44 protein-coding genes and 14 pseudogenes (1 of these 58 only partly in view) are annotated in these 57,123 nt (G+C 67.9%); 27 read left to right on the forward strand and 31 right to left on the reverse strand.

What is annotated here, in order from left to right:
• Positions 1–551: 551 nt before the first annotated feature.
• The 6 genes from OG798_RS54775 (at position 552) to OG798_RS54800 (ending at position 8,217) form a co-directional block, all read left to right on the forward strand.
• Entirely contained in the window at positions 552–959 is a 408-nt protein-coding gene (locus OG798_RS54775) for an ankyrin repeat domain-containing protein (protein WP_328760273.1), read from the forward strand.
• Positions 940–3,327, forward strand: a complete 2,388-nt coding sequence (locus OG798_RS54780) for a DEAD/DEAH box helicase (protein ID WP_328760274.1) — start codon at positions 940–942, stop codon at positions 3,325–3,327. The genes OG798_RS54775 and OG798_RS54780 overlap by 20 nt, the downstream gene beginning before the upstream one ends.
• 58 nt (positions 3,328–3,385) lie before the next feature.
• On the forward strand, positions 3,386–5,485 hold the full coding sequence (gene tap, locus OG798_RS54785; RefSeq protein ID WP_328760276.1) for a telomere-associated protein Tap: 2,100 nt from the start codon (positions 3,386–3,388) through the stop codon (positions 5,483–5,485).
• Between the two features lie 91 nt (positions 5,486–5,576).
• Positions 5,577–6,134: a telomere-protecting terminal protein Tpg gene (tpg, locus tag OG798_RS54790; RefSeq protein ID WP_328760277.1), complete on the forward strand. Its 558-nt coding sequence runs from the start codon at positions 5,577–5,579 to the stop codon at positions 6,132–6,134.
• Positions 6,135–6,385: 251 nt separating this feature from the next.
• Positions 6,386–7,771, forward strand: coding sequence for an IS4 family transposase (locus OG798_RS54795; RefSeq protein ID WP_328760278.1), 1,386 nt, complete (start codon positions 6,386–6,388; stop codon positions 7,769–7,771).
• Positions 7,772–7,965: 194 nt separating this feature from the next.
• The gene (locus OG798_RS54800; RefSeq protein ID WP_328760280.1) at positions 7,966–8,217 is read left to right on the forward strand and encodes an integrase core domain-containing protein; all 252 of its coding nucleotides are present in this window, start codon (positions 7,966–7,968) and stop codon (positions 8,215–8,217) included.
• 429 nt (positions 8,218–8,646) lie between these two features.
• Here OG798_RS54800 and OG798_RS54805 read toward each other — a convergent pair whose 3' ends face one another.
• Both OG798_RS54805 and OG798_RS54810 read right to left on the reverse strand, forming a co-directional pair.
• Positions 8,647–9,108, reverse strand: coding sequence for an alcohol dehydrogenase catalytic domain-containing protein (locus OG798_RS54805; RefSeq protein ID WP_328760282.1), 462 nt, complete (start codon positions 9,106–9,108; stop codon positions 8,647–8,649).
• A 137-nt stretch (positions 9,109–9,245) separates the two neighbouring features.
• Entirely contained in the window at positions 9,246–12,098 is a 2,853-nt protein-coding gene (locus OG798_RS54810) for a helix-turn-helix transcriptional regulator (RefSeq protein WP_328760284.1), read from the reverse strand.
• Between the two features lie 159 nt (positions 12,099–12,257).
• Here OG798_RS54810 and OG798_RS54815 point away from each other — a divergent pair, with 159 nt between their 5' ends.
• Positions 12,258–13,772, forward strand: coding sequence for a 4-hydroxyphenylacetate 3-hydroxylase family protein (locus tag OG798_RS54815; RefSeq protein WP_328760285.1), 1,515 nt, complete (start codon positions 12,258–12,260; stop codon positions 13,770–13,772).
• Positions 13,773–13,791: 19 nt separating this feature from the next.
• Here the strand turns inward: OG798_RS54815 and OG798_RS54820 are convergent, their stop codons facing one another.
• The 4 genes from OG798_RS54820 to OG798_RS54835 form a co-directional block, all read right to left on the reverse strand.
• The gene (locus OG798_RS54820; protein ID WP_328760287.1) at positions 13,792–16,011 is read right to left on the reverse strand and encodes a helix-turn-helix transcriptional regulator; all 2,220 of its coding nucleotides are present in this window, start codon (positions 16,009–16,011) and stop codon (positions 13,792–13,794) included.
• A 137-nt stretch (positions 16,012–16,148) separates the two neighbouring features.
• Positions 16,149–16,637, reverse strand: a complete 489-nt coding sequence (locus OG798_RS54825) for a flavin reductase family protein (RefSeq protein WP_328760288.1) — start codon at positions 16,635–16,637, stop codon at positions 16,149–16,151.
• A gap of 305 nt (positions 16,638–16,942) precedes the next feature.
• On the reverse strand, positions 16,943–17,812 hold the full coding sequence (locus OG798_RS54830) for a dioxygenase family protein (protein ID WP_328760290.1): 870 nt from the start codon (positions 17,810–17,812) through the stop codon (positions 16,943–16,945).
• A 67-nt stretch (positions 17,813–17,879) separates the two neighbouring features.
• On the reverse strand, positions 17,880–18,935 hold the full coding sequence (locus OG798_RS54835; RefSeq protein ID WP_328760291.1) for a maleylacetate reductase: 1,056 nt from the start codon (positions 18,933–18,935) through the stop codon (positions 17,880–17,882).
• A gap of 382 nt (positions 18,936–19,317) precedes the next feature.
• On the opposite strand from OG798_RS54835, the gene OG798_RS54840 reads away from it, so the two are divergent.
• From OG798_RS54840 to OG798_RS54850, 3 genes are read left to right on the forward strand one after another with little or no spacing between them, the layout of a single operon-like run.
• The gene (locus OG798_RS54840) at positions 19,318–20,100 is read left to right on the forward strand and encodes a CoA transferase subunit A (protein WP_328760292.1); all 783 of its coding nucleotides are present in this window, start codon (positions 19,318–19,320) and stop codon (positions 20,098–20,100) included.
• A complete protein-coding gene (locus OG798_RS54845) occupies positions 20,100–20,744 on the forward strand; it encodes a CoA transferase subunit B (protein ID WP_328760294.1) in 645 nt (214 codons plus the stop codon). Before OG798_RS54840 ends, OG798_RS54845 begins: the two co-directional genes overlap by 1 nt.
• A complete protein-coding gene (locus OG798_RS54850) occupies positions 20,741–21,982 on the forward strand; it encodes a thiolase family protein (protein WP_328760296.1) in 1,242 nt (413 codons plus the stop codon). Before OG798_RS54845 ends, OG798_RS54850 begins: the two co-directional genes overlap by 4 nt.
• Before the next feature lie 230 nt (positions 21,983–22,212).
• Here the strand turns inward: OG798_RS54850 and OG798_RS54855 are convergent.
• Positions 22,213–23,046 (reverse strand): annotated as a pseudogene (locus OG798_RS54855) (IS256 family transposase); the annotation flags it as partial.
• A 128-nt stretch (positions 23,047–23,174) separates the two neighbouring features.
• Positions 23,175–24,360: pseudogene (locus tag OG798_RS54860) on the reverse strand (IS110 family transposase).
• Between the two features lie 215 nt (positions 24,361–24,575).
• Here OG798_RS54860 and OG798_RS54865 point away from each other — a divergent pair.
• Positions 24,576–25,775: an IS110 family transposase gene (locus OG798_RS54865; protein ID WP_328760298.1), complete on the forward strand. Its 1,200-nt coding sequence runs from the start codon at positions 24,576–24,578 to the stop codon at positions 25,773–25,775.
• 714 nt (positions 25,776–26,489) lie between these two features.
• Here OG798_RS54865 and OG798_RS54870 read toward each other — a convergent pair.
• The 3 genes from OG798_RS54870 to OG798_RS54880 all read right to left on the reverse strand — a co-directional run bounded on the left by OG798_RS54870 (position 26,490) and on the right by OG798_RS54880 (position 29,744).
• The gene (locus OG798_RS54870; RefSeq protein ID WP_328760300.1) at positions 26,490–26,879 is read right to left on the reverse strand and encodes a hypothetical protein; all 390 of its coding nucleotides are present in this window, start codon (positions 26,877–26,879) and stop codon (positions 26,490–26,492) included.
• Positions 26,876–29,284: a nitric-oxide reductase large subunit gene (locus tag OG798_RS54875; protein ID WP_443054251.1), complete on the reverse strand. Its 2,409-nt coding sequence runs from the start codon at positions 29,282–29,284 to the stop codon at positions 26,876–26,878. Before OG798_RS54875 ends, OG798_RS54870 begins: the two co-directional genes overlap by 4 nt.
• A 313-nt stretch (positions 29,285–29,597) precedes the next feature.
• Positions 29,598–29,744, reverse strand: coding sequence for a hypothetical protein (locus tag OG798_RS54880; RefSeq protein ID WP_328760301.1), 147 nt, complete (start codon positions 29,742–29,744; stop codon positions 29,598–29,600).
• Between the two features lie 108 nt (positions 29,745–29,852).
• On the opposite strand from OG798_RS54880, the gene OG798_RS54885 reads away from it, so the two are divergent.
• The 3 genes from OG798_RS54885 to OG798_RS54895 all read left to right on the forward strand — a co-directional run bounded on the left by OG798_RS54885 (position 29,853) and on the right by OG798_RS54895 (position 32,790).
• Entirely contained in the window at positions 29,853–31,358 is a 1,506-nt protein-coding gene (locus OG798_RS54885; protein ID WP_328760303.1) for an ISL3 family transposase, read from the forward strand.
• Positions 31,359–31,838: 480 nt separating this feature from the next.
• On the forward strand, positions 31,839–32,321 hold the full coding sequence (locus tag OG798_RS54890; RefSeq protein WP_328760305.1) for a group III truncated hemoglobin: 483 nt from the start codon (positions 31,839–31,841) through the stop codon (positions 32,319–32,321).
• A gap of 193 nt (positions 32,322–32,514) precedes the next feature.
• Positions 32,515–32,790 (forward strand): hypothetical protein, encoded by a 276-nt coding sequence (locus OG798_RS54895; protein ID WP_328760306.1) that lies wholly within the window; start codon positions 32,515–32,517, stop codon positions 32,788–32,790.
• Here OG798_RS54895 and OG798_RS54900 read toward each other — a convergent pair.
• The 4 genes and pseudogenes from OG798_RS54900 to OG798_RS54915 all read right to left on the reverse strand — a co-directional run bounded on the left by OG798_RS54900 (position 32,772) and on the right by OG798_RS54915 (position 36,184).
• Positions 32,772–33,305 carry an RrF2 family transcriptional regulator gene (locus OG798_RS54900; RefSeq protein WP_328760307.1) on the reverse strand — a complete coding sequence of 178 codons (534 nt, stop codon included), beginning with the start codon at positions 33,303–33,305 and terminating at the stop codon, positions 32,772–32,774. The two genes, OG798_RS54895 and OG798_RS54900, sit on opposite strands and share 19 nt — an antisense overlap.
• Positions 33,306–33,572: 267 nt before the next feature.
• A pseudogene (locus OG798_RS54905) lies at positions 33,573–33,785 on the reverse strand (indolepyruvate ferredoxin oxidoreductase subunit alpha); the annotation flags it as partial.
• Between the two features lie 151 nt (positions 33,786–33,936).
• Positions 33,937–34,839: pseudogene (locus OG798_RS54910) on the reverse strand (IS701 family transposase); the annotation flags it as partial.
• On the reverse strand, positions 34,817–36,184 hold the full coding sequence (locus OG798_RS54915) for an IS4 family transposase (RefSeq protein ID WP_328760308.1): 1,368 nt from the start codon (positions 36,182–36,184) through the stop codon (positions 34,817–34,819). The gene OG798_RS54915 and the pseudogene OG798_RS54910, both read right to left, overlap by 23 nt.
• Before the next feature lie 139 nt (positions 36,185–36,323).
• Between OG798_RS54915 and OG798_RS54920 the strand changes: the two are divergent.
• Positions 36,324–36,814: pseudogene (locus OG798_RS54920) on the forward strand (hypothetical protein); the annotation flags it as partial.
• A gap of 303 nt (positions 36,815–37,117) precedes the next feature.
• On the opposite strand, the gene OG798_RS54930 reads toward OG798_RS54920, so the two are convergent.
• Positions 37,118–37,852 (reverse strand): DUF2249 domain-containing protein, encoded by a 735-nt coding sequence (locus OG798_RS54930; RefSeq protein WP_328760310.1) that lies wholly within the window; start codon positions 37,850–37,852, stop codon positions 37,118–37,120.
• Between the two features lie 85 nt (positions 37,853–37,937).
• On the opposite strand from OG798_RS54930, the gene fdxA reads away from it, so the two are divergent.
• The 3 genes from fdxA (at position 37,938) to OG798_RS54945 (ending at position 39,818) form a co-directional block, all read left to right on the forward strand.
• On the forward strand, positions 37,938–38,264 hold the full coding sequence (gene fdxA / locus OG798_RS54935; protein WP_328760311.1) for a ferredoxin: 327 nt from the start codon (positions 37,938–37,940) through the stop codon (positions 38,262–38,264).
• 850 nt (positions 38,265–39,114) lie between these two features.
• Entirely contained in the window at positions 39,115–39,393 is a 279-nt protein-coding gene (locus tag OG798_RS54940; RefSeq protein WP_328760571.1) for a hypothetical protein, read from the forward strand.
• Positions 39,390–39,818: a hypothetical protein gene (locus tag OG798_RS54945; protein ID WP_328760312.1), complete on the forward strand. Its 429-nt coding sequence runs from the start codon at positions 39,390–39,392 to the stop codon at positions 39,816–39,818. The genes OG798_RS54940 and OG798_RS54945 overlap by 4 nt, the downstream gene beginning before the upstream one ends.
• 195 nt (positions 39,819–40,013) lie before the next feature.
• Here OG798_RS54945 and OG798_RS54950 read toward each other — a convergent pair.
• The 5 genes and pseudogenes from OG798_RS54950 to OG798_RS54965 all read right to left on the reverse strand — a co-directional run.
• Positions 40,014–40,402: pseudogene (locus tag OG798_RS54950) on the reverse strand (aminotransferase class III-fold pyridoxal phosphate-dependent enzyme); the annotation flags it as partial.
• A gap of 38 nt (positions 40,403–40,440) precedes the next feature.
• Positions 40,441–40,692: pseudogene (locus tag OG798_RS57015) on the reverse strand (IS630 family transposase); the annotation flags it as partial.
• Positions 40,693–40,805: 113 nt separating this feature from the next.
• Positions 40,806–41,051 carry an HNH endonuclease gene (locus tag OG798_RS54955; RefSeq protein ID WP_328760313.1) on the reverse strand — a complete coding sequence of 82 codons (246 nt, stop codon included), beginning with the start codon at positions 41,049–41,051 and terminating at the stop codon, positions 40,806–40,808.
• A 9-nt stretch (positions 41,052–41,060) separates the two neighbouring features.
• The gene (locus tag OG798_RS54960; RefSeq protein ID WP_328760315.1) at positions 41,061–41,216 is read right to left on the reverse strand and encodes a hypothetical protein; all 156 of its coding nucleotides are present in this window, start codon (positions 41,214–41,216) and stop codon (positions 41,061–41,063) included.
• Positions 41,217–41,559: 343 nt separating this feature from the next.
• Positions 41,560–42,288, reverse strand: a pseudogene (locus OG798_RS54965) (IS701 family transposase); the annotation flags it as partial.
• A gap of 71 nt (positions 42,289–42,359) precedes the next feature.
• Here OG798_RS54965 and OG798_RS54970 point away from each other — a divergent pair.
• From OG798_RS54970 to OG798_RS54980, 3 genes and pseudogenes are all read left to right on the forward strand, one after another.
• Positions 42,360–42,805, forward strand: a pseudogene (locus tag OG798_RS54970) (transposase); the annotation flags it as partial.
• A 111-nt stretch (positions 42,806–42,916) separates the two neighbouring features.
• Entirely contained in the window at positions 42,917–43,252 is a 336-nt protein-coding gene (locus tag OG798_RS54975; RefSeq protein WP_328760596.1) for a hypothetical protein, read from the forward strand.
• Between the two features lie 4 nt (positions 43,253–43,256).
• The gene (locus OG798_RS54980) at positions 43,257–43,955 is read left to right on the forward strand and encodes a helix-turn-helix transcriptional regulator (protein ID WP_328760317.1); all 699 of its coding nucleotides are present in this window, start codon (positions 43,257–43,259) and stop codon (positions 43,953–43,955) included.
• A gap of 342 nt (positions 43,956–44,297) precedes the next feature.
• Here the strand turns inward: OG798_RS54980 and OG798_RS54985 are convergent, their stop codons facing one another.
• Positions 44,298–44,765, reverse strand: a complete 468-nt coding sequence (locus tag OG798_RS54985; protein ID WP_328760319.1) for a transposase — start codon at positions 44,763–44,765, stop codon at positions 44,298–44,300.
• Between the two features lie 87 nt (positions 44,766–44,852).
• Complete coding sequence (locus tag OG798_RS54990) at positions 44,853–45,152, reverse strand: hypothetical protein (protein WP_328760321.1); 300 nt, start codon at positions 45,150–45,152, stop codon at positions 44,853–44,855.
• A 757-nt stretch (positions 45,153–45,909) separates the two neighbouring features.
• On the opposite strand from OG798_RS54990, the gene ctaD reads away from it, so the two are divergent.
• The 3 genes from ctaD (at position 45,910) to OG798_RS55010 (ending at position 48,530) form a co-directional block, all read left to right on the forward strand.
• Positions 45,910–47,565, forward strand: a complete 1,656-nt coding sequence (ctaD, locus tag OG798_RS55000; protein WP_328760322.1) for an aa3-type cytochrome oxidase subunit I — start codon at positions 45,910–45,912, stop codon at positions 47,563–47,565.
• Entirely contained in the window at positions 47,562–47,912 is a 351-nt protein-coding gene (locus OG798_RS55005; RefSeq protein ID WP_328760324.1) for a hypothetical protein, read from the forward strand. The genes ctaD and OG798_RS55005 overlap by 4 nt, the downstream gene beginning before the upstream one ends.
• A 420-nt stretch (positions 47,913–48,332) precedes the next feature.
• Positions 48,333–48,530 (forward strand): helix-turn-helix domain-containing protein, encoded by a 198-nt coding sequence (locus OG798_RS55010; protein WP_328760325.1) that lies wholly within the window; start codon positions 48,333–48,335, stop codon positions 48,528–48,530.
• A gap of 170 nt (positions 48,531–48,700) precedes the next feature.
• On the opposite strand, the gene OG798_RS55015 is transcribed toward OG798_RS55010, so the two are convergent.
• Entirely contained in the window at positions 48,701–49,315 is a 615-nt protein-coding gene (locus OG798_RS55015; RefSeq protein WP_328760326.1) for a transposase, read from the reverse strand.
• A 17-nt stretch (positions 49,316–49,332) separates the two neighbouring features.
• Here OG798_RS55015 and OG798_RS55020 point away from each other — a divergent pair.
• A pseudogene (locus OG798_RS55020) lies at positions 49,333–49,669 on the forward strand (transposase); the annotation flags it as partial.
• 78 nt (positions 49,670–49,747) lie between these two features.
• Here OG798_RS55020 and OG798_RS55025 read toward each other — a convergent pair.
• Positions 49,748–49,879 (reverse strand): annotated as a pseudogene (locus OG798_RS55025) (helix-turn-helix domain-containing protein); the annotation flags it as partial.
• Positions 49,880–49,899: 20 nt separating this feature from the next.
• On the reverse strand, positions 49,900–52,071 hold the full coding sequence (locus OG798_RS55030) for an ATP-binding SpoIIE family protein phosphatase (RefSeq protein WP_328760327.1): 2,172 nt from the start codon (positions 52,069–52,071) through the stop codon (positions 49,900–49,902).
• Positions 52,072–53,166: 1,095 nt separating this feature from the next.
• On the opposite strand from OG798_RS55030, the gene OG798_RS55035 reads away from it, so the two are divergent.
• Entirely contained in the window at positions 53,167–53,427 is a 261-nt protein-coding gene (locus OG798_RS55035) for a hypothetical protein (RefSeq protein ID WP_443054253.1), read from the forward strand.
• Between the two features lie 135 nt (positions 53,428–53,562).
• On the opposite strand, the gene OG798_RS55040 is transcribed toward OG798_RS55035, so the two are convergent.
• The 4 genes and pseudogenes from OG798_RS55040 to OG798_RS57020 all read right to left on the reverse strand — a co-directional run.
• Positions 53,563–53,808, reverse strand: coding sequence for a type II toxin-antitoxin system RelE family toxin (locus OG798_RS55040; RefSeq protein ID WP_328760329.1), 246 nt, complete (start codon positions 53,806–53,808; stop codon positions 53,563–53,565).
• Entirely contained in the window at positions 53,805–54,065 is a 261-nt protein-coding gene (locus OG798_RS55045) for a type II toxin-antitoxin system Phd/YefM family antitoxin (RefSeq protein WP_328760331.1), read from the reverse strand. The genes OG798_RS55040 and OG798_RS55045 overlap by 4 nt, the downstream gene beginning before the upstream one ends.
• A 157-nt stretch (positions 54,066–54,222) precedes the next feature.
• Positions 54,223–54,457 (reverse strand): annotated as a pseudogene (locus OG798_RS55050) (hypothetical protein); the annotation flags it as partial.
• A pseudogene (locus tag OG798_RS57020) lies at positions 54,453–54,896 on the reverse strand (winged helix-turn-helix domain-containing protein); the annotation flags it as partial. The pseudogenes OG798_RS57020 and OG798_RS55050, both read right to left, overlap by 5 nt.
• Here OG798_RS57020 and OG798_RS55055 point away from each other — a divergent pair.
• A pseudogene (locus OG798_RS55055) lies at positions 54,880–55,101 on the forward strand (FCD domain-containing protein); the annotation flags it as partial. The pseudogenes OG798_RS57020 and OG798_RS55055 sit on opposite strands and share 17 nt — an antisense overlap.
• A gap of 351 nt (positions 55,102–55,452) precedes the next feature.
• On the opposite strand, the gene OG798_RS55060 reads toward OG798_RS55055, so the two are convergent.
• Positions 55,453–57,123 carry the 3' portion of a sigma-54-dependent Fis family transcriptional regulator gene (locus OG798_RS55060; RefSeq protein WP_328760332.1) on the reverse strand. It continues 3 nt past the right edge of the window, so the window shows 1,671 of its 1,674 coding nt (coding positions 4–1,674); its start codon lies beyond the right edge, outside the window; it ends in the stop codon at positions 55,453–55,455.

The raw sequence follows: 57,123 nt of genomic DNA on the forward strand, positions 1-57,123 counted from the left end.
ATATGCCCCGGCAAGCCGGGGCATAGAGCACGAATTGCGCAAGCGCAATTCGAATTCCCGCGTAAACGCGGAATGGAATTCCGCAAGCGGAATTCTGACGGATGTCAATTCGCGCAAGCGCGAATTGAGGGAGTCCCGCAAGCGGGCCTCCTGGGGCTGGCTGCGAGGGGCGGTGCATCATGTTGAGGCCTGTGTAGCGACTGGGAATCCCAGCTGTCACCCCACGCAGGATGTGACGGGACATTAGTCTGACGGAGCGCCGGCCAGGCGCAGTGACGGGCTCCGCTGCGCTCCACCCGAACCCCTCCCCCATCTTCAAGTGCTCGTCGAGCAACCCGATGACACCCCGTCAGCATACACGCAAAATGGACACGACGGAGCGAGATTCGGTCACGTATCACCCTGAGATCGGAACCTTGACATAAAGGTGATGCATCATAGTGATGCACTGTGTAGAATCTGGAAGTAGACCGCACCCCCGGAACTGAGATGACCAATCGTTCGGTGGAAACACTCCTCGCTCTTTGCGGATCTGAAGCTCGGAGATGGTGATGGATAGCGAAATGATGCAGATGGCTGATGGTGTGGAGAGATGGACCCCTGTGCACCAGGCCGTGGAAATGAGTGACCACGAAGGGCTCACCATTCTGCTGGACGGTGGGACGGATCCGAACGAGATGTGTTTTGGACACACTCTGCTCACCCATGCCATAGACGTCGAAGGAGACGGTCATCTTCAGTCAGGTCACCCGTTGAACACAGCTGCCACCGCGATCCTGTTGGCGTACGGCGCCGATCCGCGGCTGCCCGCTGCGGATGGCGAGACTCCTTTGCAGATCGCGCAGCACTACAACCACAAGCCTGCCGAACGTTTGCTCCAGCGCTACCTGACACCCAGCAACGAAGAACCGCAGGCTCCGGGGGAAGACGACGACAGGGGTGGCTGTGAAGCTGCGTGACCACCAGATCGAGGCCGTCAGCGCCATCGTGCGCGGCCTGGATGTTCCGCCGGGCGGCATTCCCTCCAATGGTCTGCGCGGGCAGGTGCACGCCGCGTGCGGCACGGGGAAGACCATCATTGCCGCGTCGTCGGCAAGGCGGCTTGTGCCCAAGGGGCGCGTTCTCGTTCTGGTGCCGACGCTGGACCTTCTGTCCCAGACGGTGCAGGCGTGGCACGCGGCCGGGCACGCGGGGCCGGCGGTTGCGGTGTGTTCGCTCCAGGACGATCCGGAGCTGTGGGGCCTTCGGGTGCGCTCCACCACAAACCCTGTGCAGTTGGCGCTGTGGCACGGCTCCGGACCGGTGACCATCTATGCGACGTACGCCAGCCTTGGTGTCCTTGCGGAGGCGTTCGAGGGCGTCTACGGGCAGCAGTTGGCCCCGGTGGACCTCGCGGTGGTGGATGAGGCGCACCGGACTTCCGGGTCGATGGGCAAGGCGTGGGCGGACATCCACGACCAGAGCGTCATCCCCGCACACCGGCGGCTGTACCTGACAGCGACGCCGCGGATCTGGCAGGAGCGGCTCGACCGGGAGGTTGCCGAGGGAGTGCGCGATCCGCTGCCGAGGGAGATGGCGGCTTCCATGGACGACGAGGCCGTGTTCGGGCCAGTGCTCTACAAGCTGTCCCTCGCCTCGGCGGTCTCCCGCGGGCTGTTGGCGCGGTACCAGATCATCGTGCTCGAACTCCAGGACCCAGTCGTCACCCCAGAGCGGCTGATGGGCGAGGACCGGCACACCGAGGAAGTACGCGGGCAGCGCCTCGGAGCGCTCCAGGCCGCGCTCCTGCACACCATGGCGCAGCACGGGCTCCAGACGTGCATCACCTTCCACCACCGGACCATAGAGGCCCAGGCCTACGCGGAAGGCCTGGAACGCGTCGCCGCCAAACTGCACGCCGACCAACCCGAGACATACCCGAAGCGGATCTGGGCGGACTGGCTCTGCGGCGAACACGTCCCCGAGAACCGACGCGACGTCCTCGGCTCGTTCGGGTCCACGGCGCAGCGGGCCGTGCTCTCGAACTGCCGCGTTTTGGGCGAGGGTGTCGATATTCGAAGCGTGGATTCGGTTGCCCTACTGGACCCCAAGGGGGCGCCGCACGACATCGTCCAGGCCATCGGACGCGCGCTGCGGCAAAAGCCCGGACAGGGGAAACTCGCCTCACTGATCGTTCCCGTTTTCCTCCAGCCCGGAGAACAGCCGGAAGACATGTTCACCTCCGGGTCGTACCGACCCCTGGTGAAGGTTCTTGAGGGATTGCGGGCTCACGATGAAGAGGCCGTGGAACTGCTCGCCATTCCACAGGAGCCTCAGAAGGACGTGGCGCAGCCGTCCGTGCATATCGGTGTCGCGCCAGAAGAGGGTGAGGAAGAATCCCGGCTGCTGCTCCGTTTTGCCGCCCCCAGGGATCCGGTGATGGTCGCAGACTGGGTCTCCTTCAACGTGATCGACACCGAACGCCAGGACTGGGCACGCGGCTGGGCGGCACTCAAAAAATTCACGGAGCGTGAGCATCACGCCCGAGTGCCTTATGGGCACAAAGAGGGCGCGACACCCCTTGGACAATGGGTCGCGGAGCAGCGAAGGGCGTACGGCGCCGGGCAGATGACCGGCCAGCGCGCGAGGCGACTCGAACAGCTCGGCATGGTCTGGTCCCTGGCAGACGAGCGGTTCCAAGAGAACCTCGAAGCCGCGAAGGCCTACTACGACCAGCACTGGACGCTCTGCGCACCCCGGCCCGCGACGGCGCTGGACCGGCCCGTAGGACAGTGGCTGTCCAACCTCCGACGCCCATGCGCCCTCGAGGGCCACCCGGAGTGGGAGACCGCGCTGCGAGAGATCGATCCGGACTGGAACCCGGCGTGGCCGGCCGACTGGCAACGGCACTACGCCGCGCTGCAGGAGCTGGTGCGCGACGAGGACCAGGCGGAGGTCCTGCCCGGCTTCACGGTCCACGGTATGGACATCGGGAAGTGGCTGGCCCGGCAGCGGAAACCGGAGGTCTGGCAGGCCCTGACGGACGGACAGCGCGAGCGGCTGGAGCAACTCGGCATCGTGCCGCTGGCACCAGAGCCGGAGGAACCCGCGAAGCCATCCACGGCACCCCTGAGCGCCTTCGAGCGGGGCGTTGCGGCCCTGGCACAGTACAAGGCCCGCGAGGGCACCGTGACCGTCCCCAGGGGGCACGTAGAGCAGCTGCAGGACGGCACCGAAGTCAAGCTCGGAGTCTGGACCATGAACCAGAAAACCCGCCGCGCCAAGCTCACCGCCGACAAACTCCAGGCGCTCGCCGCGCTGGGACTGGAATGGGCTTCGGAAGGTTAAGGAGGGGGGTAAGTTGGTGGATAAGTTTTGGTTGGGTCTCGAGTAAAGGGTGCGGGGCATGCCATCTGAGGAAGAGCTGTTCGCGTCCGTCGACGCTCTATTGAATGAGAAGCCGCACCTGCCGCCTCCGGCGGAGCGGGCCCGGCTGCGTGAGGCTGCCGGTATCACCCAGGCCCGCCTCGCTACCGCGTTGAAGACGACGACTCAGTCGGTGAAGAACTGGGAGAACGGCCGAAGCGAGCCGAAGTCGCCGCGCCTGGATGCCTACCAGCGGCTGCTGAACGGGTGGGCGGCGAAGTATCCGGCCCCCGGCGCCGTCTCGGCTGCCGCGACGGTGCCGGCTGCGTCCGCCGCACCGGCCACGTCCAAGCTGGAGACGGCAGACGCCCCAGAGGCTCTCGACGTTCCAGGTGCGGGACCGGCGCGTCCCGCCGCCCTGGCTGGCGCGACATCGCGGCGTCCGGCCCCTCAAAAGGCTGCGAAGCCGGCAGCCGATCCGCGGTTCCCGCATGGCCCGCTCGCTGTGCTGGACGGTGACGGCTCCGCGTACGGCACGGGCGGCATCGTGCTCGACTGCCCGGCGACCACCATCCCGGAGCTGGTGGAGTGGACGCTCAGGGAATCCGGGCTCGGTGCGCCGCGTCTGCACCGCAACGGCAAGGACAGCGACCCGTTGATCGTGCTCACCGCCGCGGCCGCCGTGAAGCTCGGGCTGCCCGAGCGCTTGGAGGGCCATGAGCAGCGCCGCTCCCTGCGCCTTGCGGAGGATCACCCGGTGGTCAAGCAGGTGGTGAAGGCCAAGTGGCGGCTCACCCAGCGCGGGTTCGGACCGTGGGCAAGGATCTACCGCAAGGTCCAGGGGCGCGAACGGCAGTGCGTGCAGCTGGCGATCCTGTCGTGGGACGCCCTCGATGAGCGGTCCTGGCCCGGCGTCTCCGACATGGAGCCGGCCGACGTCGCCCGCGTCCTCGGCATCTACGCCCAGCGGGTCATCACACCGCGCGGCTCGACGGCCGTGTCCGGGCTGGAGCTGATGACGGCGCTGCGCCCGCCCACCCGCGCGGTGCAGGACCCGCAGACGGGGAACTGGCTGCCCGGCCACAACCCCGGCTCGCTCGGGACGGAGCCGATGGACCCGGCGCCGCCGGAGGCCACCGCCGAACACCCCGTCGTCGTCGACAGCGGCTGGAGCGGCGGATTCCTGAACGAGGAGGCGTACCAGTGGGTGCGCGACGTCAGCCTGCTGACGGATGAGGAGTGCACGCTGCCGTACGCGGTCGGCCTGGACCTGAACACCGCGTTCCTCGCCGCCGCGGCCCGCCTGGTCGTCGGCCTGTCCGCCCCGGACCACTTCCACGCCCCGACGTTCAACCCGAAGATCCCCGGCTCCTGGCTGGTCGACCTCTCCCACATCGAGCTGGACCCGCGCCTGCCCAGCCCGTTCACGCCGGACGGCACCCGCCCGACGGGACCAGCCTGGTACCAGACGCACACCGTCGCCTACGCCCAGGAGCTCGGCTACAACGTCCAGCCCCTCGAGGGGTACCTGCGCCGCGAGACCGGCGCCTACCTCGATCCGTGGCACGACCGGTTGAAGACCGCCTACGTCGACACCCTCGCCGACCTCAACGTCACCAAGGACCTCGACGACCGCCAGTTCCTTGCCGCGATGGAGCAGCACAAGGACGCCGACCCGGCGATGGCGGCCGTCCTCGCGGCCATCAAGGCCACCGTCAAGGGCGGCATCGGCAAGCTGCGCGAGCGCCCGCAGGGCAAGAAGTACAAGGAGGGCGAGCGGTGGCCGGCCCTGCAGCGGCCGACCTGGCGCCCCGACATCCGCGCCGCCGTCATCTCCAAGGCCCGCATCAACATGCACCGCAAGCTGCGCAACATGGCCACGATGACGGGTCTGTACCCGCTCGCCGTACTCTCCGACTGCGTCGTCTACCCCTCCCCGGGGCAGAGCCCGCTGGACTTCCTGCCCTACGCCGCCTCCGGCAAGCCCCAGCCCGGCGGCTTCCGCCTCGGACCCACCCCGGGCCTGGCCAAACTCGAAGGCGTCCAGTCGATGCTCTGGGCGGTCGACCTGATGGAACAGGGCCACAACCCCGCCCGCCACATCAAGGGCGGCGACGCCGTCCTCGACGAAGGCGAGTAGGCCAGTGCCCAACAACGCCCCGACGCACAAGACCTGTTTCCCGCCGGCCGACACCGGCGGCCAGGACCCCACCGCCGAGAAGGGCTGAGCCGTGGCAGAGATTGAGGACGCCATCGAGCGGGCCGACCGGGAAGCGTTCACCCGCCAGCCGCCCAAGACCCTCAAGAGCCAGATCGGCTACCTGATCAAGCAGCTCAAGACGACCCGGGCTGTCGCCGAGGAGATCGGGGTGAGCCAGCGGTCGGTGGAGCGCTACCGCAAGGGCGAACGCAAGCACCCGCCCCAGGCCATCGCCGAACGGATCGACGCCGCCGTACGGCAGCGATGGCAGCCCCAGGTCCGCAAACGCCGGCAGAAGCAGGCGGCCACCGCGACCGGGATCACGGTGGAGACGAGGGCCCGCTTCGGGTACACCGCGCCCATCGGCACGACCGACGACGGACGCTTCCGCCGCCTCACCGTCCACCTCCCCCCGGCGTACGCGCAGCGCCTGTTCGACGCCCGCAACACGGGCGCCAGCGACCAGCAGATGCGCCAGATCATCGCCGAAGGATTCAAAGACGTGTATTTCCAGGACGGCGGCAGCCGCGCCACAGGCCTCTCCGACGTCACCCTCAACGACATCGACTACCTCGACCTCGACTACTGAGTCCGGTCCCCCTGCCGGGGACAGCCCTCAGCGACCTCAAAGCCGGCTGACAACCCCAGCCAGTCAGCGCCGCCGTACCCTGCTGAGCGATCGTGCCCCTTCTCGTGCAACACCGTTGCGTTATGCCGTCCGGCGCCTTGTCAAGTTCATGAACGAGAGGACGGGACCCCTGGTAGATCCCTGTGGTGTCGAGCCCAGAGATCGTCGTACCGGAGGTCCCGTTGCCGCGGCATTCTGCCACCCTGCCACCCGTGGCGTCAGCTCACGATGTGTATGCTCCCGGCCACCTGGGAGAGTTGACGCAGGTCATCGACCCGCAGCTGGTTGACGCCGTCCTCGAGGAGACAGGCTCGCGTGAACGGCGCGTGCGGTTGCTGCCTGCGCGGGTGGTGGTGTACTTCGTGCTCGCTCTCGCCTTCTTCGAGCGCTCGTCCTACCAGGCGGTGTGGGACAAGCTATGCGCGGGATTACGGGGGATCGCGGTGACGCGGCCGTGCGCCTCCTCATTGTCGCGAGCCCGGCGCCGACTGGGCAGCGCCCCGCTGCGCCGCCTGTTCGAGATCCTGGCCGGTCCGGTGGCCGCCCGGGCACAGTCCGGCTCCTTCTACCGCGGTCTGCGGGCGGTCGCGGTGGACGGCACCACCTTGAGCATCCCCGACGAGGAGGCAGTGACCTGGCGCTTCCCCAAGCACCGCGGTCAGGTGCTCGAATTCGGCTACCCCCTGCTGCGCCTGGTGACGCTGGTCGAGTGCGGCACCCGCGCCCTGCTCGGCGCGGCCTTCGGCCCGGACACCACCGGCGAACTGGGCTACGCGCGCCGCCTGCTGTCTCACCTGGACGCCTCGATGGTGCTGCTGGCCGACGCCTACTACGACGCATACGACTTCCTGGAGGCAGTGACCGGCACCGGCGCATCCTTCCTGCTGCGCTCGACCCGCAAGCGGCGCCCGACGGTGCGCCGCCCGCTGCCGGACGGCTCCTACCTGACCACCGTCTGCGCCGGGAGATACCAGGCCGGGCGCGGTTACGGGCGGCTCGAGGTACGGATCATCGAAGCCTGGATGACCATCGAGCTGGCCGACGGCACCCGCCGCACCGAGCTGTGGCGGCTGATGACCAGTCTCCTGGACGCCGAGCGCTACCCCGCCCACGAGCTGATCACGTTGTATCACCGCAGGTGGCAGGCAGAGACCTGCTACTTCTCGTTGAAGTCGACCCTCCTCGACGGACGGGTGCTGCGCTCGCGGACGGTCCCTGGGCTCGAGCAGGAGGTCTACGCCCTGCTGACGGTCTACCAGGCGCTGATGCGGACCGCGGACGACCTGGTCACGGCCCAGCCGGGCCTGTCGGCGGAGCGCGTCAGCCTCATCCGGCTGCTCAACGCCGCCGCTGACCAGATCGTGGCCGCCCGCGGCATCGCCCCGGCCGGTCCGGTGGGCCTCGTCGGGGCGATCGGTCGTGTCGCCCTGGCCCGCCTCCTGCCGAAGGGCCGACGCTGGCGGCTGAAGGCCCGCGTCCGCAAGCGCAACAGCAAGTACACGTTCACTACCGGCAAGCACCCCAGAACAGCCCAGGCGTACTCCCTTCACTTCGAGATGATCAAGGCAGGCGGCCTTGACGCCACCAACGGTGGCTAAACGCAACGGTGTTGCCTTCTCGTGGTGTAGCCGATCAACTGGTGGGCTTGTTCGTGGTGTTGGGGAGTGCGGGGGTGTCCCTCCCCTCGTAGCGTGGAGTCCGTGATTGCAGGGGAAGTTGGGGTTGATCTTCCACAGCGACCGCGGCCGAATACGGCTCCCGGCGCTTTCGCCGGGCCTGTCGTCGCTTGGGCGTGACCCAGTCCATGGGCCGCGTCGGGTCGTGTTTCGACAACGCCGTCAGCGAGGCGTTCAACAGCGTGCTCAAGGTCGAGTACGTCTACCGGCACACGTTCGCCACCCGCACCGAGGCTCGACTGCGGATCGCGACCTGGATCACCGGCTTCTACAACACGCACCGACTACACAGCGTGTGTGGATATCAGAGTCCGATCGACTACGAGCACGACCACCGGGCCAACTCCGCCTTGGAGCTGGCCGCTTAGAAGATCTCCACAGTTCGAGGGGATTGACACTCCACTTCGACGTCACCATTTCGGGCGACGCCGGGAGTCAGCTACCGGGGACCCTGGCGTCTCCCCGGACCGGACTTCCACCGGCTGGCTATCCTGAGCTTGTCGTCCGGCTACATCAGCCGGTTGGCCACCAGCGCCTCGATGACCTGCCCGTGCGTCACATGCGCACTCGCGCCAACCTGGGCACACCGCATCGCCGATCCCGGCCAGGTCCAGCCGACGAGTGAACTCGGAAACGACAGGCAGAGCGCCCAGGCGCTTCTCCACCACGGACGTCACCGCTACTTCAAAACGCTGACGCTCAGACCGTGGCCGCGGGGACCGGGAAGACTTCGACACACTCCACCCAACTCCACACCCCGGCCCAGGGACACCCCCGGACCGGTCACACCATACGAATCAACGACCCGCGAAGTACAGGTCTAGGTGGGCGTGGTCGACCAGCTCCTGCCTTGCGGTGAGCGCCGCCAGGGGGACGGCCGCTGCGCTTCGGTGGTCCAGTCGGGCCGGTTGGGCGACGAGGGTCCCGGCCGGCGCGCCGACGTACTCGGCGGCGGCTCCGTCACGCAGGAACGGGGTGAGTCCGTAAACCTTGGTGCCCAGGGCGGGAGCTGTGGCACCGGCTCCGTGCTCGGCCACGACGCCGGACACCTCGTGCGCGGGAATGACGGGTGTCCGCTCACGCCCGGATCCGTCGGAGCTGTCGGTCCAGGTAGCGTCCCAGGCAAGTTCTCCCGTGGTGATGGAGGCGGCCCGTACCGCGACGGCAGTATCGCCGGGCCCGGGACGCGGTGCGGTCTCGTGGACCAGTTGTTCGGGGCCTCCGCGTCGGTGAGCGCGTACTGCGCGCATCGTGTTCATGAGGCGGTCACTTCCTGATGAATGACGGTGCCGTGCCGGAGGCCACGCCGTTGCGTCCAGCATCACGGGTGGTGCCGGAGCCAGGCATCACCCATTCAAGGGATCCCTGTCACCGTGCCCTGTGGTCGGTGCACCGCTCAGTCGGCCCCGTCAACGCTGATGCCCCGCTCGATCGCCAGCCGGGTCAGCTCGACCCGCGAGTTGATGCCGAGCTTGGTGAAGATGTGCTTCATATGCGTGTTGACGGTGTGCACGGACACGTAGAGCCAGTCGGCGATGGCCCGGTTGGTGAGGCCCTCAACGACGAGCGGGATCAGTTTCCGCTCGGATTCGGTCAGGCTCTCCAACCCCTGAGGACCGGCCGTGTGGTTCCGCACGGGGGCGGTGCGCACGCCGAGCTGGCGCAGGCGCCGCCTGATCCGTTCTTGATCGCGCCCGGCTCCTGAGGCTGACGCCAGCTGACCCGCTTCTTCGAAGTACGGGATCGCCGGCGTCGTATCGGCCGATGCTGCCATGAGCTCGCCGAGGTCCTCACAGGCCGCCGCCAGGGCCAACGGCCTGCCGGTGCTCCGGTAGCCGGTGATGGCGGACTCCAGTGCACGGGGGTCGCGGTGGAGCAGGCCGTCCACGTGGGCGCGGACTGCCCCGATGATCTGCCCGCTCTCGTCCTGTGCAGCCAGGCTGCGCAGTGCGCTGGACACGGCCTGCGCGAGAGACGGGTCCTCCCCGCGGAGCGCGATGCGCACGATCGAGGGCCACTGGGACGGAGGTACCGCAAGCAGCCGCGTCGGCTCACGGCTTTTGAAGCTTCCCGTGAGTGCCATCGCCGCTTCGCTGTCTTCGCCCTCCGCGTCCGCCAGGCCGGCGCGCGCGAGAGCCACCCACAGGCCGTACCGCTGCGCGTTCGTGCCGGAGCCGGCTTCGGCAGCGCGGAGATGGTCCCTCGCCCTGGCAAGGTCACCGCGCCTGATCTCCACCAGTGCCAGCACGGAGCGAGCCAGCGGATTCGGCTGGGTGATCTCAAGTTCGTCCGCCACCGCCAGACCGGCCTCGGCCTCCACAGCCGCGTCGTCCAGCACGCCCTGTTCGAGCAGGGCGCAGGCACGGCGAGCGTGCCAGTGGGGAAGTGACCAGCCGAGGCCCAACGCCTCCGCTTCGCGCTGTCCCTCGCGCAGCACCCGCTCGGTGTCCGCGAGCCGGTCGGTGGCGGTCAGCACGGTGGCCAGCCACAGCGCCGGGATCCGCGGGGGCCGCAGGTAGAGTGCGGCGGATTGGGTGCCGGCGCGTCGGGTGGCCTCCTCAGCAAGCTCGAGGGCGCGGGCCAGGCGCCCACGGTAGAAGAACGTCTGCGACTGGAACACCATGGCGCTGACGACGACGGCCGGATCGTGGCTGCGGTAGGAGGCCTCGACCAGCCCGGGGCCGGTCTGCTCGGCAGCGGTGATGTCCCCGAGGTACATGTGGCCCGTCGCCTTGGTCTTCAGCAGCCGGACGCGCACGTCGGGCGGCAGCGCGGGTAGGTCCAGGGCCTGCTGGAGGTGTGTCATCGCGGCGGCGTCGTCGCCCGCGGCCTGGTGGATCTCGGCGGCCACCAGGCGCAGGCATGCCTCCTGCAGTGGCTCAAGGCCTTCCGGCAGAGTGGCGTCGACCAGGTCGAGCGCCTCATGAACCCGGCGGGTCCGGCCGAGGTACTCGGCGGCGTCGGTCAGCAGGGTGATGCGACGCCGGTCGTGTCGGGGCAGCAGTCCGGCGACCCGCTGAGCCAGGTCCGCAGCCGCGTCGGGGGCCGACGACGACAGTTCCCGTACGGCGGTGATCAGCGTGGTCACGGCATTGTCGTCGACTGGGCCGCCCGACATGACGACGTGCCAGGCTGCCTCGGCCGATCGTGCCCCGATGCCACGCAGGCTGTCGGCCGCGTCCCGGTGCAGAGCGGTCCGTACGGCCAGAGGCAGGTTTTCGTGGACAGCCTGCCGTATGAGGTCGTGACGGAAGGCGAGTCGCGGGCCGTCGGCCGAGAGCAGACCGGCGTTCAGGGCGGCCTCGACGCCCGACAGCAGGCTGCCGACCTGCCTGCCGAGCATGCGGGCGGCCGTGCCGAGGTCGAATTCGCGGCCGAGGACGGACCCGATCTGGAGCAGGCGCACGGCATCTTCGGGGAGCCGGTCCAGACGCGCGGCGATACTCCGCCGGAAACTGACGGGGATGCCGTCGTGCAGGAGGCTCGCCTCGCCCGCCTCCATTTTGACGGCATCCGTGTCGGCGAAAGCGCGCACCAGCTCGATCGCCAGGAAAGGATTGCCCGCGACGCCTCGCAGGAGCCTGGCCAGACCGGGTGACGGCCTCGCCCCGAGGACATCGGCCGCGATGTCCTGCAGCTCCTGCTGTGGCAGGGGGCCGAGGGTCAGCCATCGGGCTCCGAGACGTTCGAGGTCCTCCCGCACCCTGGCCACGGTCGGTCGCTCGGTGTCCGACCGTACCGCCAGCACCCACAGGATCCGCGAGGCGGCCAGTCGTCCAGGCAGGGTGCGGAGCACGAAGAGCGTAGCCGGATCCGCCCACTGTGCGTCGTCCACAAGCACGGCCACCGGGGCGCGCTGAGCCCGGTCCTCCAGAGCGTCCGCGATGCTGTCCAGCAGCCAGAGCCGCTGGTCGTCGGTGGCTGCGGCGGCTCGGTTGGAACCATCGGAGGACTGCAAGGCGGACTGCAGTGCGGCTCCTGCCGCGTACTGGTCGAGCTCATCGGCGCGTACCGACACCACATCGAACCCGGACCGCCGCGCCATCTCGTCCAGCTCCGCGAGCAACCGGCTCTTGCCGACGCCGGGCGCGCCTTCCACGACGACGCAGGCGCCCCGTCCGCCACGCACCGCGTCCAGGGCCTCATGGACAGCCGCGATCTCGCGGTCCCGTCCCCGCAGGCGCGGCCCGGTCATGGCCTGGTTCCGACGCCCACCGGCCTGGTCGTCGGCGGGGTCTGTGCTGCTCATGGGGCAAGCATGGCGCACGGCCACATCTCCCCTCAACGTCGGTTCCCCGGTGATCGCCGCTTTCACCCGGGTGATTGCCGGCTGCGCGCCGTCCTCTCACCCTGCCGCGACGCATGCTCCATGCCATCCGGATCTGTTGCCCCTGGAGAGGAGCACGACGTGCGTACAGGCAAGGAATACCTGGCAGCGCTGAACGACGGCCGCAAGGTGTGGGTGGGTGATGAACTCGTCGACAACGTGGCCACGCACCCTAAGACCCGGGCGTACGCCCGGAGCCTCGCGGCCTTCTACGACCTGCACCACCGCCCGGACCTCCAGGACGTCATGACGTTCGTGGACGAGGGTGGCGTCCGGCGGTCCATGACGTGGTTCCAGCACCGCTCCAAGGAGGACCTGCTGCGCAAGCGGACCTACCTGGAGACGGTGCAGCGGGAACTCGGCGGCGGGGCGATCCCGCGCACACCGGATGTCAACAACTACGTCCTGCTGACCTACATCGACGACCCGGAGCCCTGGAGCAGCCAGTCCGTCGGGACCGACGGGAGGGACCTCACCGAGGGGATCCTCGACTTCTGGAACGTGGTGCGGGACGGTGACCTCAACGCGACGCCAGCCTTCGTCGACCCGCAGGCTAACCGCTCGCGCGATTCCGCACAGGCCGAGTCACCTGCCCTGCGGGTGGTCGGCACCTCGGACGAGGGCATCACCGTGCGGGGTGTGAAGGCGATCAGCACCGGCGCGGCCTTCGGGGACTGGATCCACATCGGCGTCTTCTACCGCCCCGGCATTATTGCGGAACAGATCATCTACGGGGCGGTGAAGCCCGACACCCCCGGGGTCACCATCATCTGCCGGGAGAGCAACGTCCGCGACGGTGAGGAGGTGGAGCACCCGCTCGCCTCGCAGGGTGACGAGCTGGACAGTGTCATCGTGTTCGAGGACGTGCTCATCCCCTGGAACCGTGTCTTCCACATCGGTAACCCCCAGCACGCGTCGCTGTACCCGCAGCGTGTCTTCGACTGGCTGCACTACCACTCGGCGATGCGTGCGATGGTGAAGGCCGAGCTGATGCTCGGTCTGGCCCTGCTGATCACCGAGCACATCGGCACCTACCAGCTGCCGCCGGTCCAGGCCCGGGTCGCCCGGTTCGCCGGCTTCCACCAGACGCTCAAGGCGCATCTGATCGCTTCGGAGGACCAAGGGTTCTTCACCCCCGGCGGCATCTACAAGCCGAACGTCCTGATGTTCGACTTCGGGCGGGCGTACTACCTCGAGCACATCGCCGAGATGGCCCACGAGCTCATCGACCTGTCCGGTCGTGCCGCGCTCATCTACCCCACCGAGGGGCAGTGGCAGCAGCCCGAACTGCGGCCGTGGCTGGAGGCGCTGCAGACCGGACCGGTCGGCAGGCCCTACGACCGGCTCAAGATCAGCCGAGTGATCCGCGACATGTTCCTGTCCGACTGGGGCGACCGCGTCAGCACCTTCGAGAACTTCAACGGCACGCCCCTGCTGGCCATCCGTACCCTCACCATGAAGCGCGCCGAGATGTCCCCGAGCGGCAGCATGGCAGACCTCGCGCGCAAGGTCTGCGGCATCGAGAACGTGAGCGACGACGACGAGACCGCGTACAAGGCTCAGGCGAACTACGCCCGACGCCAGGACGCCTCGTAGCAGGATGCCAAGGCCCGGATCAGAGCACGCCGCACTCCCGGGCCCTGGCGACCGCTTCGCTCCTGTCGTGTGCGTCGAGTTTGCGGAAGATCGCGCGTACCTGTGTCTTGACGGTGTTGTGGGACACATAGAGCTCGGAGGCGATCTCACGCAGTGTCAGCGCACCGCACAGGGCACGGAGCACTCGGCGCTCCCCCCGCGACAGGTCCTGGGGGCGGGGGGCGGCAGGTGTCACCACTGTGTCCCCGCCAACTCGGCCGAGCAGGTCCGTCAGTACGCCGGGCGACTCGCACCGGGCCGCCGCTCGCTCGGCTGCTTCGCGGGCCTTTCGCGCCGCGTCCGTGTTGTGCCGCGCGCTCTCAAGTCGCGACCGCGTGAAGTGGTACAAGGCGCGTACGTGGGGTTCGCTTTCCGTCCGGGGCGAGGCCGCCAGCGTCGCTTCCGCGTCGGCCAGGACCCGTTCGGCCTCCTCGATCTGTCCCTCTTCGAGGAGTAGGCCGGCCCGACCGATGTAGGCAGGCACAGAGACGAAGTGCCCGCCCAGGCCGGCCGTCGCAACCGTCTTGAGGGCCTCGTCACTCAGAATTCGCGCCAGCTCGTGCCGTCCGGCCAGCAGCGCGCACACCGCCCGCGAACCCAGCGCGCGCACGAGAACCAGGCCGTGCCCGGCAGCATGCGCATCACGGGTCGCCTCGCCGAGCAGCGCCTCCGCCTCCTCGTACCGGCCCGCCCACAGCAGAGCCGCACCGCGGGCCGTGCAGGCCAGGGCGCGCCAGGACGTCAACGGCAGGGTGCCGGCAACGGCGGATTCGCCCAGACGGCCGGCGGTCAGGACCTCCCCCTTCAGAAAGCAGGCAATGGCCTGGGCGACGGCTGCCGCGTCGGACACCGTGCTGCCTTCGCCGACCGTCTCCGGTCCCGTCTGCCTGAGCTGGGCCACATCCAGCCAGCGCCGGGCCGTTTCCGGGGCGCCCCCTGAGAGAGCCGCCATCGCCGCCACGACGCACAATCTCGCGTCGACGGCGACCGTGCAGGGCGGCAAGAGGTCCAGCCAATGCGAGACCTCCGCACTACGGCCCGCTGAGATCGCCTTCTCCCAGCCGTCGAGGACCGACGCAACGGCCGCGGACTCATCGCCGCCCAGCGTCCAGTGCCGTACGGCCACAGTCGTCTCCCCCTGCCGGGAGTACCACTGAGCCGCCGACCGGTGCAGGGACACGACGGTGTCCGACCGTTCGGACTCAAGGACGTCGGACAGCAGCGAAGACAGCGCTCGATGATGCCGGTACGCCGACGGATCGGCGGCGACGGGCACGAGCAGTTGCACGGTCCGTGCGAGCTCGCGCAGCAGTACGCCCGCCCGCTCCCCGGCCAGGGCCTGGCAGGGCCCGGTACTCAGCTCGTCGAGCACACTGGTACGCAGCAGGAACTCGCGCTGTTCGGTGGTGAGCCGATAGAGCACCTCGGTGGCCAGATACTCGGTGACCCCTTGCCTGCCGCGGGCCAAGTTCGCTTCCCGGTCAGCCTCGTTCGCCGAGCGGGCGAGGGCGCGCCCCATGATGCACAGCCCCGCCGCCCATCCCTCGGTGGCCTCGTACAACGCGCTCGAAGTGTCCGCGCTCGGAGCAGACCCGAGCAGATCGGTGAGCACTGCCTGTGCTTCCTCGGGGGTGAAGGCCAGGTCGTGCTGGTCGAGTTCGGCGGTCAGACCTCGGGCGCGCAGGGTCGGAAGGGGTCTTCCGGGAATGTGCCGGGTCGACAGAATGACGCGGAAGCCGTGGGGAAGCCTTGTCAGGAAGTCCGCCAGGCTGCGCACTGCGTCGGCGTCCGTGATGGATTCCAGTCCATCGAGGATCAGCGTGAGCGGTTCCTCTCCGCCCAGTCCGGTCACAAGACTCGGCAGGATCTCCTCGAGCCATGCGTCGACCGTCCACCCATCGCTGTCGAGGCGGGCGGGCAGGTTCGGTCGTGCGTGGTGCACCGCTCGCAGGATGCAGGTCCAGAGGCGGCCCGGGGCGTTGTCGTACGCGTCCAGGCTGAGCCAGGCGCACTCTCCGCGAGCCGCCAGGCCTCGCGACCACTCGGTCAGGAGCACCGTCTTCCCGGCGCCGGCCGGCGCGGAGACCACCACCACGGGCTCGGTCGCCGTGTCAAGCCGGCGCAGCAGACGCGGGCGTGTCAGGAGATGCGGGGGCTGAGCCGGAGGATGCAGCTTGAATGTCGCAACGGAGCTGGTCATGGCACTTTCCGTCGAGTCGTCGGGACGAGCGGAGCCCCCGACGCCCATGGCTCGCCTTGCAGGAGCCGGGCATCGGGGGCGGTGGCGGGCCGGTCACGGGCCTGGCAGCGGCCTCCTTCGGACCGCTGCCACCAGGCCTAGTGCGAAGCCCTGAGCGCGCCGAAGCCGCCCGCGAAGTGGACCAGCGGTCGGCAATCCACCTGGTGTGCGCAATAGCGGACCTCACCCACGAAGATGGTGTGATCGCCACCGGGGAGCGCCTCGGCGACGTCACACACGACAGCCGCGATGGCGTCCTTCAACACCGGCACGCCGTGGTCGTCGAAGGTCTCGACGCCCGCGAACTTGTCCGCCTTCGAGGCGGCGAAGTTCCGTGCCAGGTGCTCGCTGTCCTCGCCGAGGACGTTCACGGCGAATCGGCCGTGTTCCGCGATCGCGGTCCGTGTGTACAGGTGGTTGCTGATACACACGAGCAGTTGGAGCGGGTCCAGGGAGAGAGCGGACACGGCACTCGCCGTCATGCCGATAGGCGTGCTTCCGGAGCACGTGGTGATCACGCTGACACCCGTGGCGAGCCGGCTCATCGTGGCTCGGAAATCGACTGTCGTGTGAAGGGTTTCAGTCATCGGAGGACCTCCGTGAAAGTCGGGAAGAGCGTCGGCCTGTTGCGCAGGACACCGGGTGAACTCACCGTCCCGCTGGGTGGGTTGGCGGGCATGTCGTTCGAGTAGGGCAAGAAGGCGGGCGGCTGCCCCATGACGTGCGCGAGGTCATCGCGCGCGTGGTGGACGGATCGCGCCTCGCCCAGTTCGGGGCGGAGTTGCGGGCCGGCCCGGTACCGGGGGCTGCCACGGTCTGTCGGCTCATCGACGCAGTCGGTCGACCAGGCGTCTCAAGTCCGCGGACGGCGGCACTCCGAGCTCCTTCATTCTCAGTCCGTGGGGACGGGTTCGAGGACGAAGGTGTGGCGCAGCAGGGTGTAGGGCACGTCGGTCAGCCCGCTGCAGGGCCCGGCGTCGGCCGCGTACGTGTCATAGGACTCGACCAGCGACTCCTTGACCCCGAACACCGGATCAGTGTCCAGGTACGGGTCGTCCGAAGGGAACAGCATGCTGGTCACGCGCTGGAATCCCGGAGCGTCGATCAGCAGGTGCACATGGGCGGGACGCATGGGCGACCTGCTGGTCGCGTTCAAGAGTTCGCCGACCGGGCCGTCACCGGGTATCGGGTAGCTGGACGGGCGAATGGAACGGAAGCTGAAGTGTCCCGTCTCGTCGGTCCGGAACAGCGCGCGCATGGCCGGGTCGACTTGGCCGGGCACATCCACGTCGTAATGGCCCTCCGAGTCACTGTGCCAGACATCCACCCCGGCGCCGGTCACCGGCGCTCCCTCACGGTTCACGACCCGTCCCTCGAAGAACAGCGGGGTGCCGGGCAGGCCTGCGGAGATGTCGGCGGCGTCGGCGTGCTGCGGCCTGTCCTGCCTGAAGAAGGGGCCCAGGACGCTGTTCTGTGTGGCATTGGCGGGGCGTCGATTGCTCAGCGCATCGACCAGCATGGTGACGCCCAACACGTCGGACAGCAGGATGAACTCCTGGCGCGTCGGCGTGCACGTCTGCCCGGTGCGCGTCAGGAAGTCCACTCCCTGGTCCCACTCCTCCTCCGTCAGTTCGACATCACGGACGAAGGCGTGGAGGTGCCGCACCAGTGATTCCAGGATCTCCGCGACACGGGCATCCTTGGTGTCCCGCATGGTCGAGATCACGGCCTGGGTGATGGTGTCGCTGGTCAGATCACGCATGGCGCGCTCCCTTGGTCATTGAGTGTTCGATGACGGAGTCGGTCTGGGTGTCGTTGCCCGCTGACGTTCACGGCGTCTCCCCGGCCCAGGCGCGGGTCAGGAGGGCGTGGACAGCTGTCCGATCCACTGGACGCGGATTCCAGTAGCCGTCCCGCACGATGAGTTCGGCCGCCTGCTCGATCCCCGACTCGGGCATGCCGAGGTCCCGCAGTGCCCTGGGGGCGCCGAGCCTGCCGGCGAAGTCGAAGAGACCGCTCGCGGCGTCGTCCCCCGGCAGCGCCTGCGTGATGCGTGCCATGGCTTCGGGGGCGGCCGGCCCGTTGTAGGCGACCACGTGCGGCAGGACGACAGTGTGGGTTTCGGCGTGCGGAAGGCCGAATGTGCCGCCCAGCACGTGGCACACCTTGTGGTGCAGGGCCATGCCCACCGTGCCGAGGCACGTGCCCGCCAGCCACGCCCCGTACAACGCATCCGCCCGCGCCTCGCCGTCGTCCGGACGTCGCGCGATGACCGGAAGGGATCGGGTGAGGGAATCGAGCGCTTCACCAGCCATCAGGAAGGCGACCGGGTCCCGGTCCTGTGCGTAGAGGGCCTCCACGGCGTGCGCCATCGCGTTGATGCCGCTGACCACCGATATCGCCGCCGGAAACGTGAGCGTCAGGTCGACGTCGTACACCACCGTCTTGAGCAGCGCTTCCGGCAGCCGCCGGGTCGTCTTCCTGCGGCCTTCGGTCTCTCCGAGGATCGGCGTCATCTCCGAGCCGGCATAGGTGGTGGGCAGCGCCAGCTGCGGAAGACCGGTCCGCACGGCGATCGCCTTGCCGAGGCCGATGGTCGATCCACCGCCGATGGCGAGCACGGAGTCCGCTCCCACGGATCTGGCGTACGCGACCGCCTTCTCCGTGACCTCGACAGGAGTGTGCGGGGCCGCTTCGGTGAACGTTCCCGCGGCTGCCGCACCCAGCAGGTCGCGCATCTCCGCTGCCTGGTCCACTTGACCAGGTGTGCACAGGATGAGCACCCGACGGCATCCGAGAGCATCGGCCTCTTCGGGGATACGACTGCGTGTACCGCTGCCGAAGACCACCTTGGTGATCTGTCCCCGATGCACGAATGTCTTCATTAGAATTTCCTCGGTCCTGCCACTCCGCTGTTTATGGAAGAAAGCCTCGGCACTCGAATGATGCGCGTCAACGGAATCCGTGAGTGATAACGAGGATCGGCGTAGGAATACCTTGTTCGCACGACGCACACCGACAGGTCGGCATAGAGATCCCGTGCGATATCACTCATCTGTGGGATGCCGACGGATGCCAGGGCGTTGGAGTGTGGGCGCAGGTGCCTGTCAGGTGAGACACGACGAGACAGGCGTGTCTGCGGCCGAGCCGCTCCCGCAACGCCCGCAACGCCCGCAAAATATTAAAGAACCCGGCCGAATTCTTGACATTGCTTTACGGAAACAGCGTCCGGTGGGTCCGCATTGGCGAGAGGCAGAGTAAATAAAGATGGATAAAGTGGTCACCACGGCCTTGGAGGCGGTGGCCGATGTGCCGGAGGGTGCGTCGTTGGCGGTGGGCGGGTTCGGGTTGAGTGGTGTGCCGAACGTGCTGATCCAGGCGTTGTTCGAGCGGGGGGTGTCGGGGCTGTCGGTCGTCTCGAACAACTGCGGGGCGATGGAGTCCGGGCTGGCCGTGTTGTTGGCGGCGGGCCGGATCGGGCGGGTGACGGGCTCCTACATCGGGGCGAACAAGGAGTTCGCGCGGCAGTATCTGGCGGGTGAGCTGGAGGTGGAGATGATCCCGCAGGGCACGCTCGCGGAGCGGTTGCGTGCGGGTGGTGCGGGGATCCCCGCCTTCTACACCCCGGCCGGGGTCGGCACCCAGGTCGCGGACGGCGGCCTGCCCTGGCGCTACGACGGCTCCGGCGGGGTGGCGCTGGCGTCGCCGCCGAAGGAGGTGCGCGAGTTCGACGGCACCGAGTACGTGCTGGAGCGCGGCATCCGCACCGACTTCGCGCTGGTCAGGGCCGCGAAGGGCGACCGGCACGGCAACCTCGTCTTCAACAGGTCCACCCGGAACTTCAACCCCCTCGCGGCGATGGCGGGAAAGGTGACGATCGCCGAGGTGGAGGAGCTGGTCGAGCCCGGCGCGATCGATCCGAACGCGGTGCACCTGCCGGGAATCTTCGTACAGCGGGTGGTGGCCCTCACGCCGGAACAGGCAGCAGGCAAGAAGATCGAGCAGCGCACGGTGTCCGTGCCTGCGGCACGAGGGTCGGTGAACGGCTGATGGCCTGGAGTCGCGAGGAGATGGCCGCCCGGGCCGCGCGGGAGCTGGAGAACGGCCAGTACGTCAATCTCGGCATCGGGCTGCCGACGCTGATCCCCAACCATCTGTCCGAGGGCGTGGAAGTGGTCCTGGAGTCGGAGAACGGGATCCTGGGCACCGGCCCATACCCCACCGAGGAGCAGGTCGACCCGGATCTGATCAACGCGGGCAAGGAGACCGTGACGGTGCTGCCCGGCGCCTCCTTCTTCGACTCGGCGCTGTCCTTCTCGATGATCCGCGGCGGCCACATCGACGTGGCGGTGCTGGGTGCGATGCAGGTCTCCGCGCACGGGGACCTGGCGAACTGGGCGGTCCCCGGGAAGATGATCACGGGAATCGGCGGTGCGATGGACTTGGTGCACGGCGCCCGTAGGGTCATCGTCGTGATGGCGCACACCGCCAAGGACGGCTCACCGAAAATCCTCACTGAGTGCGTGCTGCCGCTGACCGGGAAGCGTTGCGTGAACCGGATCATCACCGACCTCGGCGTCCTCGACATCACCGACGAGGGCCTGGTGCTGGTCGAGTGCGCACCAGGCGTCGGCGTCGAGGAGATCATCGCCAAGACCGACGCCAAGCTGACCGTCGCGGAGGGCCTGAAGTGAGGAACGTATATATCGTCGACGCCGTGCGCACGCCGATCCGGCGTCACAACGGCGGTCTGGCCTCGGTACGCCCTGACGACCTGGCCGCACACGCCATCCGCGAACTCCTCACCCGAAGCCCCCAGTTGGATCCCGCGCGCATCGCGGACGTGTACTTCGGCAACGCCAACGGCGCCGGCGAGGAGAACCGCAACGTCGGCCGCATGGCGGCACTGCTCGCGGGCCTGCCCACGTCGGTGCCAGGCGTGACGGTCAACCGGCTGTGCGCCTCCGGTCTGGAGGCCGTTATTCAAGCCGCCCGTGCCATCGCGGTCGGAGACGCCTCCATCGCCGTCGCCGGTGGCGTGGAGTCGATGACCCGCGCGCCATACGTGCTGCCCAAGTCGGACCGACCCTTCCCGGCCGGACACGCCGAGCTGTACTCGACCACGCTGGGCTGGCGCATGGTCAACCCGAAGATGGACCCGCAGTGGACCATCCCGCTCGGCGAGTCGGCCGAACTCATCGCCGACAAGCACAAGATCAGCCGCGAGCAGCAGGACGAGTACGCGCTGAGCAGCCACCAAAAGGCCGCGAAGGCTCAGGCCGAGGGCCTGTTCGAGCCCGAGCTCGCCCCCGTGTCGATCCCCCAGCGCAAGGGCGATCCGGTGCTCTTCGCCGCCGACGAGTCCGTCCGCCCGGACGCCTCTCTGGCCGCGATGGCCAGACTCAAGCCCTCCTTCCGCACCGCGAGCGAAGCGAGACGGGGGTCCCCCCGGCCGGAGGCTGGGGAAGGCACCGTGACCGCGGGCAACGCCTCACCCCTCAACGACGGCGCCGCCGCGCTCCTCCTGACCGACGAGCAAGGCCTCAAAGCCACCGGCCGCGAGCCGCTGGCCCGTGTCTCGGCCACCGGTGTCTCCGCGATCGACCCGCAGTACTTCGGTCTCGCCCCTGTAGAGGCCGTCAACCGGGCCCTCGCCAAGGCGGGCAAAGGCTTTGACGACCTGTCCGTCCTGGAGCTGAACGAGGCTTTCGCCGCGCAGGTCCTCGGGTGTGTGGCCGAATGGCCCGAGTTCGACCCGGCGATCCTCAACCCGCAGGGCGGCGCCATCGCCCTCGGGCACCCCCTCGGCGCGTCCGGCGCCCGCCTCGCCGGAACCGTCGCCCACCAACTCGCCCGCCGCGGCTCCGGCACCGGCATCGCGACCCTCTGCATCGGCGCGGGACAAGGCCTCGCCCTGGTCCTCGAACGCTGACACGAATGCGCCCGCATCGGCGTCGATCCCGGCTGCGACAGCTCTACCACTGCCTCCAGACCAGCGAACTGTTCGACGATGGCGGCGTCTGGCGGCTGCGGTGCCCCCGGGGCAAGGCGGCAGATCGGCACCGGGACGAGTGGTCGTTGAGGTGTGCGCTGTCCTGCGAGCCGGCTCGGCCAGTAGCCGCAGGACACGCGGATGGCGTCGACCACCATCGTCGGCACACGGGCCGACTTCGGGATCGCGTTGAGCACATTGGCCGTTTTGTGAACCCAGCACCGCTGATGGCAGGCCTCGGGCAACACCTCGGCCAGGGCCTTCCAGAAGCCCAGTGCCCCGTCGCCGACCGCGAGGGCCGGAGCGCGCATCCCGCGCCGTGCGCAGTCACGCAGCAGGTCGGCCCAGGACTCGGCGGACTCCCGGTAGCCGTCGGCCATCGCGATCAGCTCCTTGGTGCCGTCCGAGCGCACGCCCATGACGACCAGCACGCAGGACTTCGCCTCCGACAGGCGGATTCGCCGGTGGATGCCGTCGGCCCACACGTAGACGTAGTCCGTGGCCGTCAGGTCGCGCTCGCCGAATGCCTCGTGATCGGACTGCCACTGCGTCGTCAGCCGGGTGACCGTGGTGGGCGAGAGGCCGGCGGAGGAGCCGAGGAACTGCTCCAGAGCGGGCACGAAGTCCCCCGACGACAGGCCGTGCAGGTAAAGCAGGGGCAGCACCTCGCTGATCTTCGGGGACTTGCGGGCCCAGGGCGGCAGGATCGCCGAGGAGAACCGCCTGCGCTCACCGGTGGACTCGTCGACGCGCTTGTCGTTGACCCGTGGGGCCTTCACCTCGATCGCCCCGGCCGCGGTCGTGACCTTCCGCGGCTGGTGGAAGCCGTTGCGCACGACCAGACGCCGCCCGGACTCGTCCCGATGATCGGCCAACTCGGCTATGTACGCGTTGACTTCCGCCTCCAACGCGGCGGCCAGCATCCGCCGTGCGCCCTCGCGGACGATGTCGTCAATCAGGGAGCCGTGTGGTGTTGATCCGTCTTCGTTGACTACCGTGAACACGGGCGTGCCTTCCCGACCGACGCGCCAACGTCGGCCTACTCGATGACCATCACAGGATCATTCGGGAAGGTACGCCCTTCACGCGCCAACCCGAGGCTGATCCACAGACATCCGAGCTTGGTAAGAAGTCAAGTAGTGGCTGGCGCGAGAGCTGGGAATGCCTTGGTGGGATCGAATTTCTGGCCGGTGGCCAGGCAGTGGTGCAGGCAGCCCAGGAGTCGGTTGAACACGTGCCGCATGGCGGCGGTGTGCCGGTCTCCTCGGGCTCTGCGCCGGTCGTAGTGCTCCTTCACCTGTGGTGAAGGCAGGGCTCCGAAGATCCACACGTAGCCGGCGGCGGGCCAGCCGCTGGTTCTTCACGCGGCGGTGGTGCACGGCGTGGCTCTTGCCGCTGGCGACGGTGATCGGTGCGGCTCGGGCGTATGCCTTGAGGGCGCGGGCATCGCGGAAGCGGGAGCGGTCATCACCGATCTCGCCCAGCACGCGGGCGCCGGTGAGCGGGCCGATGCCCGGGAAACTGCTGAGGATCTCGGCGTCCGGGTGCTGGTCGAACGCCTCAGCTGCCGCACCGGCAAGGTCGTCCGCCGCTCGGCAGGCGGCATCCAACTGCCCTACCAGAGCGGCGGTCTGGTGTCCCATCGCCTGTTCGACCAGGGGGAGCTGGTGGAGGTAGTCGCCGGTGAAGAAGATGGTCCGCAGACGTTCGGTCCAGGTGTCGATGTTGCGCTGCCGTCCCGACTTGCGCAGCAGCGACCGCAACTGGGCGCGCGTCAGTCGCGCGGCCGCCGTGGGGTCCGGAGCCGCAGCGAGCACGGTCCGCGCTTCCCGGGAGTCCAGTCCGATGCCCCGGACTTGGAAGGCCGCCAGGGCGGCCGGGAAGTACTGCTTGAGGTGCGAGCGGAGCTGGTTGTTTAGCTGGGCGCGGTTCCAGACCGCGTCCTGCTGGGCGCGGGCGAGCACCGAGATGGCCTGGGCGAGCTCGGAGTCGGCGGGCAGCGGGCGGTGGACGTCCGCGTCCGTGCGCAGGATGTTGGCCAGCGCCATCGCGTCGGCATGGTCGGACTTGGCGCGGGCGACGCGATGGCGCTCTCGATAGCGGGCGACCGCCATCGGGTTGATCGAGTACACCTTCCGGCCGGTGGCGCGCAGGCAGGCGAACAGAAGGCCCCGTGCCGTCTCGACCGCGACCGGGATGGGGTCCTTCGGACTGTCTCCAGCCTCGGCCAGCATGTTCAGCAGCTGGCGGTAGCCCTCCGCGTCGTCGTCGATGTGCCTCTTGGCGACGAGCTGGCCGGCCCCGTCCACCAGAGCCACGTCATGATGGTTCCTTAAGAATGTGAGGCGGTCCGGGAGGACCGGGTGTGGCTGATGATGGTTTGCCGTTGATGGCTCGAGGAGAATGGCCACCCGGTCCTCCGGGACGCTCCGACTGCTGATTGAGAACTGCGGGCATCGCTGGTTAAGGACCTGTCGGCGGAGTGTTCTTCGGGCCATGGAAGTGCTGGTCACGGAGGAACGGAGCGACGCAGTTGACCACCCGGCACGAGCGGATATGGGTCGGCATCGACGCCGGCAAGGGCCACCACTGGGCGGTGGCGGTGGGCGCCGACGGCGAGACGCTGTTCTCGACGAAGGTCCTCAACGACGAGGCCCAGATCCTGACTCTGATCGACACGGCCAGGGAGAAGGCCGACGAGGTGCGGTGGGCGGTGGACATCTCCGGCCGGGCTTCCGCCCTGTTGCTGGCTTTGCTCATCGCTCATGACCAGCAGGTCGTCTACGTGCCCGGCCGCACGGTCAACCGCATGACCGGCGCCTACCGCGGCGAGGGAAAGACCGATGCCAAGGACGCCCTGGTCATCGCCGACCAGGCCCGCATGCGCCGGGATTTCACCCCGATCGAGACGCCGCCGGAGCTGGTCTCCACGTTGCAGCTGCTGACCGGCTACCGACGCGACCTGATCGCCGACCGGGTCCGGCTCATCAACCGGCTGCGTGATCTGCTGGTCGGCATCTGCCCCGCACTGGAGCGGGCCTTCGACTACTCCGCTGCCAAGGGCCCGGTGCTCATGCTGACTGAGTACCAGACTCCGGCCGCCCTGCGGCGGATCGGTGTCAAGCGGCTGACCACCTGGCTGGAACGACGCAAGGTGCGCGGCGCCGGCGACATCGCCGCCAAGGCCGTCGACGCCGCCCAGTCCCAGACCACCGCCCTGCCAGGTGAGGAGCGGGCCGCCAAGCTGGTCTGCGACCTCGCCCACCAGCTCCTGGCCCTGGACGAGCGGATCAAGGACAACGACCGGGAGATCCGCGAGACCTTCCGCGCCGACGACCGCGCCGAGATCATCGAGTCGATGCCCGGCATGGGCCCGATCCTGGGCGCTGAGTTCGTCGCCATCGTCGGCGACCTGTCCGGCTACCGCGACGCCGGCCGCCTCGCGTCCCCCGGCCTGGCCCCGGTCCCGCGCGACTCCGGCCGCAGAACAGGAAACTACCACCGGCCCAAACGCTACAACCGGCGTCTGCGCTGGCTGTTCTACATGTCCGCGCAGTCCGCGATGATGCGGCCGGGCCCATCGCGTGACTACTACCTCAAGAAGCGCGCCGAGGGACTGATCCACACCCAGGCCCTGCTCGCTCTCGCCCGCCGCCGGGTCGACGTGCTGTGGGCCATGCTGCGCGACAAGAGGCTGTTCACCTCCGTCCCACCGGTCACGCAGGCGGCTTGACACGGTCATTGAGATTCTCCGCCCAGTCGATCCCGCAGGTGATCGTCAATCCTGTGTCCTCTCTCCCGGTGTTTGCCCAGCGTGTGAGCCTGTGCGGGGACACGCAGCGACCTAATAGGAGGGCTCGGCGGCCCGACATCCGATGAGCTGTTCGTGGCCCCAGCTGACCGCACGGCCCCGGTCTTCGGAGAGAGCTCTGCGGCTCGCGTGTTGAGGAGCGGGTGGTCGTACGGGCGGCTCGGGTCACGATCATCAGTGCCCCCACAGAGGCGATCGACACGCGCCCTCCGCAAGGGCACGGCGGCGGGGCCCTCTGCCTGTGGAGAGGAGTCCGGCTCCGAGTCTTGAGTAGGGGTCACCCGTCACCGTGCACTGCTATTAGGTCTTGAGCATTGCTCGGAAGCCGCGCCGTCAAGCATGACGTGGACGATCACGGCGTTGCCGTAGGTCTCGGGAACGGTGCTCGTGGTCATGGGGGATGTCCTCCCCATTCCTCGCCAACGGTCGGCGGGTGCCGGGGAGGCTCACGTCGGACTGTCCGATTGCTGGAGCCATGACGTCTGCTCGTATCCAGGGCGGCCGGCTGGCGAGACCGGAGGACCACGTGACGTGGTTGCGCAGGAGGACTGGGGTGCGGCTTCCGTACTCTGCCGCACCCCACCCGTCGTGATTCCATGCCCGACGTTCAGGCTCACTGCCAGCAGGCCGGCACCGTCAGAAGGGGGCGTCCTCTCCGGTACTGGGCTCAACTCGGGAGAAGATCCCTCGTAGAAGCGTTGCTGCCAGCGCCACGTGCGACAGGATCGCTCCCGCCAGGGCGGCGGCCTCGAGAGGACGATGGTTGCGCACCACCTCCACCAAGCCGAGGACGATGGCGACCAGACTGACGAAGGCAGAGACGGAATGGTGGAATCGGTGAGCCTCGGAGTGCGGCCAGTCCGCCTCGTTCGTTGGCGCGGGGGGTTCTGGCAGCGTGCGAAGGTGTCCTGTGAACAGCCGGGACCTCCAGGCGCTGGTGGGCTGGCGGCCGTAAAGGAACAACAGAGCTGAGACGCCGAACAGAACCACCAAGTAAGCGAGGATGAACGCCGCTTCGCCAGTCATCGAGTCGCCGCCTCGCTCGGCACGTCGCCTTCTGCTCCGCCGTCCAGGACGACCTCGGTGAACAGCAGGTCGCTCTCGGCAAACGTCTCAGGGTTCGAGGTGGTGCCGTGGGAGTTGCGATACCGGACGCCGAGCCAGGTCATCCACAGCACCGGCAGGATGCCGCCGACGATGAACACCACGTCGCCGGGCAGCCGCAGCCATTCCAAGAGCCCGTTGACCCCGTGCTGGATGTAGCCAAGGCTGCGGGCGTCGGCGTAACCGTCGTTGACGACCTTGTAGAGCTGCAGGGCGCCGCCCGGGAGGAGAGTGGCGAAACTCATCCAGGCGAGTCCGAGGTTGAGCGACCAGAAGGCGATGCGGGGCCAACGGTCCGACCAGCGGTTCTCGGGGACCAGGTAGCGCAAGGCGAAGAAGGCGAAGCCCACTGCGAGCATGCCGTACACGCCCATCATGGAAGCGTGTGCGTGGTTGGCGGTGAGACCGGTCCCCATCTCGTAGTAGGAGACGATGGGCAGGTTGATCAGGAAGCCGAAGACCCCGGCTCCCAGGAAGTTCCAGAAGCCGACGGCAACCAGGAACATCACGGCCCAGCGGTGCGGGAAGGGCGCGTTGGAGGCTCCGTGCCGGCGCGAGCCCAGTTGCAGGAAGCTCCAAGCTTCGATGGTCAGGAAGAGCAGGGGCACCACTTCAAGAGCGGAGAACAGTGCCCCCAGCGCCAGGTGTTCAGCGGGTTCTCCGGAGAAGTAGAGATGGTGCATGGTGCCGATGACGCCGCCTGCGCTGTAGAGGACGATGTCCAGGAAGATCACCGTCAGAGCCACTCGTTCACGCACGACGCCGAGGAGAACGAAGAGATAGGCGACCGTGACCGTGGTGAACAGCTCCAGGAAGTCCTCGACCCACAGGTGCACGACGATGAATCGCCAGAAGTCGGCTGCCGTGAATTCGGTACTGGGCGTGGCCAGAAGGCCGACCGCGTAGAAGGCGGGTAGCGCCAGCGCTGCCAGGAAGAACAGCCACGGCATGTTCGCGGCGCTCTCGGTGCGCAGACGGCGCCGCAATCCGCGGAAGAGGATGACGACCCAGACGATGAGGCCGACGACGAGGAGCACCTGCCAGAGCCGGCCGAGGTTGAGGTACTCCCAGCCCTGGTCGCCGAAGACGCTCCACCAGCTCTTGAACCAGCCGCGTTCACCGGCCAACTCGCCCAGCAGGCTGCCTGTGACGACCACGACGAGGGCGCCGAGCAGCAGTCGGGTGAGCAGGGCCTGACCCCGCGGCTCCCAGCCCCGGGAGATCAGGGGTGCGAGGAAGATTCCTATGGCGAGGAAGGAGGTCACCACCCAGAAGATGGCAAGCTGCGTGTGCCAGGTTCGGCTCAGGTTGTAGGGCAGTATCTGGTCCAGCGGGATACCGAAGAAGCTGCCGAGATCGGCTCGGTAGTGCTGGGCGGCCGCGCCGACCAGCGCTTGGGCCAGGAAGAGTGCTGCCATCACGAGGAAGAACCAGGCTGTGGCGCGCTGCGCGGGAGTGAGCGCCACCGAGTCGGGCGACCGGAACCGGATCTCTCCGCGTTCACGCTGATGCCAGCCCAGGAAGTTCCAGCGTCCGAAGGCTGCGAACAGCACGCCCGTGCCGACGAGCAGGAAGACCAGTGACAGGACACTCCACGTCACGGTGTGAGCCGTGGGCGAGTTGTCGACCAGAGGTTCGGCGGGCCAGTTGTTCGTGTACGAGTACTTCTGACCGGGCCGGTCGGCGGATGATGCCCATGCCGACCAGGCGAAGTAGGCAGTCAGATTGTGGATGTCGGTCGCGCTGGTCACTGCGTGCGGGCGAAGTCCCTGTCGGCCTTCGGGGCGACCGAGGAGGTCGGCGTAGTGCTTGGTCAGGGTTGCGAAGGCAGTTGCCTGAGCGTCGCTGAACTCAAGCGTGTCAGTGTCCGGACTATAGCGATTGGTGCGGAAGTCGGCGACTGTCCGGCTTCGGTGTTCGTGTTCCGTGTCCTTGCTGTAGCGCTGCTCGACCAGCGTGGCACTGCGATGCAGGTAGTCGGCGGTGAAGTCTGGTCCGAGGTAGGCGCCGTGGCCGAAGATGGACCCGTACTGCATCAGGCCATTCCGTAAGAACGCCTCTTGCCCGTGCTGGACGTCGTCACCGGTGAACAGGGTGCGTCCGTCGGAGGCCACCACCTTGGCAGGGATCGGTGGTTCGGCCTGGTAGGTCCGGTACGCCAGGAATCCGAGAACCAGAAAGCCACACAGCGTCACCAAGGCTGCCGCCTGGATCCAGCCCCGGCTGATCAGCCGAGCCCGCTTCAGCGAGGTGCCGGCGCCTTGGACTGGTGATTGGCCTCGCGGGCCAAGGTCTGGCCCCGTCTCGGGCGGGGTACTGGGCGGCATGATTCTCCTCTTGACACGGTGTGGATATTGGGCGGAAGAACTAAGGTCGGGCATGTTGTTCCAAGCAGACAGTGTACCAATTGTAGAAATTCGGCGGACGTCCCGCTTCAGTCATCTGACTGAAGCCGAGGATGCGGAGGCGGTGACCTCGGAGGAGACATCACGGAGACAGCCGCCCCGCAGGCCGGCACGCTTGAGCGCTCGGTGACCTGCCGGTCCGGGGAGCGCGCCAGGGAGGTGCGACGCGCACCCGCCGCTCCACACCTCTTCGTCGACGGATCACGCCACCCTGGTCGCTCTCTCGCCCGGCCTCTCACCACGCTTCTTCCGCCTCTTCACGTGGGACCTCCATGCCCAGGGCCGGCAGCATCCGCAGCACGACAACAACCGCGGCGCCGCGCATGCAGCCGCGCCGACCGGCAGAGGTGTGGTAGTCCGTGGCCACCAGGTCGGCGCCCATGACGGTCTGAAAACGCGGAAGTATTCGTGGGGGGCGTCGCAGCGGCGTGCGGTGCCGGCGCTCGCCGACAACAGTCGCCTCCTGGCCGTGCCCGCTGCGCAGGCCTCAGTGAGGCTCAAGGCAACGGCCTGCGGTTGGACGCCATCTTGTCCGGACTGTGGTTGTCCAGGGCGTCGCATCCACTCTCGCTATACACGCCGGCTGGCTGAACGCCCGGTGATGGGACGGCGATTGGTGATCTCGCTGCAGGTGCGCCGGTTCTTCTGTGAGCAACGCACCTGCAGTCGGCGAACCTTCGCCGAGCAGGTCCCGGACCTCACTGAACGGCAGCGGCGGCACAGCGTCGGCCTGCGCCGATGGATGCGAACCATCGCCACGTTCCAGGGTGGCCGCCCCGGTGAACGCCTGTGCCGAACACTACAGTTACCGGTCGGCCGCACCCACCTGCTGGGCCTGCTCACCGCCCCGGCAGTGCCCGAGCAAGCGCCTCGGGTGCTGGGGGTCGACGAGTTCGCTTTCCGCAAGGGCTGGCGCTATGGCACCGTCCTGGTCGACGTGGAAGCGGCCCACGTGGTGGACGTCCTCCCCGACCGGGACGCGGTCACCTTCGCCGACTGGCTGCGGGAACATCCCGGCACAGAGATCATCTGCAGAGACCGGGCCAGTGCCTACTCCAGCGCTGTGCGCGACGCGGCACCGGACGTCCAGGAGGTCGCCGATCACTGGCACCTACTCGCCAACCTCTCCTCTGGCGTCGAGAAGACATGCCACCAGCACCGTCCCTGCCTGCGGAAACAGGCCGAAGCCGAACGGGACGCACAACCCCGGCCGATCATCAATCCGCTTCCCCCGCCGACACTGCCGCCCACGAAGATCGCGGTCCGCACCCGGGACCGGTACGCCGACATCCACCGCCTGCTCGCAGAAGGATCCTCCGTCTCCGCCATCGCCCGCCTCCTGCACCTGGACCGCAAGACCGTCCGCCGCTTCCGCGACACCGACCTCGACCAGCTGCTCTCCTCCAGTCGGCATGGACGCCCCAAAGGGGTCCTGGAGCCGTTCACCGCCTACCTGACCGAGCGGTTCACCGACGGTGTCACCAGCCCCACCGACCTTTTCCGCGAGATCCAGCAACGCGGTTACCAGGGAAGCGATCTGCCAGTACGTCGCTACGTGGCCGGGCTCAGGACGGGAACCGTCGAACCCGCCCGCGGCGCCATCCCCAGTCCTCGCAAGATCACCAAGTGGATCATGCTGCCCCGCGGCACTTTGCGGCCGCACGAGGAAGACCAGCTCCTGAAGGTGCGGCTGGCCTGCCCCGACGTTGCCCGGGCCTGCGACCTCGCCCGCACCTTCCACGACCTGCTCCAACACCGGCGCGGACATCAGCTGTTGGAGTGGGTACGCGAGGTCGAACGCGATGCGCCGGCCCCGATCCTCTCCTTCGCGCAGAGCCTCTGCCTAGACCTCGACGCCGTCACCGCCGGCCTCACCCTCCCCTGGAGCTCGGGCATCGTCGAAGGCCACGTCAACCGCATCAAGACCATCAAGAGAGCCATGTATGGCCGAGCCTCGTTCCGCCTCCTCCGCACCCGCATCCTGCTTCGGGCATGACCTGGGGATTCACGGCATCGCGGCCAGAACCAATTTCGTGATCGCTCACACGTGGGTTCGGAGCCCTTGACCCTGTGGAGCGCGAGGTGGGTGAGACCGCCCGCCCTTGGCGCTTCGACCGAAATGGCCACCGTCTGCTACCCCGCCAACCGCACGGTCACCCTGGCCTTTGCCGCAGTCGCCAAGGACCAGGGAGTGGGCCCGGCGATCTTCCGACCTAGCGGGGGCAACCGCAAGGGTGGCGGAGAACGCCAAGCACTCGGCACCCTCCTTCACGCGATCCCCGCCCACTGATATCCTCTAATTGTCTAGGAGAATTATCGAGGTCAGGTCCGGCGGCGAGGTTGCGGTGCACCGCCGACCCAGTGGCTCATTACAGGCGAGAAGCCACCCCTGACCGCGTTCCGCTCATGTCCGCCTGGAGGCCCTCAGCATGCTGTCCTCTCCCCCGCTCGGCTCGGTGTGCCCGGAGGTACCCAGATGACCGAGCTCCCGAAGCACGGGAACCACTCCGATCGGCCCGATATCCGCGGCCGCTCCGACGTCGAGTTGCTGGTGACCGAGTTCTACTCCGCCGCGTTCGCCGACCCTCTGCTGGGCCCCGTCTTCGTTGACATCGCCCGAATGGACCTGGCCGAGCATCTGCCGGTGATGTGCGACTTCTGGGAGACCGTGCTGTTTCGCGCTGGGCTGTACCATAGGAACGCCTTGGCGGTCCACGTGGCGCTGCACGCCCGTGCGCGCCTGACATCGGACCACTTCGCACGGTGGCTCTTCATCTGGACGCACACGGTCGACCGGCGCTTCTCGGGCGGCAAGGCCGAACTCGCCAAAGAACAGGCCCGCCGCATCGCCTGGTCGCTCGGACAGCGGCTCAACGGCGCCAGCGGCAGCGAGTTCGTCAAAATCCGTCGCCGACCCCACTCCTCTGACCAGGAAGCGGCCCCGCCGGCCCAGGCCTAAGGATCCGGACCATGAGATCCCACCGTCCGCCGAGGCCGGCGATGCTGGCCGGGCCGACCGACACCCCCCAGGTCCTGGATGCTCGCGCCATCGTTACGCTTGTTGGCCGTAGTTCGCGCCGGACAGCTGGTCCAGGAAGACACCACGTCTTCCTCCCCATCCGTGCTCCAGCCGCCCTACTCTCGGCCGGGCCATGCAGACGCTCCACCGCACCGGATACACCTTGTACGCCACCAACGCTGGGGCGCCCCGCATCGTCGTCACCGGCCGCCGCCCACCCACGCGGACCGTATCGCGCACGTACCCGAAGGCGGCCGGCAGCCGTGAGGTCACTGCAGGCCTGCTGGAACGCCACCAGAAACAGTTGAACAAGGAGGTCGGCCGCCGCACCGGTCTGCTCCGCGCCTTCTCCGTCCGAGCCGTGGCCCCGCCGCCTGGTCAGCGCCGGACTCACCGAGCAGGCCGATGAACCGAACAACGCTGCTGCATCGACTCGGACATCCTCACACCTTGCATCAACGGCGCAATGGCCAAGACGGGCCCTCCCGCCATGCATAACTGAGACGTCACGCGGGCTGGTTCGAGGCTGGGGCGTTCGAAGCATGCCGGTACTTCCAGGTCACAGACCCGTACTCCGTCCAACGACGCCCAGAATGCGGCCTGCGCCTGTCTCAACGCATCCACCAGCCTGCATGATCCGGGCCCTGGAGTCTGATCGGTGTCGTGCTCGAGGTGCTGGAACTCGCGCACCAGCCAACCCACGGTGACTTGACTGCCCACCTCAGTAATGGCAAGACCACCACCGCGACCTCGGCGTGCGTCGATCAGGCCGAGGTCGACCAGGCGGCTGACGACTTTCGCCGCATGCGTGTACCGCACCATCAGCCGTTCCGCTGCCTCATGCGTGGTCATCAGCGCCCCTCGGCTGGTCGACAGGCACACCACTATCCCAATCGCGATATCAGTGGACTTGCTCAACCTCATCACTCAGAGACCTCGTTAACGACAGCGGAGGAGGAATGCCCCCTGGACTGGGCCCGCGTCAAATGAGGCCGCGTACGTGGTCCAGGGCCCCATGGCGCAGGCCTTTTGTCATGCGTCGGTGGCTGTGGGCTGATGATTCGAGCTGCCGCACAGCTGGGCTCCGGTCGCCATAGGTTCCTGGCTACCCGTGAGCAGGCTGAGGCCCAGCACGAGCTGGGCGAAGACTCTGGCGACCTCCAAAGTCCGTCGAAGAACTCCGCCTTCCTTTGCCTGCGGGTAGTTCTTCCGCTCGGCAGGCACGTCGTCTTCAGAGAAGTTCGCCTCAACTGGGCACACCGGCTCACAGGCACCGCAGTCGACACACTCGTCGGGATGGATGCAGGGCGATCGCTGCCTCTCGTAGATGCAGTCGACCGGGCACTCCTCGACACATGTTTTGCCCTTCACGTCCACACATGGCTGCGCGATCGCACAGATCATCGGCCCCACCTCCGTCGGCGTCGCCCGATGTAGCCAATTTATCCAATGGACTATGACACTCGCTAGTAGGGCTTGGTCAGGTTCGTATCAATCGGTGTGGGTATGTTGCGGTGGCAGGTGGGGCAGGCGCCGGTCCAGAGGGCGAGGAGTGTCTGTAGCTCACGAAGCGGGAGTACATCCGCTTACGGCCAAAGCGGCCGGTGCCGGGCCGGGAGCCCTCCCGCCACTGCACCGGCCTGGCCGCCTTCCGGCCCGCCGCGATGACCAACTCCTTCACCGAGCGCGGCTTGTCGGGATACTTGGCCACCGGCGGGCGTCCGGTCCCGGAGTACGGCTCGGCCACCGGCACCGCGTCGGCGGGCTGGGCCGACAGCGTGGTGGAGATCCCCACCACGTAGTTCAGGCCGCGGGCCTTGAGTCCGTGCCGGAACGCGGCAGCGTCGCCGTATCCGGCGTCCGCGACGGCCAGCGGCACGTCGATCCCCCACGAGCGGGTCTCATCCAGCATGTCCAGGGCCAGCTGCCACTTCTCCACATGCCCGACATCGTCCGGGATGCCGCAGGCGGTGCGGCGGGCGACCTTGTCCGCATCGGCCTTCGGCGAGGCGGGATCCCAGGTCCGGGGCAGGAACAGCCGCCAGTTGACCGCCGCCGAGGCGGTCTCGGACGCGAGGTGGAGTGAGACGCCGACCTGGCAGTTGGTGACCTTGCCCGCGGTGCCGGTGTACTGCCGCGACACACACGCCGAGGCAGTCCCGTCCTTCAAAAACCCGGTGTCGTCGAAGATGAGGGCCTTGGGCCCGATCGCCTCCTCCATCCGCCAGGCGAGCTGGGCCCGGATGTGCGCCGGGTCCCAGGGGCTGGTGGTGATGAAGTTGGCCAGTGCCTGACGATTGCCGTCCTCCCCGAGCCGGGCGGCCATCGGCTCGACCGACTTACGCTGCCCGTCGGTCAGCAGCCCCCGCAGATAAACCTGCCCCCACCGGCGCTGATCCTTACGCGCAAACGGCTCGAACACCTCCGCCGTTGCTTTAGCCGTCAGGCCCGGCGTCAATGTCTCCGTCCTTGACCATCTTGAAGTCCAGCGTGTACGCCTGCACGGTGCGCGGGTGTTGGTCCCGCTGGAACTGGTACTTGCTGGATGTCTTGCGGTAGCGGGCCTTCAGGCGTTGGCGGCGCTGTTCGGGGAGGAGGTTGGCCAGCACGGCCCGGCCGATAGCCCCGATCAACAACGTCGTACTGCCCCGGGCCGGCCCCGGGGCGACGATGATCTGGTCCGCGGCGGCCTGGAACAGAACGGTGAAGCTCACCCGCTGAACGGACAGTCCCGGCCTGGCCGTCGTGACATCGCCGGCCATGCGGATCAGCGACTGGTAGACCGTCAGCAGTGCGAAGATCTCCTGCTCAAGACCGGGGACACTGCGTGAACGCAGCACTCGCCCGTCCAAGATCGTGGACTTCAGCGAGAAGTAGCAGGTCTCCGCCTGCCAGCGCCGGTGGTAGAGCCGCAGCAGGTCGTTTGCCGGGTGGCTGTCGGCATCCAGAAGATTGGTGAGCAGCCGCCACAGCTCCGTGCGCCGCGTGCCGTCGGCGAGGACGACGGTGAGCCACGCCTCGACCACCCGCACCTCCACCCGCTGCCCGCTCGCCCTGGCACGGTGGCGGCGCGGCAGGACTGCGGTGAGGTAGGAGCCGTCGGGCAGGGGGCGGCGCACAGTCGGGCGCCGCTTGCGGGTCGAGCGCAGCACGAAACGGGCCCCGGTGTCCTGCACAGCCTCAAGGAAGTCGAACGCGTCGTAGTAGGCGTCTGCCAGCAGGAGCATCGACGCGTCCAGATGTCCCAGCAGACGGCGCGCGTAGGCGAGTTCGCCGACGTCGTCGGGTCCGAAGACCGCGTCCACCAAAGCCCCTGTGCCGCACTCCACGAGGGCGACCAGGCGCACCAGCGGGTAGCCGAACGCGCGGACCCTGCCGATGTGTTTGCGAAAATGCCAGGTCACCGCTTCCTCGTCGGGAGCGGACAGGGTGGTGCCGTCGACGGCGACCAGGCGCAGGCCCTGGTAGAAGGCGCAGGACTGGTGATGGTCGGCCACTGGTCCGGCCAGGATCGAGAACAGGTGGCGCAGCGGTCCGCTTCCCAGCCGGCGCCGGGCACGTGCCAGCGACGAGGGGCACGGACGGGCCACGGGCACGCTGCCCAGTCCCGCCGTGAGCTTGGCCCATACCGCCTGATAGGAGGATCGCTCGAAGAAGGCGAGGGCCAGCACGAAGTACACCACGACGCGCGCCGGGAGCAGCCGCACCCGCTGCGTGCGGACACCGGTGTCCTCCAGGACCGCGTCGACTAACTCGGGGTCGATGATCTCGGTCAACTCGCCCAGATGGCCAGGCGCGTACACGTCCAGGGCTGTCGCGCCTGACCTGACGCTGACAAAATTCTGAGGCAACGGGACCTCCGGGACACTCGCAATGGCTTCGACACCATGCGAACTACCAGAGGTCCCGCCCTCTTGACAGGGCGCACACACCCTTAACGCACTGGCGTTGCACGACGCGGGACACGACCGTGAGTTCGGTCCGTGGCCGACGGTCTATGGCCGCTTCCGGGTCTGGAGGGATGCCGGCGTCTTCACCGCATTGCTGGAAGGCGTGATCGCCGAGGCCGCCCGCCAGGGGCAGACGGATTTGTCCCTGGTCAGCGTGGACTCCACCACCGCCCGCGCCCATCACGATGCTGCCGAGATGTGCATCGGCAAGGAGGTCATGGACGCCCTTGAGGAAGCCGCCGCCGACCAGGAGCGGGCCCGGCAAAAGGGGGCGGCCCGCCGGAACAGAACGGACAGGACGAACGTGGCGACCCCGACCAGGAAGAGCGGCGGCACGTCAGGCGACGGCGCAAGCTCCGCTTGAAGGAGGCCCTGCTCGGCAGGTCCCGTGGCGGGCTGACGAGCAAGGTTCATCTTGCCGCGGACCGCAAGTGCCGTCCGTTGTCGCTCGTCCTGACCGCCGGACAGGCCGCGTGGCCACCGCCGCGTACGTGTGCTGCCGCGTGATAGAGCACGACGGCGTCCTTCCGGAATTCCTCCAGGTACGGAGACTGGCGTCCCACCTGGCCCTCCCTTCCTGGACCTTCAAGATCCACGGTCAGGGTGTCCACTCAAAGGATCAGCCTCAGGATGCTTGGCCAGCGGATGAGGTTGGCATCGAGTTGGCACTCCGGCTCGGCCAATTTCCACGCGGCTGCGCCCAACGCGGACGCTGTGCCGGTCAACGCCCCAATGTCGCATAGGACGCGGGGTACGGCTTCCTACTCTTCATCGAGCGAGTGCCGTTCAGTCTTCGGTCCCCGCCTGCCTGCCGACGCGGATCTGCCACTGCTCGGGTCCGGATTCGACGTACTCCCAGGTAAAGGCGTCGGGGTAGGCGGCCTGGAACTCGCGGCGCAGCGGCTTGGGGTCGTGGTTATTGACCAGGGTGAAGGTCTCACCGGGTGCCAGGCGGGCGAATCGGGCGAAGATCCGCGGATGCCGCTGGCCGTGCGGAAGCTCGCGGACATCGACAACCGCGGGACTCTCCAGGCGCCCGCCGCCGAGCAGCGTCTCAAGGTCCGCAACCAGGGCGGGCAGGTCGGCACCAGGAAGGCCGACGAGGGCGGGCAGGAGCACAGTCCGCTCCACCAGGAGATGAGCCCAGAGCGCTGCCTCGATCGCCCGCGCGATCGCCGCGGCGGAGGTGGCGTCGTCGGCCGAGGACAGTTTGTCGATGTACTGGTCAAGGACCCGCGCGGTGGTACGCAGGGCGCGGACCAGCAACCTGGTCTCGGCCGCGCCCGATGCGGTCGCGTACAGGGCTTGGTCGCAAGCGCTCAGGTAACGATGCAGGTCACTGGTGCAGAAATCGATCAGGGCGGTGCGGAGCGGCTCCCGGGCGTCTGCGACGGGTTCGACCTCCGTCAGCGTGGTCAGCTTGCCCCGCAGCAGCTGCTGGATCTGTTGAAGCGCGCCCTGCGCCTGGACGGCCGGGTCGGTCTCGGTCGACTCGATGTAGATCTCGGAAGATGACGTCACAGTGGCTCCCCTCTCTCCCCACGATTATTACATGTACTATATAGAAAAATCCTCTCGGATGTTGGCGCGGTGAAGGGAACAGGTCATGACGTATGTGATCGCGCAGCCGTGCGTGGACGTGAAGGACAAGGCGTGCGTTGAGGAGTGCCCGGTCGACTGCATCTACGAGGGGCAGCGGTCGCTCTACATCCACCCCGACGAATGTGTCGACTGCGGCGCGTGCGAGCCGGTCTGTCCGGTCGAGGCAATATTCTACGAAGACGACTTGCCGGAGAAGTGGAAGGACTACTTCAAGGCGAACGTCGAGTTCTTCGACGAGCTGGGCTCTCCCGGCGGCGCCAGCAAGCTGGGCCTGATCGAGCGCGACCACCCGCTGATCGCCGCGCTGCCCCACAGCGACCAGGAGGGGTGAGGCGACGTGACCTCCGCACGGAAGAGTCCTCGCCGTCGGCAGGTGAGGGGAGGATCTGCGCGCTGCCGGGACGCCGCTGTGCGTGACGGAGGTGGCCGAGCGGATCCGCGTCCACCCTAACCCGTGCGCTTCCACCTGGACGCCCTCGTAGCCGCGGGCACGGTCGAAGAGCGCGTCGAAGAGCTCGCCGGCCGCGACGCCCGCGTACCGTCCACGCCGCGCAGCGCGGGATGGACCGCGGCGGGAATCGGGGATACCGCCTGCCGGCCCAGATCCTGCACAGCCGGCCGGCGTCGACCCGACCCGAAACGGGTACGGTGGCCGCGGAGGCGGTCCGGGTGTGGGGCCGCTTCCTGACCGATGCCGCCCTTCCAGCAGCCGACGGCCGAGGAGTCCGCCGCCCGGCTCGCCACGCTGTTGGACGACCTGGATTCCACCCCACCCCGGAGGGCGGCGGCGAAGGCCGGGAACCAGAGCGGATCCGGTTGCGGTACTGCCTTCCTGGAACTGGCCGAAGAGCAGGGACAGTTGGTCATCCCATCCACCTGGGCCTCATGCAGGGGTCCTTGGCGGAACTGGGCGCACCAGTGGCAACGACCCGCCTGGAACCGTTCGCCGAACCCGACTTCTGCCTCGTCCATCTGGCGCCCGCATAGCCCCTGCCAACGACCACACTCCTGAACCCGTCACCCACCACAGTCAAGGAGACGTCCATGCACATCGCCGAAACCGGCACCGCTGACCGCCGGCGCGCTCCCCTCCCCGGCGGCCCGACCGCCGAAGTGCTCATCCCCCCGGCGTCTCCGAGCAGGTAGCCGTCTTCCGCATGGAGATTCCCCCGGGCGGCAGCATGCCCGAACACGACCACAGCAGCTCGCAGATCGTCCTGGTGCCGCTGTCGGGGACGGTCGAACTGCGCCACGACGGCGAGAGCCGGACGCTGTCCGCCGGTTCGGCACGCACATCGCCACCGGAGAGCGTGTCGCTCTCGCCAATCCCGGCACCGAGCCTGCCTCGGTCATGGTGGTGGCCTCACCACCTCAGTTCGCGGAGCGGCTGGCATCCTGGCCCGCGGCCTGACCGGCCCGCTGCAACCGACTCCCGCAGGAGAAAGGGAACACATCCATGAACACCATGTCGGCCGCCGTGGCGAGTGCAGCCACCTTCGTCTGGCTCGGAATGGTGCTGGCGATCTCCTTCCTGGAGGCACCGCTGAAGTTCCGCGCTCCGGGGGTGACCGTCCCCATCGGGCTGGGCATCGGCCGGCTGGTCTTCCGAGCGCTGAATCTCGCGGAGGCCGCCCTGGCCGGCGCGGTCATCATCGCGGTCGTCGTGGGCGGCGCGCCTGCTGTGGTCACCTTCCTGACCGTCGTGGTTTCCCTCCTGCTGCTCGACCAGCTGGCTGTGATCCGCCCTCGGCTCAACCGCAGGTCCGACCGAGTACTGGCCGGAGAGGACCTCCCGCGCTCGCGCGGCCACATGTATTACGTGGCCGCCGAGGTGGCCAAGGTCGTCGCCTTGTTCGGCCTGGGGATCAGCCTGTTGACGGTATGACGGTATGACTGCACCAGCGCCGGCGCCAGACACGCTGTCCGAACTTGGCAACGGTGAGCAGTGCGGCAGCGTCCTCCAGGGCCTCCAGGCAGGTGGTCCCCGCGGTCAGCGCGATGCGATGAGGGTCTGGCGGAGCGCGTGTTCGTAGCTGCCGTGGACTGTTGATTTCGGTGCTGCGTCCGGTAGAGGCGGCCGCAGCAAGGCGGGGTCGTCGCTGCGGAGGGTGCCGTTTTGCTCACCGGGCTCCCAGACATCGAGTTCGGGCTTGAACAGGCACAGCGACATGGGCAGGCCGCACCCGCTGATCGACTTCGAGACGGTGACGATGTCGGGCACGAACCCGGCCTCCTCGAAGGAGAACAAGGCGCCGGTGCGGCCGCAGCCCATCCGGATGTCGTCGACGATGAGCAGCATGTCCTGCGCTCGCGCAGCTCCTTCAGAGCGCTCAGCCACTCCGGCCGCGCCACGTTGATGCCGCCCTCGCCCTGCACGGTCTCCACGATCACGACGGCCGGCTTGCCGAGTTCGGACTCCTGGTCCTCCAGCAGCCGCTCGAACCACAGGAAGTCGGGTAACTGGCCTTCGATTTCTCACCTTTTCGGATTGGCTTCGGGGGATCTGGGGTGAGGGTCAGTCCGGTTTCGGTGAGGCAGCCGTTGATGAGCTCGGGGTGACGCTGGATGTGGGCAAGCCCTCGGCGGAGAGTGCGGGTGAGGTGGTCGGGGGCGGTGAATACGGTGTTGGCCATCGGCCCGCGCCGTAACCACGACCAGATGCCTTCCACGGGATTCAAGTCCGGGCTGTAGAAGGTCAGTTGGACAATGGTGAGCCATTCGTGGCCGGCAGCGTACTTGCTCAACCCGGCAGCACGGTGGGGTGTTCAAAGTGAGGTAGGCCGCCGGCGAGGTGCCCGTGGATCGGGTCCTTTTCCGTCGGCCCCCTCCCGAACCGTGCAGGCAGCTTTGACCGCACACGGCTCTCCAGTGATTACTTCCGGGGAAGAGCTGAGCCTCGTCCTGCATGGATGTTGTGGTGGCAGGCGGAGCAGACCACCAGGGTCTTGCGTCGCCGCGCTGCCATCAGGGTCATCCACGGCGGCCGATCCGGCCGACCGGGCCTGTTGAGATCGGCGAGCTTCCGCAGGTGGTGGACTTGAAGTCCCTTTCCCGCGCCGCAGATTTCGCATTTCCCGGCCAGGAGCCGATGGATCAGCTCGTTGCCCGGGCTGGCCATGGTCGGTCGTCAGTCGGTCAGGACGGCGGTGCGTTTGCGGATGAGTGGGATCCCGCCGAAGCGGGCGATCAGTAGTTTCCTTCCCGCGTCGCGCTGCACCACGGCCTCGAAGCAGATCCGGGGTCCGACCGGAGTGCTGATGGTCGCCTTGAAAGCGCGGGCCATCGCCGGGACGGTGGATCGGTGCTTCGCGGCCAGTACTACAGCCGGAGATCTTGAGGGTCGGTGATCGGCGGGATCGGCCGGTGGTGTGCCCAGGGCTGTAGGCGGAGCGGAAGTGGGTCACCGCGGCGTCGGTAGTGGCTGACCTGGGCTCGGGTCTGGTGCAGGCGGCGCCATAACTCGCAGGTCAGGACGGTTTCGACGGGGTGGTGCGGGTTGAGGCGGGTGGCGGCCAGGCAGTGCCGGATGGTGTGGACGGAGGGCCGCAGCAGCGGTCCACGGATCAGCCAGCGACCTCGCTCACGCCGGGGCTGTGGTCTTTTCCCAGGTCGGCCCCCTCTCCCGGCGCTGGAGCGGGTTCGGGTATCTGGGCGCGTTGGACGGCCAGGAAGGCGCTGGCCAGCATGCAGGCAGTGACGTGCCGGTGCCAGGGCGTCCACTTGCGGACCTGGTACTGGGCCAGGCCGACGAGCTGCTTGTTGATCTCGTTGTCCTCCTCGATCTGCCAGCGTCCGCCGACCCGCGCGATGATCTGCGAGACCGTGATCCCGGCCGGGGCGTGGACGAGGAAGTAGGCGACCTCGCGGTGCAGTTCGCCGTCCTTGGCGCGCCGGTTGGGGTGCAGTGAACGCCGCAGCACCAGCCAGTGGGTGAAGGTGTCGGCGGGGTCCTCGTCCTTGACGTGCACGGCGAAGGCGGTCCAGTCGTAGAGCCGTTCGCCCTTGGCGCCGTCCCCGCAGGAGCGGCGTTCCCACTGGTCACGGGTCTTTGCGTAGTGCAGCAGGTCATCGGCTCGCGTGACGGCCGGCTGACGCGGCTTGCCCGGCGGACCGTCCAGCGGCAGGTCGACCGGGACGCCGAAGACGTACGGCGCGCTCTGCCGGTGACACCAGGCGCGCAGTTGCGGGTCCCGCCCGTAGCCGGCGTCCGCCAGGATCCAGGCGAACGGCACCTGCGCGGACCGGGCCTGCTCGAGCATGGCGATGGCCAGCTCGGGCTTGGTGGCGAAGGCGACCTCATCAGGAATGCCGGCTTCCCGGCAGCGGTCCCGGTCGGTGGTCCAGTCCTCGGGCAGGGCCTGTGTGGAGTTGTGATCTCGTGGGCCCCGGCGCGGGAGGGTCGGGGGCCTTGGAGTAAAACGGTGGGGTGTCTCGACCTCAACTTTCGGATGCCGAGTGGGAGTTCATCTCCCCATTCCTGCCGGTCGGTGAGTACGGGCCGTACCCGGAGAACCTGCGGGCGCACTTCGAGGGCGTCGTGTGGCGGTTCAGGAACGGTGCGAAATGGCGGGAGTTGCCCGAACGATTCGGACACTGGTCCACCGTTTACGGCCGGTTTCGGCAGTGGCGGGATGCTGGGGTGTTCACCGCGGTGTTCCAGGGCGCGATCGCCGAGGCGGCGAAGCGGGGCCTGGTGGACTTGTCGCTGGTCAGCGTGGACTCGACCACGGTCCGGGCCCATCATGATGCTGCCGGGATGATCGTGGAGCCCGAGATCCTGGACGCGTTGGAGAAGGCCGCCGCGGAAAAAGGGGCGCCAGCCAGGAACAAGACGGGCAACTGGACCAGGAGCGGGAAGAACGACGACGGCGGTCCGGCGGGAGGCCACTGATGACTACCACGGAAACCGATCTGCCCCTGGTGAGCGCCCAAGAGACCGACGTCGTGCGAGGCGCTGCGCTTCGTACAGCGGCGGGAGCCTCAGTGATCGGCGGGCTGATCCACTATGCGGCGGTCCCCGAACACCTCTCGGAGGGATGGCCGTACGGGCTCTTCTTCACTGCACTGGGTGCCTTCGGATTCGTCTGGGCCGTCCGCATCTGGTTCGGCCCGAACGTTCCGCTCGTGACCGCCGGGCTGTCGTTCAACATCGGCTGTATCGCGCTGTGGGCGGTCAGCCGTACGACCGGACTGTCATTTGGCCCGCAGGCGGCCAGCGGTGAGTCTCTGAACCTGAGAGAGTTCCTGTGCCCCCGACGGACGATCGTCCGTCGGGGGCACAGGAACTCTCGGTTTCTCCGAAACATCTGTCATAATTGACTTTATGGTGGATTCTAGTACTGGTAAATCAGGTCGGGAGCTTGCGGGTGAGACCCGGCAGGCTGTTCTGGATCTGCTGCGCGCCTCCGGAAAGGCCCTTACGGTGCAGCAGATATCCACGGCATTGGGCCTTCACACCAACACGGTCCGGTTCCACCTGGCCCGTCTGAAGCAGGACGACCAGCTCAGGGAGGAGCAGGCGACCGCAGTCGGCCCCGGCCGCCCGAGCATGGCCTACACGGCTGCCCCGGCAGCGGGCAGCGAAGCCGGGGAGGGCTACCAGCTCCTCGCCGAGATTCTGGCGGGCCATCTCGCGTCCACGTCCCCGGAGCCCGAGGCGGCATCGATTGAGGCCGGCCGGGAGTGGGGACGCTTCCTGGCCGAGCGGCGGGCTCCGTTTTCGCACGCGACCAGGGAGGAAGGGCTCGGTCAGGTGCAGGCTCTGCTCGCCCGTCTGGGCTTTCATCCGGAAGTACAGGAGGAGGACAACCGGATCCTCCTGCACAATTGCCCCTTCCGCGAGCTCGCCGACGACCGGCCGGGCATCGTCTGCTCGATTCACCTGGGACTGATGCGCGGAGCCCTCTCGGAGATCGGAGCGCCCGTCGAGGTCACCCACCTCCAGCGGTTCGAGGCCCCACATCCCTGCATCGCGGAATTGAGCAGCTCACAGGAGCAGGGTGAGCGTGACGCTCCAGGATGACGTCGGCAAGCGCTCCTTTTTCTAACAGCCCGGTGGCTCCATGTCGCAGCCACATGCGTCGCTTCAGGCAGGCGAACGTTCTCCGGTCATGCCGTGTGCCCGCCCATTCTTCTGCGCGTACAGCGCCCGATGAAGTGTGGGCGGTCTGCCCCATCTTGCGGCGCACTTAACCTCGATTCGTCGGCAGGGTTGGGCTGCTGATCGGTTCGGCGGTTCGCCCGTAATGTCCTTGGCCGGTGCAGGACAGGCCGTCGCGTGACGCCGCGGCTGCGCCGGGTTCCACGGCCCGGAGACTGCGGCGGTTCCCCTCCTTTCTGATCCTTGTCGGGGCGGTGCCGGCCGTCAGGTGACGGCCGGAAGCTGGGTGAGCCGCCTCCAGCTGATGGTGAACGCGGATGCCCAGGGCCAGGTCCGCTCGATGCACAGATAGCGGCGGCGGGCCAGGCGGGCGGGCAGGTGGTAGAGGCGCAAGCGCATGGTGTCCGGCTCGGCGTCCGCCAGGTCCTGGCTGTAGTGGAGGGTCAGCAGACGGAGCCAGGCGTCGAGGTCGGCCGCGAGGTTCGCGGCGAGCATCCAGCCTGTGTCGATCTGCCATGACTTGGAGGGCAGGTTGTGCAGGCCCATGCCCTTGCTGGTGCGGATGCGGTCTTCGACCTCGGCGTGGTCGCGGTGCAGGGCGTCGAGGAACTGGATCTGGTGGGAGCCGGCGATGCCCCACGTGTGGCGGATGTTCGTCGCCGTGATGGAGTACCGCCAGCTGGTCTTCGTCTCGAAGGTCAGCTTCTTCAGCTGCCGCCGGGACGGCCGCACCCTGCGTCAGCCGCATCCCCTCTGGCCAACCCTCGCGCGTGTTCACGCCGGTCACCACGGTCGGCCGGATCTGGCGGCAGTTCCAGCTCAAGCCGCGTCTGGCGCCTCCAGCCCGGTCAGCAGTCGACGCACTGTCGAGTCCGAAACGGGGTTACCGAACAGGCCCTGGTGGTGGCGCTGGAGCTGCTCCGCCTCCAGCACACTCCTGGCGCCGAGCACGATCGCCACGGCGAGCTGGACCAGCACCCCGACCCGCTCCCGCCAGCCGCTGGCTGCGCTGGAGGGCAGTACACCCGCGAGCCCCCGTGTCAGCCCGATCCGGTCCGCCAGCCGGCGCAGCAGCACCACCCCCGCATGCCCCACCAACCCCTTCCCGTCGGCCGTCACGACAGTCCCCGGTCCCACCCTGTACGCTCGACCACCAGAAGGGTGTCCTGACTCCTGCACCGGCTACGAACTCGACACTCGCATCCTTGCAGCTCAGCGGCACCTTTCTGCTGTCATGGTGTCAACTCACCTAATTCCGCTGAATAGCCGGGGTTAACAGTTTCGAGCCTGCCACAGGCTGCTGTCGGACAAGAGGCGGCCCCCTGCAGTTCCAGCCCCAGCCATCCCACTGGGGGCTCCGGCCCCCATGACGGCGATTGCGATCCCTCGCCACAGCCACAGCAGACGTCAACAGCGCCGGCGTAGATCACTTCCATGAAGCGGACGGGTGCGCACGCTCCACAGTCGATGCGTTCGTCCGGGTGGGGGGTAGAAGGCTCTCAGCCTGTGCGCAGGTGCATTCGACACGGCACTCGTCGACGCAGGCGCGGTCCTTCACGCCCACACAAGTCTGCGCGATCACGTAGGGCACGGTGGCTTCCTCGGCAGGTGCGAGCTTTTAGACGAAAAATACATGTGTTAATCTGCCTCAAGTTGCCTGACCTGCCTGTCGAGAGGTCGGCAGGTTTCTTTGCCAAGTCACCGCCGAGGTCAACCTCTGCTCCGTAGTACAGGAGTTGGCTGACGAGGGCCCTCTGTAATTTCTCTATGTGGTACCCGCACGAATCTGAAGAACCCCTCCCAGGCACGGTGAGTCGTGCCTGGGAGGGCGTCCCAGAGCCGGCTCCGTGCCGATCGGAAGGAACCCGGAGTGAGTATGAACGTGCCTGTCCCGACGACTGTGTTCCCGTCGCCGGTTCGCGTGCCTGGCGGGGACCGGGGCAGGAGGGGGGTCGGCTGGCTGACGACGACCGATCACAAGGTGATCGGCAGCCTCTACCTGGTCACGGCGTTCGCGTTCTTCCTGCTCGGCGGAGTGATGGCGCTGCTGTTGCGCGCCGAACTGGCCCGGCCGGGCCTGCAGATCTTGACGAACGAGCAGTTCAACCAGACGTTCACCATGCACGGCACGGTGATGCTGCTGATGTTCGCGACCCCGCTGTTCAGTGGCTTCGCGAACTGGATCATGCCCCTCCAGATCGGTGCCCCCGACGTGGCGTTCCCGCGCCTCAACATGCTCGCGTACTGGCTCTATCTGTTCGGGTCGCTGATCGCCGTGGGCGGTTTCCTCACCCCGCAGGGTGCGCCAAGCTTCGGCTGGTTCGCCTACGCACCGCTGTCCGACGCCGTGCACAGCCCCGGCATCGGTGGCGACATGTGGATCATGGGTCTCGCCATGTCCGGCTTCGGCACGATCCTGGGTGCCGTGAACTTCATCACGACGATTGTGTGTCTGCGCGCCCCGGGCATGACGATGTTCCGGATGTCCATCTTCACCTGGAACGTCCTGCTCACCTCACTGATCGTGCTGATCGTCTTCCCGGTGCTGGCCGCCGCGCTGTTCGCCCTGGAGCTGGACCGCAAGTTCGGCGCCCACATCTTCGACGCGGCCAACGGCGGAGCGCTGCTGTGGCAGCACCTGTTCTGGTTCTTCGGCCACCCCGAGGTGTACGTCATCGCGATTCCCTTCTTCGGGATCATCTCGGAAGTCATCCCCGTCTTCGCCCGCAAGCCGATGTTCGGCTACCTCGGCCTCGTCGGGGCGACCATGTCCATCGCCGGCCTGTCCATCACCGTGTGGGCACACCACATGTTCGCCACAGGAGGCGTACTCCTGCCGTTCTTCTCCTTCATGTCGATGCTCATCGCGGTCCCGACCGGGGTGAAGTTCTTCAACTGGGTCGGGACGATGTGGAAGGGCTCCCTGAGCTTCGAGACCCCGATGCTCTGGACCCTCGGCTTCATGGTCACCTTCCTCTTCGGCGGACTGACCGGTGTCCTGCTCGCCTCACCGCCCATCGACATGCACGTGACCGACTCCTACTTCGTCGTGGCCCACTTCCACTACGTCGTCTTCGGCACCGTGGTCTTCGCGATGTTCGCCGGATTCCACTTCTGGTGGCCCAAGTTCACCGGCAAGATGCTGGACGAGCGACTAGGCAAGATCACCTTCTGGACACTCTTCCTCGGCTTCCACGGGACCTTCCTCGTCCAGCACTGGCTCGGCGTCGCCGGCATGCCCCGCCGCTACGCCGACTACCTGGCCTCCGATGGCTTCACCACGCTCAACACCATCTCCACCATCAGCTCGTTCCTGCTCGGCATGTCGATCCTGCCCTTCCTCTACAACGTCTGGCGCACCGCCAGGTACACGCCTCGGATAGAGGTCGACGATCCATGGGGCTACGGCAGGTCCCTGGAATGGGCAACCTCGTGCCCGCCCCCACGCCACAACTTCACCCACCTCCCCCGCATACGCTCCGAATCCCCGGCATTCGACCTGCACCACCCCGAAGTGGAGACAGCCAGGTGAACCCCGACCGCGACCTCCAAATCAGCAACGAACTCGCGCTTGGTCTCAACGACATCATGGAGTACCTGGCCCGGCAGGCTGAGTTGAAGAAAGTACGCGACGCCGCGGAGACCTTCGCTGACCGACTGCCATGGCTGACGACCCCTGAGCGCGAAGCTGTGGTCGAGGTGTACACCGCTGACCGGCAGGACGTATCGCATGAGGTCCTGTTGCGCATCGCCGACCGCACCGTCGAACTACGGGGAGAGTACGAGGCTCGCTACCAGGCCCTCCGCGCGAGACTCATCTCAGCGTGGATGATCGTCATTGCCGTCTCAGTGATGTTGACCTCGTTCGTGGTGCCATAGGCCGGCCACGGCGCTGCTTGTGGGCCACCGGTCCGGTCGGGGCACCGCAGGTGCGGGTGTGGGGAAGCAAGTGGTTCCGCGCCCTTGGTCCGGGGTGCCCGCCTCCTGCCGATGCTCCTCCGGTGATGGGGCGGACCGCGCACAGCGAGCAGCACCTGATCCACGTCCCGGCTCCGTACCGCTGATGGCCCTGTCCGGCAGTGGTCTGGCCGGTGCAGCGGCAAGGCGGACGGCACCGCAGACCGGCAAGCTACAACATGCCGTCGCACAGCAGGCAAGGGTCATCACGGTGGTGTGTGTACGCAACGGGACGCTGGAGAGGGGCCGATCGCGCCAGGGACGGAGGACAGGGCGATGGCGGGGGCGTGGGATGCTCCGGGCATGTCCCGAAGCAGCAACGACAAGGTGCCTCGCGACTAGGTGATCGATGACCCCTGGCCGCACGCTGCTCTCGCGCACTACGGCCAGGCACTTGCCCGCAACATCGAGCGTGCCCTCGCCTCCAGCGGCCACAGCATGCGCGCCCTGGCGAACGCCATGGGCATCACGCACTCCACCATCAGCCGGGTCGCCCATGGACGTGTCCCGCGGGACCTGGGCACCCTGGCTCGCCTGTAGGTTGCCATCGCCTTCCACATCTGGCCCGGTCCTGCGGCCGTGCCATCTCCCGCCGCCCGCCAGTAGCACCGGCCAGGGGGCTCATCTCCCGCACGGTGCGCTGGGCTCGCGCGGTGTCGCACTATTCCTCTAGGCCCAATGCCGTGACTCTGTTGGTGATGTTGGCGGGGTCATGTGGCGGCTGAGCACAGGGTGCGGAAGCGGGTGGCCCGGCGTCGCGTTCTGGGTTCGGCATCGAGCCAGTCCGCGACACGGACGATGTTGCAGGCCAGCGCGGTGAGCACGTGCTGGACGTGCGTCTTCTTCAGGCCGCGGTAGCGGGAACGGCGCAGACCGTGGGCTCGGACGTTCTGCGAGAGGGTGGCTTCGGTTCCAGCCCGGATCGCGTAGCGGCGCTGCCACTCTTCGGTGGTCTGGTCGAGTCTGTTGTGCGTCTGGATCTCGTGGAGTTCGCGGGTGGGCAGCAGGGCGAGGGCTCTTGGCCGGGTGGCAGAGGTGGTGCACTGCGGGCGGACTGGGCAGGCCTGGCAGTCGGCTTTGGCGAACTTGACCTGGATGTAGTCGTGTCCGCTGATCCGCAGTGGTCTCCACTCACGGCTGACCGCGCCCTGTGGGCAGGTGGCCTGCTGGTTGTCCCAGTCGACGGGGAAGGCCGATTTGCCGAAGCCCGAACCGGCCTTGGCCTGGCGGCTGTGGTCGGGGACCACCGGGCCGAGCAGCGTGATGCCGTGCACCCGAGCGGCCCGTTCGATGTGTGCCGGGGTGGTGTAGCCGGCATCGACCACGTGCTCGCAGGGCAGTAATCGAGACCGGCATCCCGGTCTACTTCGCCGACCCGCACAGCCCCTGGCAGCGCGGCACCAACGAGAACACGAACGGCCTGTTGCGCCAATACTTCCCGAAGGGAACTGACCTTTCTCGATGGGCGGCTGAGGCCCTCGCCGAGAGCTTCTGGCAGGGGCTGAAGAGAGACGATGCACCAGAGGCTCTTCACGACGATCAGCCAGGCCAGGCTGGAACTCTTCCAGTGGCTGACGTACTACAACGGGCGAAGGCGCCACAGCTCGCTCGGCTACCTCTCACCCGTCGAGTTCGAACAGCAGCACCAAACAGAACGTAGACTCACACTCGCGGCATGAACCCCTGTGTCCACACTCCGGGGGGCACCTCACCGAGAAGCGCACCCACGACTACGTCCGGCACGGCACCACCCCGCCGGCGGCCGAGGCCCGGTAGTCCAGGCGGCCGCCGCGCGTTGCCGCGTTGCGCCGCAGCTCCCGCGAGATTGTCGACGGGGACCGGCCCAGCCTGCGAGCAACCTCCCGCACCCCGCACTTTTTGACAGCCAAATCAGCGCCGAGGGCCTCACCTACAAGAAGGCCTGCGCCAGGGATCCCCCAGAGTCGTTCAACTCGGCCCAGACCGTCTTACCGCGCCGGGCATGGCGCGTTCCCCAGTGCTCGGCGAGCTGGGCAACCAGGAACAGGCCGCGACCACCCTCGTCGAAGACTCGGGCCCGGCGCAGATGCGGGGTTGTGCTGCTGGCATCGGAGACCTCGCACAGGAGGGCGCGGTCGCGAATCAGGCGCAGTCGGATGGGAGGCCGACCATAGCGGATGGCGTTGGTAACCAGTTCGCTGACCACCAGCTCGGTGCTGAAGCCGAGCTGCTCCAGTCCCCAGGTGCTCAACTGCTTGGAGACCCTCGACCGTGTCAAGGAGACGGCGGCGGGGTCGGCGTCCAGATCCCAGGTGGCGACCTGGTCGGCCCCGAAGGCGCGGGGGCGGGCCAGGAGCAGTGCGACGTCGTCGTCAGGTCGAGCGGGCAGCAGGGCTTCGAGCACGGTGTCGCAGGTGGCCTCCAGGGAGGGAGGAGACTGGGCGAGGGCTTGGCTCAGCGCGGTGAGGCCCTCGTCGATGTCGTGGTCGCGGGCCTCGATGAGGCCGTCGGTGTACAAGGCCAGGATGCTGCCTTCGGGCAGGTCGAACTCCGCCGCTTCGAACGGGAGGCCGCCCAGGCCCAGCGGCGGGCCGGGGGGCAGGTCGAGGACGTCGACGGTGCCGTCCTGGCGCACCAAGACGGGCAACACATGGCCGGCGCGAGCGAGTGTGCAGCGGCGGGAGACGGGATCGTAGACGGCATACAGGCAGGTGGCACCGACGTCGCCGTCGGCTTCGATGTCCGGGTCGGTGGAGGCTTCGCCGGAGAGGCGGATGACGACGTCGTCGAGGTGGGTGAGGAGTTCGTCGGGCGGCAGGTCGATATCGGCCAGGGTGCGGACCGCGGCGCGCAGTCGGCCCATGGTGGCGGCGGCGGGGATGCCGTGGCCGACCACGTCGCCCACGACGAGGGCCACGCGGGCTCCGGACAGCGGGATGATGTCGTACCAGTCACCGCCCACACCTACCTGCCCGCCGGCGGGCAGGTAGCGGGAGGCGACCTCCATGGCGGACTGCTGTGGCGCATGGCGCGGGAGCAGGCTGCGCTGCAGGGCGAGAGCGGTGGCGCGCGCGTGCGTGTAGCGGCGGGCGTTGTCGACGGCCACCGCTGCTCTGGCGGTCATCTCCTGGGCGAGGAGGAGGTCCTCGTCGTCGAAGGGGTCCGGGTTACGGCGGCGGAAGAACTGCACGACGCCCAGGGTGGCGCCACGGGCGCACAGCGGCACCACCAGCGTCGAGTGGATGCCGTGGGCGTTGGTGGCGAGGCTGCGATCCGGGGCCGCCGCCGGCCAGTCCGAGGCGGGGACGTCGAAGGGGTGGAGGGAGGGATGTCCGGTAGCCAAGGCGTACGCGTGCGGCGATCCATCGGGGTAGGTGTGGAGCTGTTGCGGCTGGATCGTCGATTCCGGGCAGCAGTCCCGCACTGACTGCCGGGCTACCCGGCGCATCACGGGCGGGTCCGGTGCCGAGGTGTCCTGTCCTCGGAAAGCCGAGTCGAGCAGGTCTACGGTGACAAGGTCGGCGAAGTGCTCGGTGGCGAGATCCGCCAGCTCCTGGGTGGTGCGGGCGATGTCCAGGGTGGTCCCGATGCGTTTGCTCGCCTCGTTGACCATGGACAGCCGCCACTGCACGCGGCGGTCCCGCTCCTCCTGGAACACCACGACGCGCTGCTCGGAGACGCGGTCCGCATACCTGGTCGTCTTGTCGATCAGCTTGCGTGTCGCCGCGCTGATCAGCTCGACATCGCCCGTGAGCCTGGACATCCGCTCGAGCAACCGGTCGAGCATGACGCTCTGCCCGAGCCGGAGACCCCGCAGCATCAGGCTCATGGGCTTTCCGCGCCGAGCCAGCCACCGCGCGCGCTCCAGCTCGGCGGGCGGCATCTCGACCTCGCTCGGCTCGATACCGCGTTCAAGGCCGAACAGCAGGGCGGTGACGTGGTCGGCGACGTTCGCCAACGTCAGGTTGGTGATGTCCGGGTCTTCCCACAGTTCGGGGACTTCACGCCGCAAGCACCGCTTCACGTCGTCGATCAGCTGGTCCGCGTCCAAACGGAACTCATACGCGACATGGGACACAAGACTGTTCGGGGTGAAGTCCACAAACAAGACGTTACGCCGTCAGGCGCGTATGGCTTGCCGCGGATGCCCGACTCCGTGCGCGGACCGTGGCCCGCAGGCCGATCCGTACGTCACCTGGCTGCCGACGGGCGGTCCGAACGGGACAATCTTGGTCCAGGCCTACAGCGACAAACAACTGCACGAGAGCACGGACAACGGCGCGACCTGGGTACACATGTTCTCCAACACCGCCAGCGGCTACAGCCGCGGCCGCTCCCCCTCTCCGACGGCAAGAGCCTCCTCTGGTCACCCTGGCGGCGTCCTGACCACCAACGGCGCCAACAAGGTGGCTACGGCATCGACGACTACGGCGGCGGCATCTCGACCGGCGCCACGTACAAGATGCGGAACAACCTGAGCTCACAGGTGCTGGGCGTGCCCAACACCAGCGCCGGATCCGAGGTCGTCCACAGGTCTCGGGCCGGGTCGGCAAGGGCGGGGAGGCAGCGTCAGGTGCCGATCCGCCCGCCGCTCTTCCCTCGCTGTGCGGAACCGCCGCCTCCCTGCTGGACCCGCGGTTGCCCGCCCGGACATGGACGGCAACGAGGTGCTGATCGCCTTCGCTGATCGTCATCATGCGCGGCATTGCATCACTTCCTGGTGAATACTGCTGACCGGCGGTGATCTCTATTTGCCGGAGCCGGCGGTGAGGCCACTGATGAGGTGGCGTCACCGATGACGTACAGGGCGAGGACCGGCAGGGTGGCCAGGGACTCGCGTCGGGTGCAGACGGCAGCGACCGGCAGCGCCGATTCAGAGGATCCGATCGAGCTTCCCATGGAGGCGATAGATCTTGACGCCTTCCGGCACGCCCACCAGGGCGACACGTTCTGGTGCGGGTTGTGGCTGGGCGGCTGCGGCATCCGGCTGACGACCAAGCTGTACGTGGATAGGGCCTGCCACTTTGCTCATGTGCCGCGTCCGAACGTGCCGGACTCGCCGTGCCGCCCGCGAAGAACGGCACGGAGTGGCCCGGTCGTGCTTCCCCGCTGCTGGTGGGCTCCGCCCCTGGATGGGCCAGCCCCTGTGTGGACCCCAGGCGTGCGTCGATGCGGGATCAGGTTTCCTTCCGATTCCTTGAGGTCCACCTGGTACCGCGGCGGTGGCATCGTAGACCGCTGGTACTCCGGCGACGCCCTGGTCAGCGGCCACCCCACCTCGCGGATACTGGGACCGCAGCTGCTGCCCGCCATGTTCCACGCCGAGCGCGCGAACGCCCTCGCGTCGCTGAAGCTCATCGAGGCACTCTCGGCGGACGTCCTGCTGCCCGGTCACGGCCCGGTGCACCGCGGATCCGTGAGCGAGGCGGCCCAGCGCGCCCGGGCACTCGCCAACTGACGGCCTCCGTGAGCCCGCCGACTCAGGGCCGCGGGGTTCCCGGCTGGACGGTGTCGAGGTAGGCCCGCAGCGCGTCCCGGTTGCGGGCCAGGCAGTCGATGCGGCTCTGGATGCGCCTTCGGTCATCGTTCCCGTTCAGCGCACGCGACCCAGATGGATCACGCTGACGCGGATCTGCTGGTCGCTGATCTCATACATGACTCGATAGATCCCGACATGGATGCGCAGCAGGTCGGCGCTGCCGAATGCCCCCTCCGGGCGGGGATTGTCAGCCAGGCGCTCGACGGCGGTGAACACCTGCCGCACACCGTGGGGGTCATCCTTGGCGAACCGCTCCGCCCGGGCGAGGGCTTCGGGCTCCCAGATGACCTCGTAGCTCACGCCTCACCCTCGCCGAACACGCGCCGGTAGGCCTCATGGTGCGGGACGCCGACGTCTTCGCCGCGGGCCTGGCGCGCGTGGTAGGCGGCCAGTGCCCGCAGTTCTTGCAGTTCGAGGGCGTCGGCGGGGCTGACCAGTATGGCCACGGTCTGCCCATGATCGGTGATGGTGACCGGTTCACGGGTGGCGCTGACCTCGCGTGCGATGGCGCCCAGCCGGGCGCGGGCTTCCACGATCGAATAGGTCGTCTCAGTCATGCACACCACCTTACAGGAGTGTGCACTTTCGGGAATGGCTGTGCCGTGCGGCGCATGTGCGGAGCGACACTTGCTGCGTCTGATGCGGTCATGCCATGGAGGTGGGTCGTGGCCCTGATTTCCTTGGGCCGGCGGATGCGGACGGGCTTCGGCCTGATCAGCGGGCCGTGGGTGTGCGCACGGTCATGGTGATCTTCCAGTCGCCCGCCATGGGGATCTGCACGCCGCTCGCCGACCAGTGTCCGGTGGCGATGCGGTCGGGTACGACGGGCAGCAGGCCGATGCTTGTGGCGTCGAGGGTGAAGGCGACCTTCACCTCGGGGCACGTCGAAGGCCCTGCCATGGGGACGCACCACATAGACGTGCATCTCGTTGCCGCCGACGCGGGCCGGGCCGCAACCTGATGTAGTCGCACTCGGACAGACTGCGACGCTCGCCTTTGTCTCCGTTGTGTCGCCGCATTCGATAACACAGGCGGGGCCGGGAGCCCGGCCGCATCGCGATCAGTCCGGCGACTGATACGCGCCCGGAGCCACGCGCGCTGACCTTCACCACCGGGGTGACGCCGCGCCGTCCCCAGGTGCGCCCCCTCGGCGGTCTGCGGGTGAAGCCGGCTTCGTCCTCGAAACAGCCCCATCCACCGCAGGCCGCCCGCGCACTCTTACCTCCGCCCAGGTCGCCTCCTTCCAGGCGGCAACCGCTCCCTCGTCGCGCTAGCGGCCTGCCGAATGGGGACCTGCGGGGTGAAGCCGAGCTGGCGCACCAGCCGGGTGGCCCCCGAGACGCTGTGGAGACGTGGAATTTCTGGCCGATCAACCCCGTCCTCCTGGAGACCTTCGACTGGATGTGGACCGCGAGCGAGCCGGCTCGCCGCTGGTCGGCGCACCGCCACCCCGACCGGGACGACGTTGGCGAGCACGGCCGGCTGGAGGAGGCCGCGCTGGCCCGCGACGCCGACACCGTGACCGAGGTACTGGCCCAACACCTCACCCTGACCGCGGCCGGACTGACCGGCTGCACCCCCACGAACCCGTGAAGGAAGCCTGACGCGCCTCACCCTCCTGGCGGAGGGCGTCGTCGCCCGGGCCGTCGAGCCCGCGTCGGTGACGACAGAGCCGCGCTGCTGTTTCTCGTCAACATCCACGGGCCTCAAGGCCCCTGACTGCTGCCCAAACCACCGGACAAATTGCTGCCGCTGGAAGCGGACAGAGCCACCCGAGCCTAGTCACGCGTCTGCGACGGTCGTGGGTGATCTGCGACAGCGCCGGCTGCTACCCGTTCTCCTCCGACGACAACGGACACCTGTACCGCTCGCAAACGACCGTGACTTGTCCATGCGGTGTACTCGCCCGCCCGCCCGGCTGCCCAATGCCCCGGAGGCAGCCCGTCAAGTCAGGCTCGACGGGACGATCCCGTAACGGCGCATCTTGCGGTACATCGTGGCGCGGGAGATCCCGAGGTCCTGCGCGGTCCGCTGGACGTTGGAGTTGCGGTCCATCAGCCCACGCAGAATGGCGTCGCGTTCCAGCGCCTCGATGGTGGTCAGGACCTTGTGCGAAGACGCCCGGCATTCCGGCGGTAGGTCCTCCACGTGGATCACGCGGCCGGAAGGCCGCCGTGCCAGGCCGCGGATCACCGACTCGAGTTGCCGGACGTTCTCCGGCCAGGGGCATCGCAGAAGCAGGGCCAGCGCATCTGGGGAGAACGTGCTCTCGCCGCTCGGCCGGTACTTGCGCAGGAACAACCGCGCCAAGTGCTCGATGTCCCCATAGCGATGGCGTATGGGCGGCACCTCCACGGTGGCACCGCGGAACTGGTCCGGCTGGTCGTCGGTGCTGACCATCGACGGCTGGCTGGTCATCACCAATTGCCCCGTGGCGGTGCCGTCCAAGTGCGTCAACAGGCTCCTCAGCCGCCGCAGTAGCTGGTCACCCAACAAGTGGACGTCGCACAGGAGGAGCACCCTGGACGGCACGGCAAGCAGCTCTCCGATGTCGTGCAGCCAGCGCTCGGTGACGGCTGCCGAATCCGACGGCGGCGGTTCCGCCATTTCCAGCCGACGTCCGGCGCCATGGGCCCGGTGCAGGGCCTCGACCAGCGTCCTCTTGCCGACGCCGACTTCGCCCAGGAGATGAAGCCACGTCCCGGCCATGAACGCCGCTTCGCTGTCGGCGACGGCGCGCAGCCACTGCGGGGACGAGCCGACCAGTCCCAGGACCGGCCGAGCAGGTGTGGCGGAAACCGCAGGGCCGGGCTGGGAGCGTCCGATCAGCCGGACTCGGAAGACGGCGCCCGCGTCGCTGTCCTCGCGCCGACAGCGACTGACCCTGAGTTCGGCTACCCGTCCCGAGGGCAGGGCGATGCTGCGGGTCCCTTCAAGCCGGGGATGGTCGGCGATCTCACGGGCGTGGTCGAGCAGCGCATAGTGATCCGGCCCGGTCACGGCGGCACTGAGCTGTTCGTTCATCATGACTACATCGCGGTTGAGAGCCAGCACGGGTCCCGGCCGCGCCGAGGAGCACGCCTCCATGTAGTCCTGGAAAAGAGCCCGCTCGCGCCGCGAGGTGATCGCCGCGATTTCAGCCTCGATCTGGGCCGCAACCGAGCGGGCGAAAGCCATCAGCATGCCGTCGGAGCCCTGACGGATGGTAGTGAGGTTGAAGGCTCCCAGCAGGGTGCGCCGGGTGGGATGCAGGATCGGTACGGCCGCACAGTGGAAGTCCCGCAGTGCCTCGACGTAGTGCTCCATCCCGGCGATCATGACCGGGCGGCCGCTGGCCAGCGCGGTCCCGATGCCGTTGGTGCCCACGTAGCGCTCGGCGAACACATGGCCCGGGGCCAGGTGCACGCGGTTGAGGGTCGTCGTCAGCCCCTCGTGGGAGACCTTCCGGGAGAGGACCACGCCGTTGCGGTCTGTGATCATCGTGGAGACCGGGTCGTCGGCGAGTTGCTCGTGCAGCCTGGCCAGGATCGGCAGCGCCGCCCTGGCGAGGGGGCTGTCCAGATTGGGGTTGTCCAGGTACGGAGCGTCGAGGCTGCCCGGCTTCACCTCGTATTC

Origin of the sequence: Streptomyces sp. NBC_00271 (assembly GCF_036178845.1) — a bacterium.
GTDB lineage: Bacteria > Actinomycetota > Actinomycetes > Streptomycetales > Streptomycetaceae > Streptomyces.

What these genes read in the sequence shown, in the direction of transcription:
- OG798_RS54845 (WP_328760294.1), top strand. Translation starts at nt 20,100, where the DNA reads ATGGCCTGGAGTCGCGAGGAGATGGCCGCCCGGGCCGCGCGGGAGCTG.
- OG798_RS54830 (WP_328760290.1), bottom strand. Translation starts at nt 17,812, where the DNA reads ATGCGTGATCTGACCAGCGACACCATCACCCAGGCCGTGATCTCGACC.
- OG798_RS54980 (WP_328760317.1), top strand. Translation starts at nt 43,257, where the DNA reads ATGGTGGATTCTAGTACTGGTAAATCAGGTCGGGAGCTTGCGGGTGAG.
- OG798_RS54895 (WP_328760306.1), top strand. Translation starts at nt 32,515, where the DNA reads ATGCAGACGCTCCACCGCACCGGATACACCTTGTACGCCACCAACGCT.
- fdxA (WP_328760311.1), top strand. Translation starts at nt 37,938, where the DNA reads ATGACGTATGTGATCGCGCAGCCGTGCGTGGACGTGAAGGACAAGGCG.
- OG798_RS55045 (WP_328760331.1), bottom strand. Translation starts at nt 54,065, where the DNA reads ATGACTGAGACGACCTATTCGATCGTGGAAGCCCGCGCCCGGCTGGGC.
- OG798_RS54810 (WP_328760284.1), bottom strand. Translation starts at nt 12,098, where the DNA reads ATGAGCAGCACAGACCCCGCCGACGACCAGGCCGGTGGGCGTCGGAAC.
- OG798_RS54825 (WP_328760288.1), bottom strand. Translation starts at nt 16,637, where the DNA reads ATGACTGAAACCCTTCACACGACAGTCGATTTCCGAGCCACGATGAGC.
- OG798_RS54775 (WP_328760273.1), top strand. Translation starts at nt 552, where the DNA reads ATGGATAGCGAAATGATGCAGATGGCTGATGGTGTGGAGAGATGGACC.
- ctaD (WP_328760322.1), top strand. Translation starts at nt 45,910, where the DNA reads ATGAACGTGCCTGTCCCGACGACTGTGTTCCCGTCGCCGGTTCGCGTG.
- OG798_RS54945 (WP_328760312.1), top strand. Translation starts at nt 39,390, where the DNA reads ATGAACACCATGTCGGCCGCCGTGGCGAGTGCAGCCACCTTCGTCTGG.
- OG798_RS54805 (WP_328760282.1), bottom strand. Translation starts at nt 9,108, where the DNA reads ATGAACACGATGCGCGCAGTACGCGCTCACCGACGCGGAGGCCCCGAA.
- OG798_RS54960 (WP_328760315.1), bottom strand. Translation starts at nt 41,216, where the DNA reads ATGGCCCGCGCTTTCAAGGCGACCATCAGCACTCCGGTCGGACCCCGG.
- OG798_RS54955 (WP_328760313.1), bottom strand. Translation starts at nt 41,051, where the DNA reads ATGGCCAGCCCGGGCAACGAGCTGATCCATCGGCTCCTGGCCGGGAAA.
- OG798_RS54875 (WP_443054251.1), bottom strand. Translation starts at nt 29,284, where the DNA reads ATGCCGCCCAGTACCCCGCCCGAGACGGGGCCAGACCTTGGCCCGCGA.
- OG798_RS54890 (WP_328760305.1), top strand. Translation starts at nt 31,839, where the DNA reads ATGACCGAGCTCCCGAAGCACGGGAACCACTCCGATCGGCCCGATATC.
- OG798_RS54940 (WP_328760571.1), top strand. Translation starts at nt 39,115, where the DNA reads ATGCCCGAACACGACCACAGCAGCTCGCAGATCGTCCTGGTGCCGCTG.
- OG798_RS54900 (WP_328760307.1), bottom strand. Translation starts at nt 33,305, where the DNA reads ATGAGGTTGAGCAAGTCCACTGATATCGCGATTGGGATAGTGGTGTGC.
- OG798_RS54880 (WP_328760301.1), bottom strand. Translation starts at nt 29,744, where the DNA reads ATGGGCGCCGACCTGGTGGCCACGGACTACCACACCTCTGCCGGTCGG.
- OG798_RS54870 (WP_328760300.1), bottom strand. Translation starts at nt 26,879, where the DNA reads ATGACTGGCGAAGCGGCGTTCATCCTCGCTTACTTGGTGGTTCTGTTC.
- tap (WP_328760276.1), top strand. Translation starts at nt 3,386, where the DNA reads ATGCCATCTGAGGAAGAGCTGTTCGCGTCCGTCGACGCTCTATTGAAT.
- OG798_RS54820 (WP_328760287.1), bottom strand. Translation starts at nt 16,011, where the DNA reads ATGACCAGCTCCGTTGCGACATTCAAGCTGCATCCTCCGGCTCAGCCC.
- OG798_RS54835 (WP_328760291.1), bottom strand. Translation starts at nt 18,935, where the DNA reads ATGAAGACATTCGTGCATCGGGGACAGATCACCAAGGTGGTCTTCGGC.
- OG798_RS54840 (WP_328760292.1), top strand. Translation starts at nt 19,318, where the DNA reads ATGGATAAAGTGGTCACCACGGCCTTGGAGGCGGTGGCCGATGTGCCG.